This window comes from Vreelandella jeotgali Hwa (genome assembly GCF_000334215.1).
Lineage (GTDB): Bacteria > Pseudomonadota > Gammaproteobacteria > Pseudomonadales > Halomonadaceae > Vreelandella > Vreelandella jeotgali.
Genome location: NZ_AMQY01000011.1, coordinates 286526 through 343594, shown reverse-complemented (window position 1 = coordinate 343594; position 57069 = coordinate 286526). Strand labels below are relative to the sequence as shown.

The following is a 57069-nucleotide window of genomic DNA, read 5'->3' as shown; positions in this document are numbered from 1 at the left end:
GGACAGCCGGGCAAAGGCGCCCAGAGCCGCCGGCGTTTCACGAAACGACAGCAGCCCGGGGATATACGGCATGCGCGTGGGCTCGCGGTATACCACCTGCTCGACCACCTCGAAAGGCGGGCCCTCCTCCCGCCATTCCAGGACCACCACCGCCGCCCGCGTGGTCGCGCCGTCGTCTTCAAAACCGATATCCACGCCGGCAATGCAGCGAACCGGCGACATGCGATCCTCACGCTCGACGCGAGGCGCCAGCCGCGTTTGCAGCGCGATAGCATCGCGCGGCGCCAGGTCCCAGTCGTGCAGCCTGTTGGGAGGCAGCAAGGGCATGCGTTTCTCCTGTTATTTGCTCGACATACCCGTAGCCCGACATGCCCTTGGCCCAAGTTGTCTGTGGCCCAGGACGTCTGTAGCCAGACATGCCCGTATCCCGAGATGCCAGTGGCCCGAGATGCCAGTGGCTGGACATGGTGGGCAAAGGATAACGGGGCAAAAACCGACCCCATAAAACCCGAACACCCCCGCGCCGCAGCGGCACGAGGGTGTTGATCGGTCTACCGGGATGAGTCGGTATCAGCTAGCGCTCAGGCACGCTCGCGGCGTACCGGCGCATCGCCGTCGCGGCTGCGGCGCGGGGCGCGATCTTCGCTGATTTCCAGCGGGTGGCCGGAAACGCGGGCGCGCGCCATTTTGGCCAGCAGCGATGCCGGCAGTCCCTTGGGCAGCTCGACCGTGGAGAAGGCGTTACGGATATCGATGCGTCCGATACGCGCGCCTTCAATGCCGCCTTCGTTGGCCAGAGCGCCTACCAGCTGACCGGGTTTGACGCCATCCTTGTGGCCCACGGATACCCGATAGCGCACCATGCCTTCGCTCGGGCCGCTATTGCGGCGCGGTGCGCCTTTCTGGCGGCTTTCGCGCGGGTTGCGCTCCTTGCGTGGCGCCTGGAGACGGCCAATCGGCGCTTCGTCCGCGCGGGCCATCTGTGCAAAGACGGCGGCCAGGTCAACGGCGTTATGGCCTTCGTCGACCAGCTTTTCGACCAGTTCACGCTGGTTATCGGCGCCCTGGCCCAGCGACGCAATCACGCGCTGATGAAAGACGCTGTCGCGGTGCGCGCGGATTGCCGCTTCGTCGGGCAGGGGCATCGGCGTCATTTTCTGCCCGATGGCCTGCTCCATCCAGCCGACCTTGCGGCCCTCGCGGAAGCCGGCAAAGGTAATCGCAATGCCGCTGCGCCCGGCACGGCCGGTACGCCCGATGCGATGGGTGTAGGCCTCGCTGTCCTGGGGCAGGTCATAGTTGATGACGTGGGTAATCCGCGGCACGTCGAGCCCCCGGGCGGCCACGTCGGTGGCGATGAGCACGTCAACCTTGCCGCGCTTGAGCCGCGTGATGGTCCGCTCGCGCAGACTCTGATCGAGATCGCCGGAGAGGCTGGCGGCGTTGACGCCGCGCGCGGTCATCTGCTCGACCAGGGTGGTGCAGGCGGCGCGGGTGCGCACGAACACGATGGCGGCATCCACCAGCTCGACTTCCAGAATCCGCGACAGCGCTTCGAGTTTGGCACCGCCGTCGACGCGGACGACGCGCTGCTCGATGTTATCCGCCGTAGTGGTTTTGGACTCGATGGTCACCTTGACCGGATCGACCAGGTAGCGATTGACAATACGCTCGATTTCACGCGGCAGCGTGGCCGAGAAGAACACGCGCTGGGCATCTTCGGGTGTGTCGGCCACGACGCGCTTGACGTCGTCGATAAAGCCCATGCGCAGCATTTCGTCGGCTTCGTCGAGCACCAGCGCGGACAGTCCGTCGAGTTTCAGGCTGCCACGATCCAGGTGGTCAATTACCCGGCCCGGAGTGCCTACAACAACCTGCGCGCCGCGCTTGAGCGCGCTCAGCTGTTCGCGGTATTCCTGACCGCCGCACAGCGTAGCCACTTCCAGGCCCTTGATGTTCTGGCCGTACTTGCCAAAGGAAGCCGCTACCTGCTGCGCCAGCTCGCGGGTCGGCGCGAGCACCAGCACCTGGGGCTCGCGCCTTGAGGTTTCGAGGCGCGACAGCAGCGGCAGCGCGAAGGCCGCGGTTTTGCCGGTACCGGTCTGGGCCTGGCCCAGCATATCCCGGCCTTCGAGCAGCGCAGGGATGGTTTGCGCCTGAATTTGAGACGGTTCCTTGTAGCCCTGGCTTTCCACGGCAGACAAAACGGCAGGCAACAGGGCAAGATCGCCGAAACTCGGCGAAGCGACGGAAGTCGAGGTCATTAAACACACCTTGGTAGGCCGGTAATACCGGCAAAAAATCATCAAAAGTGTCCCTGGCTCCGGCACTGACCGGCTGCGACCCTGAACCAGGATCGGCGTGAATCGGTCAAGCCTTTCGGCGCTGCCATACGTTTCGGGACTGGCGCACGGCCAATCTCGGCGGCAACGGCTACAAACCACAACGGGGAGTCGGGGACACCGGTCGCACCTGGCATACGGGCGGCACCGCGAAAACGGGCCGGCCGCTGTGGCGACCTTTCTGCGCTCTTTCCACCTGTGGGGTAGAATTGCTCAAGCGCGCCATCTTCACATAAACGAACATCGGCGACGGGCTGATGTTCCGGAGGCACCGGGCAACAAATCAGGCCGGCGTCACGTCATGATGGAGGGGTCAACACATGCGAGGAAGGCGCACTTTACCACTGCCGCTCGCGGCTTGCCAGTCTTTTTACCGACAACCTGCCGATCAACGACCGCGACTTCCATCGTTTTTGCGTATTCAAGGGTTTGCACCCATCCGGCGTTCGACTAGCGTTGATGGGCACACCAAGCGCAAGGCAACGCTGTTGCACGGGAGGTACCAAATGACTAACCGATTGACGAATGCGCCGGCACCGCACGCCGCCACGAAAAACGCCCTGGCCGCCGCGCTGGGCGCTGCCTGCCTGACCCTGATACCGGGGGTTCAGGCACAGGACAGCCCCCAGGGTATGTACGCCGCCGACGACATCATGGAAGCCGACGCCTACATCGTTGACGGCTCCGGCGAGGCCATTGGCGAAGTGGACGACATTCTGTTCGACGAGCAAATGACCATTGCCGCCGTGGTGATTGAAAGCGGCAAGGTGTTGGGACTGGGCGGCCGAGATCTGGTCGTCGACGCCAACCATTTCACGCTGGAGACCCGCACCCGGGAGGACGACGGCGAAAGTGAAATCCGGCATCGCGTGATGATTGATGCCACCTCGGACGAAATGGCCAACTTTCCGACCTACAACCACGACTGGTGGGAACAGGCGCAGTCCAACGCCCAGGATGCCTGGCAAAAAACTCAGGAAGGCGCGGAAAGTGCATGGCAAACCACTCGGGAAGGCGCGAAAAACGCCTGGCAGAAAACCCGGGATGCCGCGTCCGGGATGTCGGATTAATCCCTGCCCGACTGTTTCAGAGCCCCGAGAGCTTCATAAACCCAAGGGCTTCAGAGACCCGAGAGCTTCTGAAGCCCGGGCGCCTCAGGCGCTGGTACCGTCAGCCTGCCCGTCGCCGGACGGGTCGGCGGCTTCGCGCAGCGCCTGTGCCATGGCTTGAGCGGCGGGGCCGGCGCGGTCGCGATCGCTGTAGAACAGCTGAACGGGGACGTGGCGCACGCCCCCGGCGGTCAACGGCAGCGCCTTCAGATCGCCCTTGGCCAAGGCATCGGCTACTCGGGTTTCGGGCAGCCAGGCAAATCCCAGCCCGCGCTTGACCATATCCAGCGATGTTGCCAGATGGCCCACCGTCCAGCGCTGGTCGGCCCCCGGCGGATTGACCCCGGCGGGCTGCTGCCACGCGGAATCGCGCACCACCAGCTGGCGGTAATGGGACAGATCGCGCAAATCCAGACGCCGCCCGAGCCGATGCAGGGTATGCCGGGGGTGAGCCACGGCAATAAAGCGTACGCTACCCAGCGGCTCGCCCGGAAATCCCGGGGGCGACAGGCCGGTCACCACCAGATCGGCATGGCCCGCCTGAAGCATTTCAATCCCGCCATTCAGGACGCTTTCATGGAGCTGCACGCGCACCTGCGGGTAGAGCCGGGAAAACGCCTCCAGCGCGCTGATCTGAACTGCTTCCGGCACAATCTGGTCAACCGAAAGCGTCACTTCTGCCTCGAGCCCCGAGGCCAGCCGCAAGGCGACGTCTTCGAGAGCCGTGGCTCCGTCCAGCAGTTGGCGAGCGCGGCGCAGCAAAAGCTCGCCGGCATCCGTCAGGCGTACCTGCCGGCCGGCGGGCTCCAATACCCGCACGCCCAGCTGTTCCTCCAGCTTGTGTACCGCATGGTTCAGCGTCGACGGGCTTTTGTGTACCGCCTCGGCCGCCCGGGCAAACCCGCCGTGGTCGACCACGGCGGCGAGCATCTGCCACTGGGCAAGGGTGACACGCGACATGGCAAGCTCCTCGTACCGAATCACGGCGCTGTGTGTCATCCACGCAGCGGCAGCGCCATTTCCGCGCCAGACGCAGCAGCCCTGTGAGCGATCAGCATGTCAAACATTGGCTGACGCTGCGCCGATTGAAGTCAATAAAGCATGAAATGACGCGCTACTTTAACGCTTCAATATTAAAACGGCGTTCATGAATGAGGGAAAACAGCGTTCTATTTTATTTCGACAGGATCTGTGCGTCTTTTGCATAATCCCTGTATCGACATGCCGCGCTGTGTACGAAACCACAGTCTATGCACCTATTGACGCATGGGGTAAGGTTTTGACGTTTATTGCGTATACATACTTCTTTTGACACGACATTGGCGACTCTTTATCCATGTTGCGAATTCTCCATTCGCTGCCCCGCACGCACAAATTGTTACTGTTACCCGTAGCCACCATGGTTACCGTGCTGGGCGGACAAACGTTATTCACGGCCTATCAGGATCACGGCCAGTCCCGAAACCCGACAAACAGCACCTCCCTGCCGCTTGACGGCTCGGCGTCGGCCGACCGCGCTGCCTTGCCGCAGCCGGCACACGAGGAATCGGCGAGCGGCTCGGGAACCCCGATCGCCACGGCATTCGAGCAAACGTCGCGCGTGCTGGATGCCACTCGTCAAAGCATTCCGCTAAGCGAACTCAAGGCTTCCGACGTCATCGACCTGGATGTGATCGAAAGCGCCGCCGCCAGCCCCGGTCATGCGTCCGCTACGCTGCCGTCCGAACGCCTGGCGGGCCAAACGCCAACGCGCATGGATGACAGCGCGCGCCACATTGCCGTTGTTGTTGGCACTCTCGGCAGCGGCATGCTCGCGGCCGAAGCCAATCGCAATGCGGACGCCGGCAACAGCCCAGCCTCCAAAAACAGCTCGGCCTCCAACAACAGCGCGGCCCCCGTACCCGACGCGACGTCCTACGAAGACTACGGGATCGATCGCTTCGACGAGGTTTCCTTTCTGCCGCTGGAAATTGCCGCTCGTTCCACCTATGTACCCCGCTGGAAAACCCATATCGTCAACACCGGCGAGACCTTCGCCGCCATGGCGCAGGACGAGCTGGGACTGGGCTACAGCGAAGCGCTGGGGCTACTCGATACGCTGCCCGATGCCGACCTGCTGACCCACTGGCGAGCCGGCCAGAGCTTTGATTACAAGCTCGACAAGGACGGCAAGCTGCTATCGCTGAAAATGATGCGCAATACCCGCGAAGGCGTGCGGGTCAACCGCCAGGACGGCGATTACACTGCCGATGCCATCGAGCGTCAGGGCGAGCCCGTTCAGCGGCTTTACGCCGGCAGCATCAACGGCAGTTTTGCCCGCTCGGCAGAGGCCACCGGCCTGGGCAGCAGCGCGGTCACCGAGCTGACGCAGCTGCTGAAAAAGAAATTCGACTTCCGCCGCGACAGCCGCAACGGCGATAATTTCCAGGTGCTGGTCGAGTCGGACATGATCGACGATGAGACCCTCGACACGCGGGTGCTGGCGGTCAAGTATCAGGGGCAGCGGATGGACCTGACGCTGGTCCGCAATGCCATGAACGATACCTTTTATACCCCGGACGGCCACAGCCTCGATCCGGCGTTTGCCCGCCATCCGTTTGACGGCAACTACACCATCAGCTCGCGCTTCAACCCCAACCGCAGGCACCCGACAACGGGAAAGGTCAGCCCGCATAACGGTACCGATTTTGCCATGCCCGTGGGAACGCCGGTTACCGCCCCCGCCGGCGGCCGGGTCGAGCGTGTCATCAAGCACTACGCCGCCGGGCGCTATGTGGTCATCCGCCACGACAACGGCTACCGCACGCGCTACCTGCACCTTTCCAAAGCGCTGGTGAGCAAGGGCGACCGGGTGGAAATGGGCGACCGTATCGCGCTGTCGGGCAATACCGGACGCAGTACCGGCCCGCACCTGCACTACGAAGTCCACGTCAACAATGCCCCGGTCAACGCCATGACGGTGGATCTGCCGGAAAACACCCGCCTTCGTGGCGACTCGCTCGTGGCCTTTCAGCATCAGGCCGAGCCCATGATTACCGCGCTGGAAAGCGGCGATACCGGCACGATCAACGTCGCGTCCTATAGCCATTCCGGCGGCGATTCGGACGCCGGCAGCGACGGTAGCTGAACGCCCCGAGCCGGCCTGACGCGCCGGCCCGCAAACGGCGACTGACCGCCGAACGAAAAAGGGCGCCGCCTCCTCACGGGAGCGGCGCCCTTTCTTATGCCGGGCCGCTTACGGTAGCAGTAGGTAAATGGCAGCGCACGGCGCCCTTACAGCGCCCGACGCAGAGCCTCGTCGCGGCCGTAGATATCCGGCCGAAAGGTTATATGGCCCCCGGCGTCGGGCCAGGCCGTCAGATAGACCAGCGCGACCGGCACACTTTCCGGCAGGCGCACGTTGAGGTCACTCTTGCCGCGTTTCAGCAGCTCGCTCAGGCGATAACGGCTGTTGGTGTCGTGCAGCAGCATACGCGCCAGTTCGCGCACCCCTTCCACACGCACACAGCCCGAACTCAAGGCTCGCCGGTCGCGATTGAACAGCCCCCGCGACGGCGTATCGTGCAGGTACACCAGCTTGTCATTGGGAAAGCGCACCACCACGCGCCCCAGCGGATTGTGCGGTCCTGCCGACTGGCGCAGCATGACGTTCCCCGGTGCCTGCCAGTTGACGGCTTCCGGGTCCAGCCGGGCGCCGTCCGGGCTTAATACCTGAATGTTGCGGCTGGCCAGGTAATCGGTGTCGTGCTTGAGCCGGGGCAGAACGTCTTCGCGCCGGATCGTCGGCGGCACCGTCCAGGTCGGATTGACGGTAAAACGCGTAATCGACGAATGGATCACCGGCGTTTCGCGCCGCGCGCTGCCCACAATCACTTTTGACGACCAGCGCTCGCCGTCCGGGCGGGTATAGTGCATGCGATAGCCGGCGATATCCACCCAGACGCCGGGGCGGCGCGCCATGATCGGCTGCATCCAGCGGGCTCGCTCAAGGTTGAGCGCCAGGGCATCAACGTGCGAAGTCAGCGAGGCGTTGAGCGCCCGGCGGGTCTTGCCGCCCACCACACCGTCGGCATCCAGCAGGTGGCGCCGCTGAAAGCGCTTCACCACAGCCTCAAGGTCAGCGTCAAAACGCTCGCGCCGGGGCGCTTGAGCGTCAATAGGGGCATAGGCGTCGGGGTCGCCCTGCAAGGCTTCATCCAGCCCCCAGTAGGCCAGCCGGCGGCGGAGGGTGACCACGGCGTCGTGCTCGTCTCCCCGGCGCAGGACTTTCTCCCCCGGCACCAGCGCCGCGCTGCGGTGCTGCCGGGCACGCGTCGCCAGATCACGGTAGCGACCCAGCGCATCCTGCAGCTGGCGGTAGGCGCGGGTATCCGGGCGGGCCAGCGCCAGTGCCTGACGGATGTCATCGTCGGCCACGGCCGCTGCCACCCGGGCCATCGAATAATGTCGGGCCGGTCTGGCGGTCTCCCAGCCCGCAACCTGCTCGGTCGGGTCCAGCCGCCCGCGCTGCAGATGCTCGAGCGCACGCAACAGAGCCCGGGTGGCGCGTACGTCAAACGCCGCTCGCGCCTCTGCACCGCCGTCCCGGCTACGGTTAAAAGCCTGCATCAGCGTCGTGCTGCTGCCCGACGGCGCCAGATAATCCTCCGGCGCCAGGCCGTCGTTTTTCAGCGTTCGCAGCGCGTCGGTCAGCGCCTCGACCCGTTCGGTCGTTTGCCATGCCGCCGGCGACAACAGGCGCTGATAAAACGTCGAGACCGGCAAGTCATCGGCCTCCCCGGGCGCCGTCGCCAGCTGATTTTGCACGGTACTCGCCGTCAGCGTCTCTGCCGCCCCCGGCGAGGCGGCCATCGCGGAACCGCTGCCCAGGGCGGCAATGCCCGCGCCGATCAGCGCCAGCCGGTGCATTTTTGTTCGCCGAGTCTTATTCATCGCCTTCCCCTTGCGTTACGATGGCGGCTTTGCCGTGCCATGACACGGATCATGGCAAGCGCGCCGCGCATTATTTACTCTGCTTCCATCGTTTATTGATCACCATCGGGATAATGACCATGGCGTTTCATTTAAAAGCCTCGGCACTGCTGCTGGGCCTGTCCCTCTGCGCCGTTACGTTACCATCACAGGCCGCCGGTTTCTTTTCCCGGATGGCAGCGCTGCCTTCTGCCGGCACCACGCCGCTGCACCACGAACTCAAGCTGCTGGCTCCCGATGCGACCCCGCGGGCGTTGCGCATGGCGGCGGAATCGCTCAGCTGCGCAGACCCGAATGCCGAACGCCTGGCCCTGATCGATTTCTCCCGGCCGTCGACCCAGCCGCGCCTCTGGGTATTCGACCTTGAGCATCACCGCGTGCTGTTCAAGGAGCTGGTCTCCCACGGCCAGGGCTCGGGAGACGCGCTGGCAACCCGGTTCTCCAATACGCCGGACAGCCACCAGTCCAGCCTGGGGCTGTTTCGTACCATGAACAGCTACTACGGTCGCAACGGCTATTCCCTGCGCCTTGACGGCCTGGAGCCCGACGTCAACGACCACGCCATGGAGCGCGCCATCGTGATTCACGGTGCCGACTACGTCAGCGAAGACTTTATCGACAAAACCGGCCGGCTGGGGCGCAGCTACGGCTGCCCGGCGGTCCGCGAGGGCATTACCTATCCGCTGATCGACAGCCTGAAAAACGAACAGTACGTCTTTGCCTACTATCCCGATGAAGAATGGCTGGCCAGCTCGTCGCAGCTCAACTGCAGCGGCGGCGCTGACCCACAGCTGGCCCGGCGCTAACGCCCGACCGTCATCGACGCCTCTTCCACCTGCCGGTAGTCACGCCGTTGTCTGCATCCTTTTCGAATTCTCACGCCCGGCCCGGCGGTAACGGGTCGCGCAATCTGGCCAGCGGCTTTTTGGGCGTATTTCGCTACAGCCGCCGGGCCCTGATGCTGGTATGGCAAACCTCTCGCGTCATGATGCTGGGGCTGGCGCTGTGTACCCTGATCGCCGGCGTCCTGCCGGCGGTTACCGCCTGGGTCGGCCAGCTGATCGTGGACGGCGTCGTGGCCGCCATGCAGGCGCAGGAGGCCGAAACCGCCCCGCCGCTGGCGACCAGCCTGACCCCGGTGCTCTGGCTGGTCGCGCTGGAAGGCGCGATTATCGCCCTGATCGCCCTCGCCCAGCGGTGCCTGGACGCCCAGAAATCGCTGCTGCGCGCTCGTCTGGGCCATCGCGTTAACGTGATGATTCTGGAAAAGGCCGGCACCCTGTCTGAACTGACCCCATAAAGTTGGACGGTTCATTTAGCTGGCACCCAAGGCCTGAGTCCTGTACTGCACAGGGCTCAGGCCTTTTAGCGTCAACTTAATGCGTTCGTGATTATAGTAGTGGATGTAGTGGTCGAGTCCTCGCTGCAGTTGCTCAAGCGTCTCGAACCGATTCAGATAAAAGTACTCGGCCTTGAGGGTGCCAAAAAAGCTCTCCATCGCTGCATTGTCCAGGCAGTTGCCTTTACGTGACATGCTTTGAATCAGGGATCGCTCCTTCAGCAAGCGCCGGTAAGCCGGGTGCTGATAATGCCAGCCTTGATCGGAGTGCAGCTGCGGCTTGTCCGCTGGCTCCAACCGAGTCAACGCCTTGTGCATCATATCGATCACCAGGGAGAGCACGGGGCGCTTGCCGGTCTGGTAGGCCACGATTTCGCCGTTATAGAGATCCATGACCGGCGATAGATAGAGCTTCTGGCCGTTGACGCTGAACTCCGTGATATCGGTGACCCACTTCTGGTTCGGACGTTGTGCCTGGAACTGACGATCGAGCAGATTGGGCGCGATTCGTCCTGCGCTTCCTCGATAGGATCGGTATCGTTTTCGGCGTACCAGTGACCTCAGGCCCAGACTCTTCATCAGTCGCTGCACGGTCTTGTGGTTGACTGTCTCGCCCGCCTGTTTCAAGGCCGCGGTGATGCGACGGTAACCGTAACGCCCCCGATGGTGGTCGTAGATTTGGCGTATACGCGTTTTCAGAGCCGCGTATTTGTCACCGGTGTTCTGGGCCTTGCGTTGATAGTAAAACGTGCTGCGCGAGAGACCGGCCGCTCGCAGCAGCAAGGCGAGGGTGTGCTCATGCCTTAATCCCTGGACGACTTGCGCTTTTTGCCTCGCGCCACGTCCTGCTCTGCCTGGATCAAGGCATCGAGCTTTTTAGATAGGCGTTCTCGGCACGCAGGTAGGCGAGTTCTTTCAGCAACGCCTCTTGAGAGCGCTCTTTATCAGGTAGGGGCGGTGAAGGAGGCTTCTTTGACATCGGGCGGCGTCCTTTGCGCTGAGGTTCCAGGGCAGTCAGACCCCCACTATGGTACTGACGCTCCCATCTGCCAATAGCGCTGCGCTCACGGATATCGAACAGGGCCGCAGCCTGGCGTTGTGACAAGCCATCCCGCCACATTCGCTCAAGCACCTCCCGCTTGAAGGCCGCACTGTGGTGACTGTACTTCTTGCGCAGGCCCGACACGCCATGCTGTCGATAGGTTGCCAGCCATTGCCGGATGGTGGACACATCCACGCCATACTGGCGAGCCACTTCCCCCTGGCTGATGTCCTCGCGTAAACACTGCTGAATAACCCGCAGCTTGAAGCTCTCGTCATATTTCGCCATCAAAAACACCCCGAAGGTTGGATGATGTCCAACTTTCGGGGTGCAGTTCAGTCACTTGCCCAGTTTGAAGATTCCGAACTCTACGACAAGCTCACCCGCGCCCGCCGCGAAGCCTCCACCCGACCGCTGGGGCTGGTCAACAAGACGTTTTCGCTGCTGCAGAACGCGATTTCGCTGGGCAGCTTTGGCGTGCTGCTGGTGCAGTTTTCGCCCTGGGCACTGCTGGTGCTGGTCGCCGGCGCGCTGCCGGTGTTCATTTCCGAAGCGCGGTTTTCCGGCGAAGCGTTCCGGCTCTTCCGCTGGCGCTCGCCACACTCGCGCATGCAGATGTACCTGGAAACCGTGCTGGCCCGCGAGGACAGTATCAAGGAAGTCAAGCTGTTTGGCCTGGAAAGCCTCTTCCTCCAGCGCTACCGGGCGATATTCAACCGGCTGTTTACCGAAGAACGCCGGCTGACACTGCGCCGGGAGGGCTGGGGCTTTGCCCTGGGCCTGCTGGGTACGCTGACCTTCTACGCCGCCTACGGCTGGGTGGTGGCGGAAACCGTCATGGGCAGGCTCACCCTTGGCAAGATGACCATGTACCTGATGGTGTTCAAGCAGGGCCAGAGCGCGCTGTCGGCCTGCCTGAGCGCCATCAGCGGCATGTACGAGGACAACCTCTACCTCTCCAATCTGTATGAATATCTGGAACAGCCCGTGGAAGCCGATACCGGCACCCAGACCCGCGGCGTGTCACCCGGCGACGGCCTGCGCCTGGAAGACGTCAGCTTCGCCTATCCCGGCGGCAGGGAGGTCCTCCACGGCGTGTCTCTCCACCTGGTGCCGGGGCAGAGCCTGGCGCTGGTGGGCGAAAACGGCTCGGGCAAGACCACACTGATCAAGCTGTTGACCCGGCTTTATTCCCCCACCCGGGGGCGCATTCTGCTGGACGGCACCGACCTGCGCGACTGGGACGCCGTCGCCCTGCGCGAGCGCGTGGGTGTGATCTTCCAGGATTTTGTGCGCTACCAGCTGCCCGTTGGCGAAAACCTCGGCGTTGGCGACACCCATGCCTTTGACGACGAAGCCCGCTGGGAAGACGCCGCGCGCTACGGCATGGCCGACGACTTTATTCGGCAGATGCCCTCGGGTTATCACACCCAGCTGGGGCGCTGGTTCAAAAACGGCCAGGAGCTCTCCGGCGGACAGTGGCAGAAAATCGCGCTGTCCCGGGCCTACATGCGCGAAAACGCCGACATCCTCGTGCTCGACGAGCCCACCGCCGCCATGGACCCGGCCGCCGAGGCCGAAGTGTTTGCCCGCTTTCGCGAGCATAGCCGCGACAGGATGACGATTCTGATTTCGCACCGCTTCTCTACGGTGAGAAGCGCCGAGCAAATCCTGGTGATGGACAGCGGGCGTATCATAGAGCGCGGCACCCACGCCGAGCTTTTGGCACAAAACGGCCGCTACGCCCAGCTGTTCCGCCTGCAGGCCAAAGGCTACGAGTAAAACCGGCCGACACATGGCACTCGGGTTTTCCTGCCTCTACCCGGGGGTTATGCTCGTCGGCCTCTGTGTACGCAGCCATAACGCCGCTATCGCAAAGCCCCCACAGCACAGGCGCTATAGCACAGCCCCTTCGGCACAACCCCTACGGCACAGCTTTTACAACACGGTCTCTCAAACACTTTTACGGAGCGCCATCATGATCGATCTGCGCAGCGATACCGTCACCCGGCCCACGCCGGCCATGTACGAAGCCATGTGCGCCGCCCCGGTCGGCGACGATGTCTGGGGCGATGACCCCACGGTGAGCGCTTTTGAACAGGCGGTAGCCGAGACGACAGGCAAGCAAGCCGCGCTGTTGTTTCCCAGCGGTACCCAGAGCAATCTCGTCGCGCTGATGGCCCACTGCGGGCGCGGCGACGAATACATCGTCGGCCAGCAGGCGCATACCTACGGCTTTGAAGGCGGCGGTGCCGCCGTACTCGGCAGTATCCAGCCCCAGCCGGTGGAAAACGCCGATGACGGCAGCCTGCCGCTGGACAAGGTCCGCGCCGCAATCAAGGCCGACGACTTCCACTTTGCCCGCACTCGGCTACTGGCGCTGGAAAACACCATCGGCGGTAAAATCCTGCCTCAGGACTATATACGCGATGCCACCGCGCTGGCCCGCGAGCACCAGCTTGCCACCCACCTGGACGGTGCGCGGCTGTTCAACGCGGCCGTGGGCACGGATACCCCGCTGGCCGCGCTGTGCGAGCCGTTCGACAGCGTATCGCTATGCTTTTCCAAGGGATTGGGCGCGCCCGTGGGTTCGGTGCTCGTGGGCTCGACCGAGCTGATCGACCGCGCCCGGCGCTGGCGCAAGGTTACCGGCGGCGGCATGCGCCAGTCCGGGATTATCGCCGCCGGCTGCTGGCACGCGCTCGAGCATCACCTGCCCGACCTGGCCGACGACCATCGCCGCGCCGAAACGCTGGCCCGCGGCATGGCGGCGCTGCCAGACGTGACCGTCACGTCACGCGCGACCAACATGGTGTTTGCCGACTTCCCCGAAGAGCACCTGACCCCGCTGGCCAACTGGCTGCACGACCACGATATTCTGATCGACCTGCTCGACAGTGCACGGCTGGTGACCCATCGCGACATCCGCGATGCCGACATCGACAAAGTGATTGCCGTGATGCAGGCTTACTTCAACCGCCATGAAACCCGCGCTTAATCGAGTTACTGTTCATAAAAACAGAATAAAGGGAGGCATGCTTATGGTTCGACGCTTTTTTTGCCTGACGCTGCCGTTGCACCTGTGCGCGGTCGCGCTGATCGTGGCAGCGGCAACCGCCAGTGCCCCGGCAGACACAGCCCCCGCGCCCCGGTCGGGCATGGCGTCCTACTACAGCGACCGCTTCCAGGGCCTGCTCACCGCCAGCGGCGTGCCGTTTGACCAGCAGGCCATGACCGCGGCCCACCGCAAACTGCCCATGGGCACCCGGGTTCGCGTCACCCGGCCGGCAACCGACCAGAGTGTCGAGGTCGTCATCAACGACCGCGGCCCCTACGCACAGGGCCGCATTATTGATCTCTCACGCCGTGCCGCGCAAAAGCTCGACATGCTCGAGCGCGGCGTGGCCAGGGTAACCGTGACGGTAATCGACTAGCCGCCGTGCCCTGCCTGGCCGGTATGATATTGCCGGTGCAGCGCCGCCATCGTCTCGGCAAGCGCCAACACCGGGCCTTCGACCGTCAGGCCGGGAACAATCTGCTCGATGGGCAGCGTCGCTACCGGTGCCGGCGGCACGTCCATCGCGCTTAGCCACTCGCCCAGCTGCTTCGACGAACTCACGTAGACAATGCGCCCGAGCCCTACCCAGCCGTGGGCGGCGGCGCACATGGGACAGTGCTCGCCGGAGGTATACACCGTGGCGGCGGCACGCTCCGCAGGCGTGAGGTTTTCCACCGCCCAGTAGGCCAGGGCAATTTCCGGATGGCGGGTGTTGTCGCCGCCGGCAATGCGGTTGCGGTCTTCGTGCAGCACCTTGCCCTCGGCGCTGACCAGCACGCTGCCAAAGGGTTCGTCACCCGCCGCCAGCGCCTCTCGCGCCAGCTCCACACTTCTATCCAAATAGGGCCGTTCGTGATCCGCGATCATGTTCGCTCCTTGCCTTGTGACTGACGGCGCCGACGCTATCAGCTTTCCGCCGTGCAGGCATCCGCCGGCTGCTCCCGGGACTCCCGACGGCGTTCGCTGCGGGCAATAATCGACGTACCCACCAGATCGCCGGTGACGTTAAGCGATGTGCAGCCCATGCCCACCAGCGCATCAATGGCGGTGAGCAGCGCTACGGTTTCAATCGGCAACCCCACCTGGGCAAACACCGTGGCGATCATGATAATACCCGCACCCGGCACGCCGGCGGTGCCCACCGATACCAGGGTGCCGATCAGCACGATCTGCACCATGCTCATGAAATCCAGCGGTGCGCCAATCACGTTAGCGGCAAACACCGCCGAAATGGCAATGCGGATCGCCGCGCCGTCCATGTTGAGCGTGGCCCCCAGCGGCAGGCTGAAACCGTAGATGGTTTTGGGAGTGCCCAGCCGGTCGGCCGCGTTGATGGTCAACGGCAGGGTGCCGGAACTACTCTGGGTCGCAAAGGACGTCGCCATGGGGGTGCGCGCTTCGCGGAAGAAATCCCTGATGCCCACGCCGAAAAGCCGCATACCGGCGCAGTAAAGCAACAGCTGAATCCCCAGCGCCAGGTACAGCACCAGCACCATATCGCCCAGCGAGAGCAGCGTGCCCATGCCCTGACGGCTGACGGTATCAGCGACGATGGCAAACACGCCGATAGGCACGTAGTGCAGCACCCCCGACATCACCTTCAACGTGATCTCGTTGAGGGCCTCAAGCACCTCGTAAAGCCGCTCGCCGAGGGCAGATTGCCGCTCGCTACCCGACTCGCGCAGCTTCAGCAGCGCAATACCGAACACCAGCGCGGTAAAGATGATGCCCAGCATATTGAGCTGGGTGAACGCCTCGAGAATATTGCCGGGCACGATATCGAGCAGCACGTCGACCAGCCCCGGGTTTTCCGGCACAGAGAAACTCGCGCTGTCGTCCAGAGTCATGCCGCTGCCGGGGCTGAACAGCGAGGCCACGGCAAGCCCGACGACTATCGCCAGCGCCGTGCTCGCCAGATAGTAGACAAACACCTTGCGCCCGACCCGGCCAACGCTGCCTTCGCGCGACTGGTTGACCCCGACCATCAGTGTAAACAGCACGATGGGCACGATCAGAAAGGTCAGCAGCCGCAGCAGCAGATCGCCCAGCGGCGCAAGCCAGCCGACCGTCGCCTCACTGCCCAGCAGGCCAACGGCAACCCCCGCCACCAGCGCAATTGTAACCCGCGCGATCAGCGAGGTATCGGCGTATTTTTTCCAGAGAAAATGCATAACAACAACCACCAGCGTGCATGAGCGTTCAGGGCCCAGATGGGGGTGGCGCAGTATAATACAACCGCTTTTTATAGCCAATAAGGCTAACTTTCTCTTTTATCATTCTTTTTTCGAATAATCTTAAGTTTTTTCAGATATATCCCGACGGTCATATTTCCGTAACACTGCACACATGAAGGCGGATAAAATAAGTAAAGATGAATATAACACGGAACAGGTGAAACCTGCCTTGAATAGCGTAAATAACGTGATAACTTCGTTGTAAAACGTCAAGAGATGCAACTTGGCCCGGGAGCATCTTTACGTTAAAGTGCGGCTTCGATTTGCCTCCTTTGTGCCGATGCAATCCTCTCTTTGCAGTCCTCTACTTTAAAGTGCCGCCCGTCATGGAAAGACTTCGCATCAGCGATTGGCGCGCCTGGTGCGCCCACGACGACCACGACATGATTCCGTCCCGGCGGGAGATTCTGCTACCCATCGGCAGCACCCTGCCCAGGCTATTGAAACGTCGTCTGGATGCTGCCGGTCGAGCGACCTGCGATATCCTCCATGCGCTTGTACCGCACGACGGCTGCCCGCTGATCCATGCCTCCCGCCACGGCGACGTCGCGCATACGCTATCCATGCTGGAAAGCCTGGCCCAGGACATACCGCTGTCACCGGCGCGGTTTTCCATGTCGGTACATAACGCCGTACTGGGCGTGTATTCCATTGCCCACGACCACCGCCAGCCGCTGCAAGCGCTGGGCGCCTGCGGTCATGAGTTCGATGCCCTGCTCACCGAAGCCGAAGGCTATCTGGATGCCGGCCACGATAACGTGGTCATCGTCTTTTCCGAAGGCGAGCTGCCCGACACCTATCACGGCTACACCCCCCATCCGGGACAAGCCTGCGCGGTGGGCCTGCGTCTCAGCCGTAGAGTCGGCGACGGCCCCCATCTCGCCGCTACCCACCCGGAGACTCCCGCAGAACCTACTCCGCTTGAGGTTATCCGCTGGCTTTCCGGCAGTACCCCCTGGCTTGACGGGCTGCAGCGCTTTACGCAGGTGGCCCCATGACGCTCGATCAGTATCGGCGCGGGCTGGGCACCGCGCTTTCGTTTGCCCTTTTTGGCCTGGGCGGCCTGGCCATTGGTCTGGTCATTGACCCGGCGCTGCGCCTGTGCGTTCACAACCCGACCCGGCGCCGCTACCTTGCCCGAGCACTGATTGGCCGAGCCTTTCGTCTGTTTATCGGCCTGATGCGCCTGCTCGGCGTGCTGGACTACGACTTTGACGGCGTTTCCCGGCTACAGCGCCCCGGGCGTCTGATTCTGGCCAACCATCCGTCGCTGATCGACGTGGTGTTTCTGCTTGGCCATGTGCCCCAGGCCGACTGCATCATCAAGGGCCGGCTGGCCGAAAATCCCTTTACCCGCGGCCCCATCCGCGCGGCCGGCTACATCACCAATCGCGAACCCGACGCGGTGCTCGAGGCAGCGCGCGCGAGTCTGGCCCGGGGCCACTCGCTGATCCTGTTCCCCGAAGGCACGCGTACCCACCCCGACCGCCCAATCAAGTTTCGTCGCGGGGCGGCCAATATTGCACTGCGCACCGATGCCGACATCATCCCGGTGCTGATCCGCTGCCGCCCCACGACGCTGACCAAGGGCGAGCCCTGGTACCACATCCCGCCGCGCAAGGTTCAGATTGACTTTCAGGTGCTGGATGACCTGCCCGTCAGCCGGGACACCGACCAGCCTCCCGGCGTGCGCGCTCGACGTCTGACCCGCGAATTAAGCGACTTCTTTAATCACAAGCTGGAACATTTTGACCATGCATGACCCTTCATCACAGCTGACCCTTGACCTCAAGCGCATGATTATCGAAGCGCTGGAACTGGAAGACGTCACGCCCGACGATATTGATAACCAGGCCCCGCTGTTTGGCGAAGGATTGGGGCTGGATTCCATCGACGCGCTGGAGCTGGGGCTTGAGCTGCAAAAACGCTACGGCATCAAGCTCGACGCCGAAGCGGAAGATACCCGTCAACATTTCGCCAGCCTTGACGCGCTGCGCGCACTCGTGGAGGCCCGCCGTGACCGCTGACACTCCCACAGACATCAGCCGCGACGACATTCTTGAACAGGTTAGAAGGATTCTGGTCGAGCTGTTTGAAATCGACGCCGACGAGGTTCACCTCGACGCGCGTCTCTACGAAGACCTCGACATCGACAGCATTGACGCCGTGGACATGGTGGTCGAGCTCAAGCGATTCACCGGCCGCCGGGTTAATCCCGAAGACTTCAAGGCCGTGCGCACTCTCGATGACGTCGTCACCGCCGTTGAACGCCTGCTACAGGCCGAATGAACCGCCGGCCCGCGCTTCGCTGGCTGCTGGCGCCGCTGATGATGGCCTGGCCGCTGCTGATCTGGTGGCTGCACGGCCTGGTCGGCAGCTGGCCGCTACTGATAGCCGGCGCCGGCCTTTTGGCCTGGCGCTTTCCCGAGGCGCGCCTGCTGGCCGCCGTCGCCGCAGCAGGGCTGATTCTGCTGGGCCTGGTAGGCGAAGCCGAATGGGGCGTACGCGCCTATCCGGTGGCCATCAACGCCGTGATGCTTACGCTGTTTACCACCAGTTTGTGGCAGGGGCCGCCCATCATCGAGCGCCTGGCACGCCTGCGCGAGCCCGACCTGCCGCCGGCGGGGTGCGCTACACCCGCCGCGTCACCCAGGTATGGTGCGGATTTTTTGTGCTCAACGGCTGTCTCGCCGCGGCCACCGCGCTGTACGCCAGCCTGGCGCTATGGTCGCTGTATAACGGCGTTATCAGCTACGTCCTGATCGGCCTGATGTTTGCCGGCGAAGGGTGCTGCCGCTACCGACTGCGCCGCCGCGCCCAACAGCACTGACTTTTTGACCCACGCTTTTCGAGAATAGCCCCGTGACCCATGCCGCCCTGACTCAACTGCCCTGGCGCCGCTCCATGACCGCTAGCGCGCCGCTCTCGCTTCCCCCGGGTTGGTGCCAACCCAGCGCCTTGGGAACCGTGATTGACGCCTGGCGCCGCTGGCTGGCGGACAAACCCCGGGGCCGCTGGCTGCTGCACGACCCCGCGCCCGAGACGTTCTGCGCCGCGCTTTTGGCGCTGTGGGAAAGCGGACGCAGCGCCGTGCTGCCCGGCGACGGGCGGGCGGACACCCTTGAGCGCCTGGGCGAACGGCTCGACGGCGTGATGCCGGCACGCCCGCCGGCGGCTGCCCCCGCACGCGACCTGCCCGCTCCTCGGGCGCTGGACGAACACACCGAGGCGCTGGTGCTGTATACCTCCGGCTCCACCGGCGAGCCGCTGATGCAGGCCAAGCGCTTTGACCAGCTCGACGCCGAGCTTGCCGTGCAGGCCACGCTGTGGCCGCTGGGCGACAGCGCGGTGATCTCCCAGGTAAGCCACCAGCATATTTACGGCCTGCTGGCGGGCATCCTGCGCCCGCTATGCCACGGCGCGCCGTTTTGCGGCGGCGACGGCCACTACCCGGAGGTGATGGCGCGGCGCCTGCTTGAAGCCCGCAGCGCCGGCCTCGACACCACGCTTATCAGCTCGCCGGCGCAGCTATCGCGGCTGCCCGACCACCTGGACTGGCAGCAGGCCGGCGCCCCCGCTCGCGTGTTTTCTTCCGGCGCGCCGCTGGCCGCCGACCACGCTCAGCGCAGCGAAAGCCTGCTCGATGCTCCGGTGGTCGAGATCTACGGCAGCACCGAAACCGGCGGCATCGCCTGGCGGCGGCAAACCCATAGCGCCGACTGGACGCCGCTTCCCGGCGTCGAGACCCGAGTGGAAGACGCGCGCCTTGAGCTGCGCTCGGCGTTTCTCGAAGCGCCCCGACAGTGGTGGCAGCAGGCCGACATCGCCGAGCCCACGGCCGGCGGTTTTCGCCTGCACGGCCGCGCCGACCGGCTGATCAAACTGGCCGGCAAGCGCGTCTCGCTCACCGCGCTGGAGCGCGATATGGCCGCGCTGCCCGAGGTCCAGGAGGCTCGCTGCGTGCGCGTTACCCGCCGGGCCAGCCAGCAGGAAGGCCGGCTGGGCGCGGTGGTCGTCCTCGAAGAGCACGCACTGCCCCAGACCCACGCCGAGCGCCGGGCGCTCACCGAACGCCTGCGCGAGCAGCTGGCCCCCCGGCATGAAGCCGTCGCCCTGCCGCGCTACTGGCGCTTTGTCGCCGAGCTGCCCACCAACGCCCAGGGCAAGCTTGACCGCGCAGCGCGTGAGCGGCTGTTCGCCGACCTCGACGACAACCGCCTGCCGCGCTGGCTGGGCGAGCACCGCGACGGCCCGGAAAAGCGCTGCATCACCCTGGAAGTCCCCGAGCGGCTGGCGTTTCTCGACGGCCACTTTGACGACTACCCGGTGGTACCGGGCGTGGTACTGATGCAATGGGCCATCGAGCAGGCCACGGCCAGCTTTGGCCACAGCCATGACTTTGAGGGCGTGGATCGGCTCAAGTTTCAACGCCCGCTGGGCCCGGGCAGCCGCTGCCAACTGACGCTCGAGCGCCGCGAGGCCGGCATCCACTTTACGCTGGACTCCCGGGAGGGCCGTCACGCCGCCGGCCGCCTGCGTTTTCACCACATTGCCGTGGAGGAGGCATCCCCATGAGCTCACCCCGTCAAGCACCACTCGCCCCTTGTGCGCTGATACCAGTCTACAACCACCCGGCAACCGTCGCCGGTGTATGTGCCTCGCTCACCGCGATCGATCTACCGGTACTGCTGGTAGACGACGGCAGCGACGCTGAATGTCGACACGAACTGGACCGCCTGGCCGACGTCGGCCACCATCTTTTGCGGCTGCCCGAAAACCGCGGCAAGGGCGCGGCGGTACGCGCCGGGCTAACCGAAGCTCAGCGGCTGGGCTACACCCACGCGCTGCAGGTTGACGCCGACGGCCAGCACCATCCGGACGACCTGCCGGCGTTTATCGACGCCATGTTTGAGTCGCCGGAATGCCTGTGTGCAGGCTACCCGCGCTATGACCAAAGCGTGCCCCGGATTCGGCTTTACGGCCGCTACGCCACTCACATCTGGGTGTGGATCAACACCTTGTCGCTGGATATTCGCGACACCATGTGCGGCGTGCGCCTCTACCCGCTGGCGGCGCTCAACGCCATGCTCGAGCGCCACCCCTGCGGCGACCGCATGAGCTTCGATACCGAAGTGCTGGTGCGCTGGCACTGGGCCGGCGGGCGTATCGCCAATCTGCCGGTACGCGTGCAGTATCCGGCCGACGGCATCAGCCACTTTGCGCCCTGGCGCGACAACGTCGGCATTACCGCCATGCACACTCGGCTGTTCTTCGGCATGCTGTGGCGGCTGCCGCGCCTGCTGGCGCGGGGGAGGACGCCATGAGCTCGCACCACTGGGCCCACATCGGCGAGCGCGGCACGCTGCTGGGCATGCTGATCATGGTGCGTATCCGCCGGGTATTGGGCCACTGGCCGTTTCGGCTGGTGCTGCGCCCGGTGATCACCTGGTATTTTCTGCGCCACGGCCTGGCCCGGCGCGCCTCGCTGCGCTACCTGCAGCGGCTCGACCCCGACGCCGAGCGCAGCAAGCCGGCGCGCTGGCGGCAAAGCCTGGCGCATTTCATGACCTTTGGCGAAACCATGATGGACAAGGTCACCGCCTGGAGCGGCGAGCAGCACGCGCCCATTTACGGCCGGGGCGTTGCCAACATGGAGCGTGCCGTACGCGGCGGCCGCGGCGGTCTGATACTCGTGGCCCACCACGGCAACCTGGATATCGTCAACGCGCTGGGCAATCAGCACGACGACTTCGGCCTGACGATACTCATGCACCGGCACAACGCCCGGAAGTTCAACCGCCTGCTGGAACGCGCCACCGGCCAGCCGCGCCCGGACGTGCTGGAAGTCACCGACATGACCCCGGGCACCGCCCAGATACTCGACGCGCGCATACGCGCCGGCGGCTTTGTAGTGATCGCCGCCGACCGCGTGCCGTTAAACGACGGCCGCACCCGCTCGCTTGAATTTCTGGGGGAGAGCGCGCCTTTCCCCGAAGGCCCCTTTCATCTCGCCACGCTGCTGCGCTGCCCGGTCTACACGCTTTCCTGCGTGCGCGACGGCGACGGCTTTCAGGCCGACTTCGAGCCCTTCGACGACACCACAGGCCTGCCCCGCCGCGAGCGCGAGGCCTGGATCGACACCGCCATGCAGCGCCACGCCGACCACCTCGCCGCGCGGGTACGCCGCTACCCGCTGCAGTGGTTCAATTTCTTCCCGTTCTGGCACGACGACACGGACACCCCGTCATGACTCACCGCAACGCCAAGCCCACTGCCTCACCCGCCCCGCTCATGCTGGACGGCAGCGATATCACCCTGGAAAACGTGCTGGAGGTGGTTGAGGACCGCCGCGGCGTCGCGCTGTCGCAAGACCCGGATTTTCGCGCCCGCATTGCGCGGGGCAGCGAGTTTTTGCACCGGCTGCTGGAAGAAGACGGCGTGGTCTACGGCGTCACCACCGGCTACGGCGATTCCTGCACCCGCGCGGTGCCGATGGCAGATGTCGAAACCCTGCCCCGCCAGCTCTACACCTTTCACGGCTGCGGCATAGGCGACACCCTGCCGGCCGAATCTGCCCGAGCGGTGGTGCTGGTGCGGCTGGTATCGCTGTGCCGGGGCGTCTCCGGGGTTAGCGTCGAGCTGCTCGAACGCCTTGCCTGGCTACTGGAACACGACGTGCTGCCGGTGATGCCCGAAGAAGGCTCGGTGGGCGCCAGCGGCGACCTGACGCCGCTTTCCTACCTTGCCGCGGTGCTCTGCGGCGAGCGCGAGGTGCTGGATAACGGCCGCCGCCGGCCGGCAGCAGAAGCGCTTGCAGAGCGCGGCCTTGAGCCCTATCGGCTCAAACCCAAGGAGGGCCTGGCGCTGATGAACGGCACCGCAGTGATGACCGCGCTGGGCATTCTCGCCCACGCCCGCTGCGCCTACGCCAGCCAACTGGCCACCCGCATCACCGCGCTTTCGGTGTATGCGCTGTCGGGCAATCCTTACCACTTCGATGAAGACCTGTTCGCCGCCAAGCCCCACTCGGGCCAGCAGCACGTGGCCGCGCGCCTGCGCGACGACCTGCACGCACCGGCCACCCCGCGCAACTCGCCGCGACTGCAGGACCGCTACTCCACCCGCTGCGCGCCCCACGTCATCGGCGTGGTCGAAGACGCCCTGCCCTGGTGGCGGCAGTTTCTGGAAAACGAACTCAACAGCGCCAACGACAACCCGCTGATCGACGCCGAACGCGGCAAGGTCATGCACGGCGGTCACTTCTACGGCGGCCACGTGGCCTTTGTCATGGACAGCCTCAAGCAGGCCGCCGCCAACCTTGCCGACCTGCTTGACCGTCAGCTGGCGCTGCTGGTCGACAGCCGCTTCAACCACGGCCTGCCCAGCAGCCTGAGCGGCGCCGCGCCCGAGCGCTTACCGCTCAACCACGGCTACAAGGCGGTGCAGATCGGCGCCTCGGCCTGGACCGCCGAAGCCCTCAAGCTGACCATGCCGGCAAGCGTCTTCTCACGCTCGACCGAGTCGCACAACCAGGACAAAGTAAGCATGGGCACCATTGCCGCCCGGGACGCCCTGCGCGTGCTGACGCTGGTGGAGCAGGTCGCCGCCGCCACGCTGCACGCGGGCTGCCAGGGCGCCGAGCTGCGCCGAGCGCTGGTTGACGCCGACCCGCTGCCCGCGCGCCTGGCCGCGTTTATCGCCGAGTGCCGCGACAACATCGCCCCGCTGCTTGAAGACCGCGCGCTGGAAGCCGACCTGCGCCACCTGTGCCAACTGATTCGCCAACGCCGCTGGAGGCTCTATGACGCCGGATGATCGCCCGCTACCGCGTGCCGAGGTGGAAATCGAAATCCCCTTTCACGACGTCGACATGATGCAGGTTGCCTGGCACGGCCACTACGTGCGCTATCTGGAAATCGCCCGCTGCAAGCTGCTCGACGCCATCGACTACAACTACGCGCAGATGCGCGACTCCGGCTTTGCCTGGCCGGTGATCGACCTGCGCCTGCGTTACGCCGCCCCGGCGCTGTTTGCCCAGCGCATTCGCATCGAGGCGCGGCTGACCGAGTGGGAACACCGGCTCAAGGTGGCCTACACCGTACGCGACGCTACAAGCGGCAAGCGCTTGACCCGGGCGTCCACGGTGCAGGTCGCCGTCGATATGACCCAGAAAGACATGTGCCTGGCCTCGCCGCCGACGCTGATCGAACGGCTGCTCGCCTGGCAGGAGGCCAACACATGCTGCTGATTCGCCACGCCGCACTGGCCGTCGCGCTGACGCTTGTCGCCGCCGCGCCCGCCGCTCAGGCCGAAGACGCCAGCGCCGCCGAGCTGCCGGCCATTGAGCTTTCCCAGTGCGCCCGCTTTACGCAAGAGCGCGAGATGGCCGACCTGGATACCACGCTGAAAAGTACGGGGTATTTTCTACGCCGGGACGACGCGCTGATCTGGCAGACCACCCGGCCGGTAGACGACCGCGTGCGATTGGCAGCGGACAACCCCGATCTGCCCCGTGCACTGAAAGTCATGCTGCCGGTGCTTACCGGCCTGCTGGACGGCAACTGGGAGGCGCTACAAGAGCACTTCGCCGTTAAGCGCCCGGATGCCGAGCGCGACACGCCAGACGCCTGGCAGGCGCGGCTTGTGCCGCTGGACGACGCCGTGGCCGAACGGCTGGAGCGCATCGACGCCGCCGGCGGCGAGCGGGTAGAGACGCTCAAGATACGCTTTGCCAACGCCGATCGTATTACCCTGCGCCTGACGCCCGCCGACTGCGCCACCCTGGCGGCCGAGACGGAGACGCCATGAGCCGTGCGCCCGGCCTACGCCTGGACGCCCTGCTATGGGGGGTCGTCATGCTTGGCTGCACGCTGCTGCTGGCAGGCCAATGGCTGGGCGGTGCGCCGGTCGACACCCGCATTACCACGCTGGTGCCCGACAGCCCGGCCACCCCGCTGATCGAGCGCGCCGAGAAGCACCAGTCTCAGGCGTTTGAGTCGCGGATACTGCTGCTGATCTCCGGCCCCGAATCGGCGGAAAAGCTCGACGCGCTAAAGCGCGCGCTGCGCGATTCCGGCAGCATCGCGACGCTTTCAAGCGACGACCTGACGCGGCCCGACGCGGCGCTGTCGCCGTATCGCTATCGCCTGCTGGCGGATTCCCTGGCCGAGAAGGACGCCGACGCGTGGCGTCAGCGCGGGCTTTCGCGGCTGTTTACTCCGGGCGTGGATGCCAGCCTGAAAAAAGACCCTTTCGGCCTGCTGGACGCCTGGCTGGAGGCGCGCCTTGACGGCCCCGTCACCGTTGAAGACGGTAAGCCCGGCGTCACCCAGGGCGGCACCCGCTGGCAGCTGATCAGCGCCGAGCTTGCCGGCAGCCCCTACGCCATGGACGTGCAGCGTAAGCTGACCGCCGCGCTTGGCGACTTTGAGGCCGCCCACCCGGAGCTTGACGTGCTGCGCGCGGGGCTGGTGTTCCACGCCGCTGCGGGTGCCCGGCAGGGCAAGCGCGAAGTCACCACCATCGGCCTGGGCTCGCTTTTGGGCATTGTGCTGCTGCTGATGGCGGTGTTTCGCCGCCCCGGCGTGCTGGCAAGCCTGCTGCTCAGCGTGGCGTCCGGCATTACCTTTGCGCTGCCGCTGACCTGGTGGCTGTTTGGCACGCTCAACCTTTTGACGCTGGCCTTCGGCGCCAGCCTTATCGGCATTGCCGTGGACTACGCCCTGCACCTGCAGTGCGCCCGCCAGCTGCACCCGGGGCGCTCGCTGTCGCGCCTCTGGCCGGGCCTGACGCTGGGGCTCGTGTCCAGCCTTGCGGCCTACCTGCTGCAGCTGGCCACGCCGCTGCCGGGGCTTCACCAGATGGCGACGTTTGCCGCGCTGGGGCTGCTGGGCGCCTGGCTGACCACGCGCCTGTGGCTGCCGCTGTTGCCCCAACGCACGCATCCGGCCACCTGGCCCATTGCCGCCCGGCTGGACCGCCTGCGCCTGCCCCGCCGCGCCGCGCCCTGGTGGAGTGGGCTCGGGCTTGTCGGCGTGGTCGCCGTGGTGCTGATGGCCACCCGGCTTACGCCCAGCGACGACCTGCGCGCGCTCAACCCCTCATCCCCGGCGCTGATCGACCAGCAGCGTCAGGTGCAAACCCTGCTGGAGCGCCCCGGCGGCCAGCGCTACCTGATCGCCACCGCAGACGACGCTGAGATGCTTTTGGCGAAGCTTGAGCGCCTTGACCAAAGCCTGACGCCGCTGGTGGAGCAACACCGCCTGGGCGGCTACCGGCATCTGGCGCAAAGCGTGCCGCCACAAGTCGTGCAGGACAAAAATCTGGCGCGGGTACGCGACCTTTATGACCAGGCCGTGCCCGAGCTGCTGGACGATGCCGGGCTGCCCGCCGCGCTTGCCGATACCCTGACGTCGCCGCTGAAGTCCGTGCCCTACCTGACACCCAGTACCTGGCTTGACAGCCCGGCCGGCCAGGCCGACGCCGCGCTGTGGCTCAGTGGCGCGACCCCCACGGCGGCGCTGGTGCTGCTCGAAGACGCCGACCCCGAGGCGATTTCCGCGCTGCAAACGCTTGCCGCCGAGACGCCGGGGCTCTACTACCATGACCGGGTAGCGGCTATTTCCGCCCAGTTCACCCGGCTGCGCGAACACATCAGCCGCTGGCTGGCGCTGGCGCTTGTGGGGCTCGCGATTATCTTTATGATCCGCTACCGCCGCCGGGCCTGGCGGGTGCTGCTACCTCCGGTCGGTGCGGTAGTCGTGACTCTGGGGGTATTTGCCGCTGCCGGAGTGGGCATTACGCTCTTTCATCTGTTGGGGCTACTGCTGGTGCTGGGCATCGGCCTTGATGCAGGTATTTTCAGCACCGAACACCCGGATGATCCGGCGGCGTGGCTGGCCATCAGCCTATCCTGCGCCTCCAGCCTGCTGGCTTTCGGACTGCTGGCCTTCAGCGCCACGCCGGCGCTGCATTTTCTGGGTACTACCTGCCTGACCGGGCTTGCTGCCAGCTGGCTGCTGGTACCGTTTTCCCGCGGGGCGCCCGCTCGCCTGCCGTCCACCGACGCTTCTGCCACCTCCCGATAAGGACCACATGACGCATGGATACGTTTGACCGCACCTCTTCTCCGCTTGTGGAACACACCGACGTGGCGATTATCGGCGGCGGTCCTTCCGGCGCCTCGGCAGCGGCCTGGCTCTCCCGCCAGGGGCTCGACGTACGCGTCTTTGAGCGCCAGCATTTCCCACGCTTCTCCATCGGCGAAAGTCTGTTGCCCCAGTGCATGGTGCATCTGCAAACCTGCGGCCTGCTCGATGCCGCCAGGGCGGGCAATTTTCAGCCCAAAAACGGCGCCGCCTTCTGCTGGAACGGCAACGACGCCGCCATCGACTTTCGCGAGAAATTCACTCCCGGCCCCGGCACCACCTGGCAGGTCGAACGCGCCGATTTCGATCAGCGCCTGCTCGACGGCGCCCGGGAAGCCGGTGCGCACGTCGAGCACGGCATCAGCGTCACCGGTTTTACCCCGGATGCCCGGCAGCCACAGATTGACCTGCGCGACGAAGACGGTGCCACCCGCCGGGTCAGCGCGCGTTTTGTGCTGGATGCCAGCGGCTACGGCCGCGTACTGGCCCGTCTTACCGAGCTGGACTGCCCGTCTACCCTGCCCACTCGTGGGGCGCTGTTTACCCACGTCGAAGGTCTCTACGGCGACGATGATTACGACCGCGAAAAAATCCTCATCGGCGTACACCCGGAGCAGGACGACATCTGGTACTGGCTGATCCCCTTCCCCGACGGCCGCGCGTCGGTGGGCGTGGTCGCCGGTATCGACGATCTTGACGCCGCCGGCGACGACGATCCCGCGCGCTACCGGGCACTGATGAACGCCGAACCGCGCTTTGCCGAGCTGCTCAAGGGCGTCACGCCGGTGCGCGATATCACGAGGCTGGCGGGCTATTCGTCGAACATCGAGCGCCTGTACGGCCCCGGATTTGCGGTGCTGGGCAACGCCGGCGAATTTCTCGACCCGGTGTTTTCCTCGGGCATTACCATCGCGCTGGACTCTTCGATGCGCGCCGCCCCGCTGGTCATGCGCCAGCTGGAAGGCCAGGCCGTGGACTGGGACGCCGATTTTGAAGCGCCGCTGCGCGAAGGCATTGCCACCTTCCGCGCCTTTATCGACGCCTGGTACGACGGTGATTTGCAGCGGATTATCTTCCACGAGCGCCAGGCCCCACGAGTGCGCGAGATGCTCAGCGCGATACTCGCCGGCTACGCCTGGGATCGCGACAATCCCTTTGTCAGCGCCAGCCGCCGCCGGCTCAAAAGTCTGGCCCAGGCTTGCGCCCTGGAAACGAGCCCCAGCCCATGATGATTCGCTCCGCTTGCGCCCGACGGCGGGCCGCCTTGCCAATCCTTGCGCTGGCAGGCACGCTGCTCGCTGGCTGCGCTCTGGCACCGCCCGATTCGCCCAGGCCGGCACTGACACAACTGCCCGAGTTCGACGCCCGTCAACAGCGGCTGACGTTTATCACCGACGAAGGCCGGCGGGTGATGCTTGGCGTATTGCGCCACCACGACGACGCTCTGCGCATGGCGCTGTTAAGCCCTCAGGGCCAGCGGCTGCTGACGCTGGTACAGGATGGTAACGGCGCGCGCTTTTTGCCGGATGCCAGCATTAAGCCACCGTTCAGCGCCGGTTGGCTGGCCAGCCGGCTAGCATGGGATCTATGGCCTGACGACGCGCTCAAGCAGGCGTTTGTCGGCACCGTCTGGCGGCTGGAAACGCGGAATGATCAGCAGCAGATTTATCGCGGCTCCCGGCGGGTTGCGCGCCTGTCGGGTGACAGTGATTGCCGGGTCATTCATGATCGTGAAAGCGGCTATCGCCTGTATATCGCCACTCTTGACGACGCTCCTGATGACAAACCGCGAGCACCTGACACATGCCCCACGCCGTAACACCTTTACTCTGTCGCCTGCACACGCCGGCCGTGGTCTGCCCTCTGGGCGATGACCTTGCCGGGATTGCTGCGCGCCTGTTTGACGGCCAGCGAGGCCTGAACACAAGCGATGCCTTCACCCCCGGCCGTGCCCTGCCGCTGGGACAGGTAACCACTTCGCTACCCGATGATAGCGGCTGGCCGGCGCGGCACCGCTCGCGTAACAACCGCCTGCTGGCCGCCGCGCTCGAGCATCTGGCGCCCACCCTGGACGCCTATCAACGGCGCTGCCCGGGTGCCCGCATCGGCGTAGTGCTGGGTACCAGCACCTCGGGCATCGGCGCGACCGAAACGGCTATAGCGCAGTATGACGCCCACGGCGAGCTGCCGGCGAACTTTCACTACCAGCGCCATGAAATTGGCGCCTCGGCCCGTTTTATTGCCGAGCAGCTGGGGCTCAGCGGCCCGGCGTACACGCTTTCCACCGCCTGTACTTCCAGCGCCAAAGCGCTGACCAGCGCCCGTCGACTGCTGGCCAACGGCACCTGCGATGCGGTGATTACCGGCGGTGCCGATAGCCTGTGCGAACTGACCGTTAACGGCTTTGCCGCGTTGGAAGCGGTTAGCGATGCTCCCGGCCAACCTTTCTGCGCCGAACGCCAGGGCCTTAATCTGGGCGAGGCCGCCGCGCTCTTTCTGCTCACCGCCGAGCCCGGCGGCATACAGCTCAGCGGCTACGCCGAAACCAGCGACGCCCACCACATTTCGGCTCCGCGGCCGGACGGCGACGGCGCCCGACAAGCCATGCAGGGGGCGTTGGATATGGCCGGCATCACGCCGGGTGAGGTGGGCTATCTCAGCCTGCACGGTACGGCCACGCCGCTCAACGACAGCATGGAGGCCAACGCCGTAGCCGCGCTTGCCGACGGTGAACGTATCCCCTGCAGCTCCACCAAGGCGCTAACCGGCCATACGCTGGGCGCTTGCGGCGCGTTGGAAGCCGCTTTTTGCTGGCTGGCATTGCAGCACGACAGCCTCCCGCCTCAGGTACACGATCAGCCGCTGGACTCGGCCATCCCCACGCTGGGTTTTGTTTCAGCAGAGACTCCGAAAGCGCCGCCGCAAGGGCTTCGCTACGCGCTAAGCAACGCTTTTGCCTTTGGCGGTAACAATATCGCCCTGCTGCTGGAGCAAACCCCATGACCGCAACGTTCGCCGATACGCTCAATGAAGGCCGAATCACCGCCCGCCGTCCCATTGCCGGGCTGGTGCCACACAAAGGCCCCATGTGCCTGCTGGACGACGTGCTCGAGGCCGACGGCGAGCATCTGGTGGCCGAGATTACTCCCAGGCGCGATGATCTGTTTGCCCTGGATGCCGGCATCCCCGGCTGGGTCGGCATCGAGTGGCTTGCCCAGGCGATTGCCGCCTGGTCAGGCCTGCGTGCCGTCAGCGGCAACGGGACACCGCGGCCGGGCTTTCTCCTCGGTACCCGACGCTATCGCTGCCGCGACGCGCACTTTTCCTTTTCCTCCCCCATACGGGTGGAGGTTTCTCTTGATTATATGGCCGACAACGGGCTCGGCGCTTTTAGCGGGCGGCTGCTTGACGCCGCCGACGACGAATGCGCCAGCGCCACGCTTAACGTGTTTGAACCCGACGACGTGGCGGCCCTTGGCAGCCCGTTACAGGAATAACTTTCAGGATCGATACGCCCATGACCGATACCCCCCAAAACGCTACGCTGCTTGTTACCGGCTCCAGCCGCGGCATCGGCCGAGCCATTGCCCTGCGTCTGGCCCGGGACGGATTCGATATCGTACTTCACTGCCGTACCCGCCGGGACGCCGCCGAGACCGTGGCCGAAGAGGTCCGCGCGTTGGGGCAAAACGCTCGCATCCTTGGCTTTGACGTGAACGACCGCGAAGCCACCCGCCAGGCACTGGAAGATGACGTGGACGCCCACGGCGCCTACTACGGTGTGGTGTGCAACGCCGGCATCACCGCCGACGGCGCCTTCCCGACGCTTTCCGACAGCGACTGGGACGACGTGATCCACACCGGCCTTGACGGCTTTTATAACGTGCTCAAACCGCTGACCATGCCCATGATTCGCCGCCGTGCGCCCGGGCGTATCGTGGTCATGTCCTCGGTCTCGGGCATCATGGGCAACCGCGGCCAGGTCAACTACAGCGCCGCCAAGGCCGGGCTGATCGGTGCCACCAAGGCGCTGGCCGTGGAGCTCGCCAAGCGTCGCATCACCGTCAACTGCGTTGCCCCCGGGCTGATCGACACCGACATGACCGCCGACGTCGCCGAAACTGAGGCGCTCAAGGCCATTCCGATGCAGCGCACCGGCAGCGCCGAAGAAGTCGCCGGCACGGTGAGCTTTCTCTGCTCGCGGGACGCCGCCTACATTACTCGCCAGGTCATCGCGGTGAACGGAGGCATGTGCTGATGCAGACTCACTCGACCCACGCTGATGCCATCCGCGCTGACGGCATGGGCCGCCGCGTCGTTGTCACCGGCATGGCCGGCTTTTCGCCCATCGGCAACGACTGGCCGAGCATTCGTGCGCGGCTGGAAAGCCAGCAGAACGGCATCCACCACATGACCGACTGGGAGGCCTACGACGGTCTCAATACCCGGCTGGGCGCGCCGGTGGAAGACTTCACTCTGCCCGCTCACTACCACCGTCGCGTCTTGCGCAGCATGGGACGCAGCGCCCGCATGGCCACCCGTGCCAGCGAGCTGGCGTTGATCGACGCAGGCCTGCAGGGCGATCCACTGGTGAAAAGCGGCCATATGGGCGTAGCCTACGGCGCTTCCACCGGCGAGCCCGAGGCATTGGCAAAGTTCGCCAAAATGCTCACCAACCATTCCACCGACGGCATCAGTGCCAACTCCTACATCCGCATGATGTCGCATACCTCACCGGTTAACATCGGCGTTTTTCTGGGCCTGCGCGGGCGCATGCACACCACCTCCAGCGCCTGTACCTCGGGCAGCCAGGGCATCGGCTACGCCTACGAGTCCATCCGCTTTGCTCGCCAGAAAGCCATGGTAGCCGGCGGCTGCGAGGAGCTTTCGGTGTCCGAGGCGGCGGTATTCGACACTCTGTTTGCCACCAGCACGCAAAACGCGACGCCGGAGGCCTCCCCACGGCCTTTCGATGCCGAACGCGACGGGCTGGTCATCGGCGAAGGCGCGGGCAGCCTGATTCTGGAAGACCTGGAGCACGCCGAGGCCCGGGGCGCGACCATTCACGCCGAGCTGGTCGGCTTTGGCACCAACACCGACGGCCGCCACGTGACCCAGCCGGACGCCGCCATGATGGAGCAGGCCATCCGCCTGGCGCTCGACGACGCCGGCCTCACTCCAGAGCAGATCGGCTACATCAGCGCCCACGGTACCGCTACCAGCCGGGGCGATATGGCCGAAAGTCACGCCACCCACGCGGTATTCGGCTCCAACATGCCCATCAGCGCCTTCAAGAGCTTTACCGGCCACACTCTGGGCGCCTGCGGCGCGCTGGAAGCCTGGGTCGCCATCGAAATGATGCGCGAAGGCTGGTTCCACGCTACCGCCAACCTGCAAGGCGTCGACCCGTCATGTGCCGACCTGGACTACATCAAGGGAGACGCCCGCCGGCTCGACTGCGACTACGTCATGAGCAACAACTTTGCCTTTGGCGGCATCAACACCTCGCTGATCTTCCGCCGCTGGATGGAGTAACACTCGCGCTCTCGTCACACCCTGCGGCCGGACGTCGCCGGGTTTCACCACGCCAACCCCAATAGGGAACATTGCCCATGAACACGACCTTCACCCAATCACGCAAGACGCTGCTGCTGGCAACCGCACTGCTCGGCGGCCTGGCGCTCGCTTCCACCAGCCAGGCCCGGGACACCGAGCTGATGCTCCCCGTGGAAAACGTCATGAACATGCCGGAAGCTCGGGATAAGCTGGATGCCGATATTCGCTTCATCTTTGCCGACGCTCCCGACAACGTCGTCGAGGAGCACGGCAACTTCGTCAGCAACAAAAAAACCAACGCCTTCAACAAAAGCGACGATGAAGCCTGCCGCTGGGTGATGCTCTCGGCGCTGCTTAGCTTTCAGGACCGCGTACGCTCCGAAGGCGGCAATGCCGTGGTCAATATCGAAAGCTATTATGACCAAGAGCCCAACGCTTCCAAGGATCAATACGAGTGCCATGCCGGCGCCCTGATGGCAGGCGTCGCGCTGCGTGGCGATGTGGTAACCCTGCCCTAACGGAATGGGTATGGCGCCTCGCCTTGCGCTGCTGATGGTCCACTGCGCTAAAGGCGGCCATCAGCAGTCGCGCCGAGGCCGCGAGTTACTCTCGCGGCTCGCCGCCAACCAGGGCGTAAACTGCGCCGTGGATGCCTGGTCACCGCGTGGCCGGGCGGGGCCCCCTATTCACCCGGCGCTGGCCGCCCCTCACGTTGCCTGCCTGAGCCACCGCGATGACCGAGTGGTCGCCGGGCTTGCCAACTGCCCGATCGGGCTTGACCTGGAACACGCCCGCCCCCGCCATGCCCGGCGCCTGAACGAGCTGCTGGAATGGCTCCCCGAGCCGGACGTCAGACAGGCGATTCTGGTAAGCAACGACCCACCGGCCGCGTTTTACCGCGCCTGGACCCTGCACGAAGCGCTCTACAAGCTCGCCTGTGCAGAAGGTCAGCCGCCCGCCACCGTTCTCGATACCCGGCTTTCCAGCCTGGCGCCCCACGGCTCCGTTCACGCCTGGCAGTGGCAGGCCCACGGCTGGACGCTCGCCGTCTGCGCGCGCGACCCAGAGCTGAATATCAGATACGCAGAAAAAAGCCCGCTGGCTAGCGGGCTTTATAAGGTAGAAAGTATTTTCTAGAAATAATTGCCTTTGTCTGAATTCAATTTTTGAGGGTTCTCTACTTTTACAGCTGTACCGCCAGTGTAGGGGGCAGCCCAGGAAAAAGCTGAAACGGTACGACCGCCATACACATTGATAACGGCATTTGCTCCTACTTTTTTCGCCTCCTCGGCAAGCATGGGGTATAAACTTTCTACATTATCGTAACCTTGTCGAGCATTGGCTTTGACATCGCCTATTTTTTCATATTGTATTTTCTCGCCAAGTTCGCTTTGCGTTATAAAAACTTCACCCTCTGTCTGCTCTGATTCAGGCAAATAAGTAGCTGTAGATGAAGAGACGGACGCACACCCGGAAAGAAGCGCTACCAAAAGGGCGGAGCATATAAAATATCCTGCTTTCACAAAAAGATCCTTATTTTTGATTAAAAGAATGATTTCAAACCTGCATATAAAAATCTTCACCACTTGTTTTTAGAAAGCTCACTCGTTCGCCAAAAGCAATGAAGATATACTTTGCTAATATATCAGTCGCCATGATCGCAAAAAACCCGCCTTCCGGCGGGTTTTACTGACTCACGTCAAAGTTATAAACAGTTCAGCGGGCGATCACTCCCACTCAATCGTCGCGGGGGGCTTGGAAGAGACGTCGTAGGTGACGCGGGAGACGCCTTCCATCTCGTTGATGATGCGGTTGGAGACGGTTTCCAGCAGCTCGTACGGCAGGTGCGCCCAGCGGGCGGTCATGAAGTCGACGGTTTCTACTGCGCGCAGGGCGATGACCCATTCGTAGCGGCGGCCGTCGCCGACGACGCCGACGGATTTGACCGGGAGGAAGACGGCAAAGGCCTGGCTGGTTTTGTCGTACCAGCCGGATTTTCGCAGCTCTTCGATGAAGATGGCGTCGGCGTCGCGCAGTACGTCGGCGTATTCCTTTTTGACTTCGCCGAGGATGCGCACGCCGAGGCCCGGTCCGGGAAAGGGGTGGCGGTAAACCATGTCCGCCGGCAGGCCGAGTTCGACGCCAAGGCGGCGCACTTCGTCCTTGAACAGCTCGCACAGGGGCTCGACCAGGGTGAGCTTCATGGTCTCGGGCAGCCCGCCGACGTTGTGGTGCGACTTGATAACGTGAGCCTTGCCGGTTTTGGCAGCAGCGGATTCGATCACGTCGGGGTAGATGGTGCCCTGGGCGAGGAAGTCGACGTTGTCGATTTTGGCGGCTTCTTCGTCGAATACCTCGATGAAGGTGTTGCCGATGATCTTGCGCTTGGCTTCGGGGTCGGGCTCGTCGGCCAGCTTGTCGAGAAAACGCTGCTCGGCGTCCACGCGGATGACCTTCACGCCCATGTGGTGGGTGAAGGTTTCCATCACCTGTTTGCCTTCGTTTTTGCGCAGCAGGCCGTTATCGACGAACACGCAGGTCAGCTGATCGCCAATAGCGCGGTGCAGCAGCGCCGCCACAACCGAGGAGTCCACGCCGCCCGAGAGGCCCAGCAGCACGTGGCGGTTGCCCACCTGGTCGCGCACCCGGGCGACCTGATCCTCGATGATCTGCGCCGGGGTCCAGCGCTTTTCGGTACGGCAGATGCCGACCACAAAGTGTTCGAGAATCCGCTGGCCCTGGAGGGTATGGGTCACTTCGGGATGGAACTGCACGCCGTAAAACTGCCGGTCTTCACAGCTCATGGCGGCGATCGGGCAACTGGGCGTGGAGGCCGTGACGGTGAAGCCGTCCGGCATCTGAGCCACCTTGTCGCCGTGGCTCATCCACACTTCCAGGGTGCGCTTGCCGGTCTCGGTGTCCAGCCCGTCGGCGATGTCCTCGAATAGCGCCGTCTCGGCATCCAGGCCCACTTCGGCGTAGCCGAACTCGCGCTTGTTGGAGCCTTCGACGCGGCCGCCCAGCTGCTCGGCCATGGTCTGCATGCCGTAGCAGATACCGAATACCGGCAGTCCCAGCTGGAACACGCAGTCCGGCGCCCGGGGTGAGTCCAGCTCCGCGACCGACTCCGGCCCGCCGGCGAGGATGATACCGTTGGGATTGTAGTCGCGGATTTCGGCTTCGGTCATGTCGAAGGCGCGAACTTCGGAATAGACACCCAGCTCGCGCACGCGGCGGGCAATCAGCTGGGTGTACTGGGAGCCAAAGTCCAGAATCAGGATGTTATGGGCGTGAATATCAGTCATCGCGGTGTCTCTTGAACAGCGGGGGCGACGGCCGTTTCAGGCCGCCGCAGGTCGCGCTTGTGGTGCTAGCCGGCGCGGTAGTTGGGCGCTTCCTTGGTAATCTGCACGTCGTGTACGTGCGATTCGTTGAAGCCGGCGCCGGTAATCTTGACGAACTCGGGCCGAGTGCGCATCTGCTGCACGTCGTGGCAGCCGGTGTAGCCCATGGAAGCGCGCAGCCCGCCCATCATCTGATGAACAATGGCGCCCATCATGCCCTTGTACGGCACGCGGCCTTCGATGCCTTCGGGCACCAGCTTGTCGGCACTGGCGCCGGGGTCCTGAAAATAGCGGTCGGCGCTGCCCTGGCTCTGGGACATGGCGCCCATGGAGCCCATGCCGCGATAGGCCTTGTAGGTCCGCCCCTGGTAGAGCTCGACCTCGCCCGGCGCCTCTTCGGTGCCGGCGAGCAGGCCGCCGACCATAACGGTGCTGGCGCCGGCAGCGACGGCCTTGGAGAGATCGCCGGAATAGCGCACGCCGCCGTCGGCGATCAGCGGAATATCGTAGGGCTCGAGCGCCGCGGCGACGTTGGACACCGCGGTAATCTGTGGCACGCCCACGCCGGCTACCACGCGGGTGGTGCAGATGGAGCCGGGGCCAATGCCGACCTTGACGCCGTCGGCGCCGGCTTCGGCCAGCGCGCGCGCGGCATCACCGGTCGCAATGTTGCCGCCGATGACCTGGATTTGCGGGAAGGTTTCCTTGACCCAGCGCACCCGCTCGATGACGCCCCGGGAATGGCCGTGGGCGGTATCCACGATCACCGCATCCACGCCGGCTTCGGCGAGGGCGGCGATACGGTCCGGAGTGTCGTCGCCGGTGCCCACGGCGGCGCCCGCCAACAGGCGGCCATCGCTATCCTTGGCTGCCATCGGGTAGGTGCGGGCCTTTTCGATATCCTGAAAGGTCACCAGGCCGCGTAGATGAAAATCGTCGTCGACCACCAGCATCTTTTCGATGCGATGTTCCTGCATCTTGCCCTTGATCAGGTCCAGCGAGGTGCCTTCGGGGACGGTCACCAGCTCCTCGCGCGGGGTCATGATGTCGGCCACGCTATCGCCGTGGTTGGGCTGAAAGCGCATGTCGCGCTCGGTCACCAGCCCCACCAGCGTCTGGCCTTCAATCACCGGGAAACCGGAAAAGCCGTTTTCCCGGGCCATCGCCAGCAGCTCGGCCTGCTTGGCGCCAGGGCTGACGGTAACCGGGTCATTGACGATGACGCTCTCGTGTTTTTTGACCTTGCGCACTTCCCGTGCCTGCTGGGCGATGGTCATGTTTTTGTGGATAATGCCGATGCCGCCTTCCTGGGCCATGGCGATGGCCAGCCGCCCTTCCGTCACGGTATCCATCGCCGCCGACACCAACGGAATATTCAGGGCAAGATCGCGTGTCAGGCGGGTCCTGAGGCTGACGTCGTTGGGCAGAACGTCGGAAAAACCGGGGAGGAGGAGGACATCATCAAACGTAAGCGCTTCTTGAGCCATACGTAGCATAGCGGCAACACCCAGATTGGAAGTGGGAAGATGGGACCTGAGAGGTTAGCCCCCTATTATAGCGCTTTGCCCGGCTTTTCGGCAACGCAGAGCGGCCCGCTCTCCGGATACCCCGGGTCCTGTTTGCCAACCCTTTATTTTGCCCGGCCCATGAGATAATCCGCGACCATGACGACTGCATCCAACCCGCCCCTTTCCGTCAGCCAGCTGAACCATCAGGCACGCCGCTGCCTTGAGCGCGATGTGGGTGAAGTCTGGGTGGAAGGCGAGTTATCCAACGTGGCTCGGCCGTCTTCGGGGCACGTTTATTTCAGCCTCAAGGACGCCGACGCCCAGGTGCGCTGTGCGCTGTTTCGTACCCGGGCGCGCTTTGTCGCCGCGCCGCTGCGCAACGGCGATCAGGTCAGGGTGCGCGCCCGCGTCTCGCTGTTCGAACCGCGCGGGGACTATCAGCTGATCGTGGAGGCGGTACAGGCCGCCGGGCTGGGCGAGCTGCTGGCGACTTTCGAGCGGCTCAAACAGCAGCTCGATAGCGAAGGCGTTTTTGCCAACGCCCGACCACTGCCGCACCCGCCCCGGCGGCTGCTGCTGGTGACTTCGGCCACCGGGGCCGCCGTGCGCGATGTGCTCGCAGTGCTGGAAACACGCTGGCCGCTGGCCAACGTGACGGTGATTCCGGTGCCGGTGCAGGGCGACAAGGCGGCCCCGGCGATGATCGCCGCGCTGGGCCTGCTCAACCGCCAGTCGCGGCTGGAAGCGGACCGCGACGCCATCCTGATCACCCGGGGCGGCGGCAGCCTGGAAGACCTCTGGGCGTTCAACAGCGAGCATCTGGCCCGGGCCATTCAACACTCGCGCCTGCCGGTGATGTCGGCGGTGGGCCACGAAGTCGATGTCACGCTCGCCGACTTCGCTGCCGACCAGCGCGCCCCCACCCCTTCTGCTGCCGCCGAGCAGCTGGTGCCCGACCGCGCCGGTCTGCGCCGCGACATCAGTACCCGGGAATGGCGCCTGGAACGCGCTCTGGAATCACGCCTGGAACGCGAAGGGCAGCGTCTGGACGCGCTGCGGGCACGACTTCGCCACCCCGGCGACGCCCTGCGCCAACGGCGCCAGCAGCTCGATACGCTGAGCAAACGCCTGGAGCGCGCCGCGCAGAAACGCCTGGCGGAGCAGCGGGACAAGGAGCAGCAGCTGGAAAGGCGGCTGACCCATCATCACCTGACACGCCGCCATCGGCAGGCAAGCCAGCATCTGGCGAGTCTTGGCAGCCGGCTGGAGCAGGCCATGCACCGGCAGCAACAGCAGCGCCAGGCCCGGCTCACGGCGGCCGCCCGGGAGCTCAACGCCGTCAGCCCGCTGGCGGTACTGGGACGCGGCTACGCCATCGCTCAGGATGGCCAGGGGCAGGTTGTCCAGCGCGCGGCGGATACGGTGCCCGGCGAGCGGCTCAAGCTACGCCTGAATGAAGGCCGGCTCAGTGTCGAGGTCAAACGACGCTACCGTTAGCGGCTCGACCGCCCCGAGCGGGCCATTCATCCGTTCAGCGCCTTGAACAGCACCTTGGACTGGCGCGCGTGGTTATAGGCGTCGCGTTTCAGCGGCGGGAGATCGGCAAGACTGGCCGGACGAAAGCCGTGTTCGGCAAACCAGTGGACGGTGTGGGTGGTCAGCACAAACAGCCCGCCGACGCCGCGCTGGCGCGCGCGCTGCTCCAGCGCCTCCACCAGCCGCTCGCCCCGGGCGCCGCCGCGATAGTCGTGGTGTACCGCCACGCAGGCCATCTCGGCCACGTCGGCCTCGTCAAACAGCTGCAGCGCACCGCAGCCGATCACCATGCCGTCGCGCTCGATGACCAGGTAGTCGTCGATTTCGTGCTCCAGGCGCTCGCGGGAGCGCGCCACCAGCATCCCGCGCGCCTCCAGCGGCTCCAGCAGCTCCAGCAGCCCGGCGATGTCGGCGGGAGACGCCGGCCGCAGCTGTTCGTAGCGCTGCCGGGTGATCATGGTACCCACGCCATCCCGGGTAAACAGCTCGCCGAGCAGCGCATCGTGGTTGCCCCAGGGCAGCAGGTGAGTACGGGCGACACCTTCGCGCGCGGCGGCGCAGGCGGCCTGAAGATGGCGGGCCGTCTCGCTGCCGGGCTCGGCGCCATGCCGATGCTGCGCCGCTTCGTCGGGGGACAGCTGGCGCAGCAGCCGGCCCTGGTCGTCGGTCAGCCCGTCCGAGTCGCCCAGCAGGATCAGCTTGTCCGCTTCCAGCGCGACGGCGGCGTGGCGCGCCACGTCGGCGGCGTCCAGATCAAACACCTCCCCGGTGCTGGAAAAGCCCAGCGGCGGCAGCAACACCAGCGAGCCCTGATCCAGCAGGCCGTTGATCGCACTGCCGCGCACCCGGCGCACTTCGCCGCTATGGTCAAAGTCGACGCCTTCGCGCACGCCCAGCGGCTTGGCCGTGACCAGGTTCCCCGAGACCACGCCCAGCTCCACGCCGTGCAGGGGTGTGCTGGGCAGCCCCAGCGAGAGGCGCGCCTCAAGCCAGAGGCGCTGGCGGGCCGCTACCTGCTCGACCCGCTGCATGACCGCCGCGTTGGCTACCCAGCGGCCGTTCAGGCGCTGCGGGGTAATGGCGTCCGCGGCCAGCGCGGCCTGCACCTGGGGGCGGATACCGAACACCAGCGTCAGCCGCACGCCCAGCGTATGCAGCAGGGCGAGATCCTGAACCAGCTGCTCGCCGCGCTCCGAGGCCATCGCCTCGCCCTCCACCAGAATCACAAAGCTTCGCCCGCGGTGCGCATTGATATACGGCGAGGCGTTACGAAACCAGTCAACAAAGGGGAAGCGCGTATCCACTAGCGGCTCTCCGACAGCGTATCTACCCGGACATCGGCGTCAGGCGCCGAACATGCCCTTGAGCATAAAGAAAAACAGAATGGCCAGCCCCGCGCCGGCGGGCAGCGTGATCAGCCACGACATGGCGATGGTGCCCAGCACGCGCAGGTTGAGCGCGGTCATCCCGCGCGCGAGCCCCACACCCAGCACGGCGCCCACCAGCGTCTGGGTGGTCGATACCGGCAGCCCGGTGCCCGACGCCACCACCACGGTGGACGCCGCCGCCAGGGTCGCGGCAAAGCCGCGGCTGGGAGTCAGCTCGGTGATACGCGTACCCACCGTCGCAATCACCCGGTGGCCGTAGGTAACCAGCCCCACCACGATGCCGGCGCCGCCGAGTATCAGGACCCACCAGGGCACCAGCGCGGCACCGCCGATATCGCCGCCGCTTTGCACCACGCCGATGACCGCAGCCAGCGGGCCCACGGCGTTGGCCACATCGTTGGAGCCGTGGGCAAAGGCCATGGCGCAGGCGGTGAACAGCATCAGCACGCCAAATATACGCTCGACGTTGGCGTAGCCGAACTGATCCTCGTGGGAATGCACATACTTGACACGCCGCTCGAGCAGCATGCCGATCCCGGTGACGACCAGCCCCACCGCCACCGAAAGCCCCAGGCTTTGCAGAAAGCTGATGTGCAGGCCCACGTGCTTGAGCCCCTTGGTCATGGTCACCATGGAGACAATAAAGCCGACCAGAAACATATAAAACGGGACGTAACGCTGAGCGGCCGCCAGCGGGTCGCGCGCATCAAAAATCAGCAGGTGCACCGACTTGAACAGCACAAAGCCCACCGTACCCGCGAGCATTGGCGACACCACCCAGCTGGCGGCAATCGAGCCCACCGCCCCCCAGTCCACCGTGGAAGCCCCCAGCCCGGCCACGGCAAAGCCGACGATGGCGCCGACGATGGAATGGGTGGTAGAGACCGGCCAGCCCTTGAGCGAGGCCAGCAGCAGCCAGGTCCCCGCCGCCAGCAGCGCGGCGAGCATGCCGTAAACCAGCAGGTGCGGATCGTCTTCCAGCAGTTCAGGGTTGATGATCCCCTTGCGGATGGTGTTGGTCACCTCGCCGCCGGCCAGCCAGGCGCCGAGAAATTCAAACACCACCGCGATAATGATGGCCTGCTTGATGGTAATCGCCCGGGAGCCCACCGAGGTGCCCATGGCGTTGGCCACATCGTTGGCGCCGACTCCCCAGGCCATGAAGAAGCCGAACGCACAGGCCAACAGAATAAAAATGTCGCCGTGCTGTGCAATAACCTGCATGACTGTCCCCTTAAGCCCCTTTAGCGCGCCGTGAGTATCTGCAGACGGCTGCCCACACGCTCGGCGCCATCGGAGAGATCCCCTATGCCGTCGATGATCTTGTACATGAAGATCACGTCGACGGGCGGCAGCTCCTCTTCCAGCTCGAACAGCTGACGACGGATCGCCACCTGCTGGCTGTCGGTCTGGTGCTCAAGGACGTGAAGCTCGCGGATCATGTTCTGCATCACATCGGCCACGTTGCTGCCAAAGGCGGAGTCCAGCAGCTCCTGTAACTCTTCCAGCGCCTGGCGCGCCTGGGCCACGCACTGCACGCTGGTATGGATATAGTCACGCATGGTGCCGGCCAGCGACGCCGGCACCTGCATCCTGCGCCCGACCATGATGCCGGTAATATCGCGCACCTTGTTGGCGATCTTGTCCTGGACGCTGATCAGATCCAGCAAATCCGAACGCGACACCGGCAGGAACATGGTGTTGGGCAGATTCAGCCGCAGCTCGGTCTTGAGCTCGTCGGCCTCATGCTCCAGGCGGGTAACGTTTTCGCGTAGTTTGGCGGCACCGTTCCAGTCACCGTCCAGCGTGGCTTCAAAAAACGGCAGCAGCTGATCGGCGCACTCATTGGCCTTGACGATATGCGCCAGCAGGGGCTGGAACGGCGAGCGGCCAAACATGGCGGAGAAAGGATTCGAGGTAACCATAAAGCCTTTTGGTCTGTTGTGGAAAAGCCCGAAATGGCAGGCGCCAGTATAAAGACTGGCCTGGCAAACGTCACAAAAAGTTCGGCATTTCAGGCAACTTTTCCAAGCCCTTTTCACAGCCCTTTTCATGGCCATGTTCACGGCTCTGTTCACGACTTTGTGCGTCCGCTGTTTACACCGCGGCTTATGCCGTTTTTCATGCCATATTTCCATGCAACATACCGCCGTCGACGGGCGCTTTCCCGCCGCCGATCAAGGAGGTTCACCGATACCATGCCCCGTTCCGAATCGCAGGCGCCCGCGCCGCAGGAAATCGAGCTCAAGCTCGCCCTGCCCCCGGAGAGTCCGGCCCGGCTGATGGCACACCCGCGCCTCGCTGACGACCCACCCGCTATCCAGCACCCGGCCAATAGCTACCTCGATACTCCCGAAGGCAGCCTGGCATCGGCGCGGATGGCCCTGCGGCTGCGCCGGGTAGACGGTATCACGCTGCAAACGCTGAAAACCGCCGGCCACGGCGGCGGCGGGCTATCCACGCGCAGCGAATGGGAATGGGAAGTCAGCGACGATGGCCTGGACCTCGACGGCCTGGCCGCACTGCCACCGATACGCGAACTCGGCAGTGAGATATTGACGCGACTCGAAGTGCAGCTGCGCACCGACTTCACCCGCCGGCATTGGGCCCTCACCCAGGGCCGGAGCCTGATCGAGGTGGCGGTGGATGAAGGCGAGATTGTCAGCGGCCAAAGCCGCGCGCCGATCCGCGAGCTCGAGCTGGAGCTCAAGGCCGGCGATGCCGAAGATCTGTGGGCGCTGGCCGATGAGCTGGCCGGCAGCGTCGCGCTGCGCCCGTCGGACAGCAGCAAGGCGGTCCGAGGCCGAGCGCTGGGTCAGGGCCGCTGGCCACTGCCCGACGCGCAAACCGCCGGCGACTGGTTCCATCGCGCCATGCTCGCGCTTGATGCCTTTCACGACAGCGGCCAGGCGCGTTTTTTGGCCGACGCCCGGGACGCCCTGACCCGACTGGCTGCGCACCCCGACCTTGCCGAAACCGGCCCGCAATCGCTCGCGCATACGCTGGCCTGCGGGCTGGATAATAGCGGCCAACCCGAACCGGCCTTCGGTCGCGCCGCCCTGGCGCTGGCCCGATATTTTGCCCGGCGCACACCGCTGGATAGCGGCGACGAACGCGAGGCGGCGGCTGACTCGAAGAAAACCTGATCCCCGACCAGGGTTCACCGATGCGAGCGGCACGGCAGTCGAGCACGCTTGACCGGGTGCCCTCACCAAAGCGCCCCGGCCGTGGCCAGGGCGCTTTATGATCACAGGATTGTGCTGCCCGCCTGGCGGGCAACCACAAGCCTTTGTTCCAACAGCCGAATATCAGTCGACCTTGAGCGGTGCGTCCCACTCATCCAGATCGGCTTCGCTCCAGCCGCCATAGCCGGCATTGGGCAAAACGATCCAGTCCCTGCCCAGCTTGTCGGCATTGTCTTCAACCAGCTCGTGCTTTTCTTCCAGCCCGGCATCGGCAAACTCGCCGGCAAAGTCGTGTAGCGAGTCGCCCAGCTGCATCACCAGGGTGTGGCTATCCATGACCTCGGCGCGCCGCTCGGTCTTGGGCGGGCCCAGCAGCATGACGCTGTCATTGCTGACCTGCGGCAGCCCCAGCTCTTCCAGCGTTTCAACGCTATCCGCCTTGTTCTCTTCGTAGCGGTCGGAGATGTAATAGATCGACACATCGTGCTCGTCGGCATAGTTCAAAAATGCCAATGCGCCGGGAATCAACGTGGGCGTCCCCTCACGCTCCCAGACTTTCCAGGTATCCCAGCCGGTAAAGTCGTGGCACTCGGCAATGTCACGAGCGAGCAAGGCGCTGTTATCAATGACCGTTTCGTCCAGATCCGTCGCGATTGCCAGATCGGCATCATCGCCGTGGGCTTCGATCTGCTCTTTCAGACGATACCTGGCCAGGCTAAAGCTCTGACGCTGCAGAGCGGCGACTTCTGCAGACTGTTGCTGATAGCGCAGCCCCATACTATAGGCCTCAGGACCGCAGTTTTTCTGCTCATCGGCCAACGCCTGGCTGGCGCCCAGCGGTAGGGCCATTGCCCCACTCAGCGCCACAACGGTCATGGCGCGGTAATACGCGTGCATTTTCATACTCTCTCCTGATTAGCATTTTTATCCGTCGCCCCCGCCCGATGACACCGGCAGGACAGTGCTGCCGAGTCATCAGGGTGCCGGCGGGCGAGCGAAGGGGCAGCGTATTTTATTTTTATTGAACATTCAAACAATCGATCATGACATGACTCCACTGAAAGCCCACAAAAAACCCCGGTAAAAACCGGGGTTTACTCAACAGTCAGGCTGGCCGCTTACTCAACGAAAGGCGTTATATCGCCGCGCCCTTCGCGGACGATAACCGGCGGCAGCTCGCGCAGGTCGATCACGCTGGTGGGTTCCAGATGGCAGGCGCCACCGTCGATGATCAGGTCGAGATGCGCGCCAAAGCGTTCGCGGATATCTTCGGGATCGGTGAGCGGCAGCTCTTCGTCTACCGGGATCAGCGTTACGCTCATCAGCGGCTCGCCAAGCGTGCTCAGCAGCGCATGGGTAATGCGGTGGTCGGGCACTCGCACGCCGATGGAGCGCCGCTTGGGATGCAGCAGCAGGCGCGGCACCTCACCCGTGGCCGGCAGAATGTAGGTGTAAGCCCCCGGCGTATGCGCCTTGAGCAGGCGAAACTCGGCGTTATCCACCTTGGCGTAGGTGCCGATTTCCGACAGGTCCGAGCATACCAGGGTGAAGTTGTGCTTATTATCCAGCGAGCGCAGCCACTTGATTTTTTCGATGGCTTTCTTTTCGCCCATCCGGCAGCCCAGCGCGTAGCCCGAATCGGTGGGATAGGCGATCACCCCGCCCTTGCGCACAATCTCCACGGCCTGATCAATCAACCGCTGCTGCGGGTTTTCCGGATGAATCTCGAAGAACTGGCTCATCGTCATGTCTCCTGTGAATACAAGCCTTGAAGCCGACGTAGCCGCGGGTGCTGCCATATCGGCGGAGCACCGGTGCGCGGCACGAGGCTCATGCTTCCCGGCGCGGCATGGCCGCCGGGAAAGTGAAAATCGCTGCCCATGGAGGCGTAAAGATCGCGCTCAAACAGCTGGCGGGCCAGATCCCGGGTGGTATCGGGATTTTGCTGGCCGCTGACCAGCTCCACCGCCTGGCCGCCGGCCGCGACAAAGGTATCCAGCAGCTGGCCGCGTTTGCGCCGGGTCAGCCCGTAACGCAAAGGATGCGCCACCACCGCCACGCCGCCGGCGTCGACAATCCAGCCAACCACCTCGTCGATTTCCGGCCACTGGGCTTTGACATCGCCCTTTTTACCGCTGCCCAGATACCGCTTGAAGGCCTCGGCAAAATCCTTCACCAGGCCATCGTCCACCAGCGCCCGGGCAAAATCCGGGCGTCCCAGCGGGCGGTCGCTGCCGGCCTGCGCCCGCGCCTTGGCCAGAGCCTCGTGCAAACCGGCTTTTTCCAGCCGTTCGGCAATGACCCCGGCGCGCTCAATGCGCGCCCGACGCTGGTGTTCCAGCCCTTCTGTCAACGGGCTGCGGACTCCGTCGGGCATCAGCGCCACCACATGAATCCCCACCCCTCGCCAGCGGGTCGACAGCTCGCAGCCCGGCACCAGGCCAATCTGTGCCTGGCGCGCCGCGTCGGCCGCCTCGGCAACGCCGTCCATGGTGTCGTGGTCGGTCAGCGCCATGTAGTCCAGCCCGCGCTCGGCGCACAGCGCCACCAGATCGGCCGGAGCCAGCGCGCCGTCCGACGCCGTGGAGTGCATGTGGAAATCCAGCGGGTAGCGGCGATCGGCGTCCAGGGTGGCGGGCAACGCGCCCGGGGATGAATCAGCAGCCGATGAAACAGCGGTGGAAGAATCAGCAGTGGGAGAAACACCGGTGGATGAATCGGGCATAAGCATGACGCCGTGTGAGGAGTTTGTCAGAATAGCTCTTCAGAATAGTTCGTTAAGATAGCTTGTCAGAATACGGTGACGGCCGGGGCGCACGGCGTCAGGTCCGTTCCGTCATGGTGCGGCCTCGTACCGGGCCGGTCAATTACGCTTGTCCTGCGTTCGTCTTCCCAGGAGTTATCCCCATGCTATACGCCATCATCAGCGAAGATGCCGAACAGAGTCTCGAGCGCCGTCTGTCGGCACGCCCGGATCACCTGGCGCGTCTGGAAGCACTGCGCGATGCCGGCCGGCTGGTCATCGCCGGCCCGCATCCGGCCATCGACACGGAAACCCCCGGCGAGGCCGGGTTCAGCGGGAGTCTGGTCATCGCCGAGTTCGAGAGCCTGGACGCGGCCCAGGCCTGGGCGGACGCCGACCCCTACGTGATCGCCGGCGTTTATACCCGCGTCACCGTCAAGCCGTTCAAGCAGGCGCTGCCCTGAGCCGACAGGCTTCCACAGCGAGCGAAGCGCTTTCTTCACACATGCTGTGGAAAACTCTGTGAAAACACGGCGGACGCCTTCTGCCAGGGCAGAATTGATGCCCGACCCAACAGATTGTTTATTTTTTAACCAACCTAAAGCGGTGGAGACGTTTCGTGACCCAGGCCAAAGGCGATACATCCTTTCCCCCCATGCCGGCACTGGCCGAACTGGAGCACCCGGTACTCGCGTGGGAAAACGGTGCGCCGCAATCCTCGGCGTTCGACGATGTCTACTTTTCCCGCCAGAACGGTCGCGCGGAAACCGGGCACGTCTTTATCGACGCCAACCGCCTGCCCGAACGCTTTGCCGCCTGGCGCGAGCCGCGCCCCTTTGTCATCGGCGAAACCGGCTTTGGCACCGGCCTGAACATGCTCTGTGCTTGGGCCTGTTTTATCCACCATGCCCCGCCCGACGTGCGGCTGCACCTGATATCCACCGAAAAGTATCCGCTTGAGCGCCACGCGCTTGCCCGAGCGCTGAGCATCTGGCCGGATCTCGCCGCTGAAGCCGAGACGCTCTGCCGTCAGTGGCCGGAAGCGGTGAGCGGCGTCCATCGGCTGCAACTCGGCGACCGGGTGATTCTCGACCTGCACTTCGGCGATACCGCCGAACGCCTGGCGCTGCTGGACGGCAGGGTCGATGCCTGGTTTCTGGACGGCTTTGCCCCGGCGCAAAACCCTGCCATGTGGCAGCCGGCCCTGTTTGCCGCCATGGCCGCCCGCTCGCGCCCGGGAGCGACTTTCGCCACTTTTACCTGCGCGGGCGTAGTCAAGCGGGGGCTGAAAGCGGCGGGCTTTCACTGGGAGAAAGTGCCTGGCTTCGGGCGCAAACGCGAGATGCTCGCCGGGCATATCGACACGCCGCCGGTGGATAACCGCCGCCAGGCAGCGCCCTGGTTTATGCCGCCGGCCGCGCGCCCGGCACACAGCGCCGTTGTCATCGGCGCCGGCATCGCCGGCGCCAGCGTCGCCGCGGCGTTGGCGCGGCGCGGCGTTCACGTCACCGTGGTGGAAAAAACCGCCCCGGCAGCGGGCGGGTCAGGCAACCGCCAGGGTGCGCTGTACGTCAAGCTGGCGGCCGATACCAACCACCAAAGCCGGTTTTATCTGGCAGGACTGATGTATAGCCGTCGCTGGCTGGGCACTCTCGACCCCGAATACCGACTCTGGCAGCCGGGCGGCGTGCTACAGCTGGCGCTGAACGACAGGGAAGCCGCTCGCCAGCGACGCTTCAGTGACCATCACCCGCTGCCCCGGCAGCTTGTCAGCCGGCAGGCGCAGCCCCGGCTCAGCGAGGAAGCCGGAATGAATGTCGCCGCCCAGCAGGGGCTTTTCTACCCCGGTGCCGGCTGGGTACGGCCGGCGGCGCTGTGCCACCGGCTGCTTGACCATGCCGGCATTACCCTGACATACGGCGAGGCGTGCCGCGTCGAACGCCACGAAGACGGCTGGCAGGTCGGCCTGAGTGACGGCAGCGTGCTGGAGGCGGATCAAGTGGTGGTGGCCAGCGCGCATCTGGCCAATCGCTTCGCCCCGACCCGGGCACTGCCGCTGCAGCCGGTACGCGGCCAGATCAGCGAAATCCCGCTACCGGCGGGGGTATCGGGGCCGTCACGGGTGGTCTGCGCGGGAGGCTACGCACCGCCGGCGCTTGACGGCGTGCTGACCGTCGGCGCGAGCTTTGTGCCCAACGACGCGGGCACCGAGCTGCGCGCGGACGACCATCGCCACAATCTGGGCGAACTGAAGCGCATGCTACCCGAGCTGTATCAGCAGCTCGAAGCGGCCGGCGCCGACCTGCGCCCGGAACACGCGAGCGGCCGCGCGGCAGTTCGCGCGGCCAGCCCGGACAAGACGCCCTACGCCGGCCCGGTGCCGAATGCCGACGCCTGGGCGGACGACTATGCCGCGCTGCGAAAAGACGCCACCCGGACGTTTACCACGCCGGGGCGACACCACGACGGCCTCTGGATCAGCGCGGCGCACGGCTCCCGAGGGCTTTCCAGCGCACCGCTGTGCGCCGAGGTCATCGCCTCACGGATCTGCGACGAGCCGCTGCCGGTGGAAGGCCCGCTGGCCGATCACCTCCACCCCGGCCGGCGGCTGATCCGCGCCCTGAAGCAGGGGTAGCCCGGCGCGATCCGGTTTAACCACCGGCCTGTTCAGCGATTTCTATTCACTCTGACATGTTTTACGACCAGCTTATTCACTACCGCCCTGTTCACTGCCATCATGTTCACTGCCATCCGGCGCCAGGTCGTCGATGTGCTCGCCGAAACGCTGCCACTGCTCCAGGGTCATCACTTCGGTCATTTCCATCTCCACGTCGTGGGTGATCACCAGCTCGCCGCGCTCAAGCTGCTGTTTGACCTCGGCGACCCAGCCGGCCATGCCCGCGCCGGTGGTATCGGTAGTATCGTAGCCCTGGCGGGTGACGAAGGCTTCCAGCAATGCGTCCAGTGTCTCGGCCGGCAGCAGCGTGGCCGGCACTTCGATAAAGCGGCTCATTCAGATCTCCGATCGTCGGCTTCAGTCTCGTCCAGCCGGGCGATAAACTCGGCTTCGTCGAGCACCTCGACGCCCAGCGTCCGGGCCTTTTCGAGTTTGCTGCCCGCCGCTTCACCGGCGACGACGCAGGCGGTTTTTTTCGACACGCTGCCCGCCACCCGGGCGCCCAGCGCTTGCAGGCGTGCCTTGCCTTCGTCGCGGGTCAGTGTCTCCAGCGTGCCGGTCAGCACCCAGGTCTGACCGTCAAGCGGCCCGGGGCCGGTCGCTACCGCCTGCTCTTCCCAGTGCACGCCGGCGGCGCGCAGCGCCTCGATGGTTTGTCGATTGTGCGGCTGGCGGAAAAACGTATGCAGATGAGCGGCCACTACCGGCCCGACGTCGTTGACGCCTTCCAGCGCTTCCTGCTCGGCGGCCTGGAGCGCGTCAAGCGTGCCAAAATGCGCCGCCAGACCCGCTGCCGTGGCCTCCCCCACCTCACGAATGCCCAGCGCGTAGATAAAACGCGCCAGCGTCGTCGAGCGAGCACTATCCAGCGCGTTCACCAGGTTCCGCGATGACTTCTCAGCCATGCGCGGAAGCGTTTGCAGGTAGGCCACATCCAGCGTGAACAGGTCCGCCGGCGTTTCCACCCGCTGATTGTCGACCAGCTGGGTGATCAGCTTGTCGCCCAGGCCGTCAATATCCAGCGCGCGGCGCCCGGCAAAATGCTTGAGCGCCTCCTTGCGCTGCGCCGGACAGTAAAGCCCGCCGGCGCAACGCGCCACCACTTCGCCTTCAACGCGCTCCACATCGGAGCCGCACACCGGGCAGCAGTCGGGAAAGACAATCTCCCGGGCATCGTCGGGGCGCCGGTCGTGGTTGACGCGCACCACCTGCGGGATCACCTCACCCGCGCGACGGATGGCCACGCTGTCACCGATGCGCACATCGAGCCGGGCGATTTCATCGGCGTTGTGCAGCGTGGCGTTGGACACGGTGACTCCGGCCACGCTCACCGGCGCCAGCCGTGCCACCGGTGTTACCGCCCCGGTACGCCCAACCTGAAACTCGACGTCTTCCAGGCGGGTGATTTCTTCCTGAGCGGGGAACTTCCAGGCGGTGGCCCAGCGCGGCGCCCGGGCGACGAACCCCAGCTCGCGCTGCCGGCGCAGATGGTTGACCTTGATGACCGCGCCGTCAATATCAAAGCCCAGCTCGTCGCGGCGTTCGCCCAGCGCCTCGCAGTAGTCGGCAACCGCGCCGGGGCCGTACAGCACTTGCAATTCCCCGCTGGTGATAAAACCCAGCCCGGCCAGACGCGCCATCAACTCACTGTGGGTGGCATCCCCCGGATCGGGCTCGATGCGCGCGGCCTGGTAGGCATGAAACTCCAGCGGCCGGGTGGCGGTCACCGCCGGGTCCAGCTGGCGCAGGCTGCCGGCGGCGGCGTTGCGCGGGTTGGCAAACACCTTGCTGTCCGTTTCCCGGGCCCGGGCATTAAGCTGCGCAAAGCCCGCGTGGCGCATGATCACCTCGCCGCGCACTTCCAGCAGCCGCGGTACGTCGTTGCCGCGCAGCGCCAGCGGCACCGAGCGCAGCGTACGCAGATTGGCAGTAATATCCTCGCCGGTGCGCCCGTCGCCCCGGGTGGCGCCGCTGATCAGCCGGCCGTGCTCATACACCAGCGATACTGCCGCGCCGTCGAGCTTGGGCTCCACGCTGAAGGCCAGGTCGTCGGCAGCGCTTTCCAGGCGGTCGGCCACACGCTCGGCAAAGGCGAACACCTCATCGCGACCAAAGGCGTTGCCCAGCGACAGCATGGGCACGGCATGCTGAATGTCGCTGAAACCCGCCGACGGCGGTGCGCCGACCCGCTGCGTAGGCGAATCAGGCGTCACCAGCGCGGGGTGCTCGGCTTCCAGGTTCTGCAGTTGACGTAGCTGGCGATCGTAATCGGCGTCGGTCAGTGTGGGCTCGTCGAGTACGTAGTAGCGGTGATTCGCGTCATCCAGCGCGGTACGCAACGCCCGGGCCGTCTCGCGCACCGAGGCGGGCAGGGACGACGGCAGGGAATCGGACTGACTCATGGCAGCAGGGTCTCAAAGGCGTGAAACAAAACAAAAACACCCGCCACGGGGCGGGTGCATCGATCAGGGACCGGCCGGTGCAAGCGATTACTGCGCCTGCAGCTGGCGGTTCAGGCGGTGACGGCGCTCAAACTCGTGTACCTGCTGACGGGTAAACTCGATGGTCTGAGCGGTCATCACGCTGTGGTTTTCATCCTTGAGCTCACCGCCCAGGTGGCGCACCACGACCATGGCGGTTTCCACCATGGCTTCAAAGGCGGCGGCGCTATCCTCGGCACCGGGCAGCGGCATCAGGAACGTAACCCCGGGGCAGGAAAACGGCTCGCCGTCCTCCACGGGGAAGGACCCGGGCTTGACCACGTTGACCATGGAAAACTGCAGCTCGCTGTCTTCGCTTTCGGTCTCGAAACGGTGGAATACGCCCAGCCCGCGGCTGTAGCGCAATCCGCAGGCCATCAACAGCTTCAGTAGCCTGGCGCCGTCGAAGCCGTTTTCCTCCCGGGCCAAAACGCTGATGACGATGACTTCCTCGGCACCGGTCAGGGTATGACGCGCCTGGCCGCCGGGGATATCGTTGCGCAGCGCCTTTTCCAGAACAGGGTCCATCACGGGCTCGGCAGCCGGCGCGGAGGCGGCATCCGAGCCGCTTTGCGGTTCGTGCCGGGCTGTGAAGCCGTCAAGTGCGGGGCTGGAACGCTCGGCGGCATCGGGCTGGCTGGCGGCGGCGCTGTCCAGGCCGGCGGCGGCACGGCGCGACGCCTCTGCCTGGCGGGCGCGTTCGTCGGCTTCGGCCTGTTGGGCTTCCAGCTGGCGCTGCTGCTCTTCCCGCTCTTCCCGCGCCTGCTGCTCGCGGGCTTCGCGCTCGGCGCGTTCCTTTTCCCGCTCGGCGGCGCGGCGGGCTTTTTCTTCCTTCCTGTCTTCCTTTTTTTGCTGCCTGGCTTTCTGCTGTTTAACCAGGCGCTTTTTCATCGAGCGGCCGATTTCCTCAACGTCCACAAGGCGATACGGCTCGTCGACGGCTTCCTCGTCGTCGCCTTCATCCTCGTGGTCGCCGACCGTATCAGCGCGCAAATGCCGACGCGGCGCTGAGCCGGCTTTTACACCGACATTTTCATCCTCATCGCCGTTTTCCTCGGCCGGCTCTTCAACGCTGTTCAGGCGGGCACTATCCCGATGAGCATTCTCGTGGCGGGCATTGATCGGCGGCACATCGGCGCTATCGTCGTCGGCGTCGGTCGCCGTCAGCGGGACCCGGACAGGCGCTTCGTCCTGTTCATCGGCACGGCCCGCCACGCCGCTGTCGGGGATGCTGACACCGGGCTCTACCGGCTGGCTGCCGTGCGGTTCGCGGAACGTCGGCGCCTGCCGCGCCGGGGCTGCGTCCACGGCTTCCTCGCTGCGGGTCCGTGCATGCCCGTGCGCAGAGTGCCGACGCGGCGGCTCAAAAGATTCCGCCGCGGCGCCGTCTTCCGCCGCCCTGACCACCCGGGCGCCGCCGTTGGGCAGTTCCCAGTCAAGTTCGGCGGCACGCGCAGCCGCATCGGGATCGTCACCGCCGGCCGCGCTGCTGCCCTGATCCAGGCGTGGAACGCGGCGCTGCCGCTGGAGTCGGCGAACACCATCAATGACGATGAGCGATACCAGCGCCAGCCCTAAAATGATTAGCCACTCTCTTAGTTCCATGTCGTTTTTTCCATGGGTCGTTTATTCCGCCTGGATTCATCGGCTGCCTTGTCTTGGCCCCGGAAAAACCTCGGGGACCCCATATTACCCAACCTGATATTGTCAGGCTTATCGCAAAAAAATGGCGACAGGCAATCAGATACTGCCTGCACTTTCTCTACAAGCATAGCCTGATTTGCTTGACAAGGGATATTTTGTACGAATCTTCACGATGCAGTATCTATTTGACAGCTTTCAGCACCGCGGTTAACCGTTTTGTTACATTGCTATTATAACAGTGCCGCTATTTTCTGCACCATGTCGCCGGTTCAGGCTTCGTCTGCCAGGGCGGCGGCCTCTTCCACGCCCACGGCGACCAGACGCGAGACACCCGGTTCCTGCATCGTGACGCCCATCAGCCGTTCGGCTGACTCCATGGCGATCTTGTTGTGCGTGATGTAGATAAACTGCACGCTTTCCGACATTTCCTGAACCAGCCTCGCATAGCGGCTGACGTTGGCGTCATCCAGGGGCGCATCGACTTCGTCGAGCATACAGAACGGCGCCGGGTTCAGCTGAAAAATGGCAAACACCAGCGACAGCGCCGTCAGGGCTTTTTCTCCCCCGGAGAGCAGGTGGATGGTGCTGTTTTTCTTGCCCGGCGGGCGCGCCATGATTGCCACGCCGGTCTCCAGCAGATCCTCGCCGGTCAGGGTCAGCCAGGCCGTACCGCCGCCGAACACCCGGGGGAAGAGCCCCTGAAGCCCGGCATCCACCTGGTCGAAGGTCGCCTTGAAGCGCGATCGGGTTTCCTGGTCGATACGCTGGATGGCACGTTCCAGGGTGTCCAGCGCTTCAATCAGCTCTTCGTGCTGGGCCTCCAGGTAGTTGCGCCGCTCGGCCTGCTGTTCATATTCCTCGATGGCCGCCAGGTTGATGGCGCCCAGCCGCCGAATCCGGTCCGTGGTACTGTCCAGCGTCGCCTGCCAGCGCGTTTCGTCGGCGTCATCGGCCAGGCCCTCGGCCAGCGTATCGGCGTCCAGTTCCAGCTCGGCCAGCTGCTCCTGCTGGGCGTCGGCCTTGAGCGACAGCGCCTGCACCTCCATGCGCCGCTGCTGCAGCTGCTCGCGGCTGTGGCCCAGGGTCCGTTCGTGCTCCTGGCGGTTCTGCTCGTCAACGCGCAGCTGCTCGGCAAGTGCCTGGGCTTCGCTGCGAGCGTCGTTGAGGCGACTTTCCTGTTGCTCGCGCTGCTCCAGCAGTTCATCCAGCTCGTCGGCGGCCAGTTCGTCGGGCTCCTGCAGCGCTTCAAGACTTTCCTCGATTTCGGCGATACGCAGCGCCAGACGTTCTTCGCTTTCATCGCTGCGCTCGCGCTGGGCGTTCAGGCTGTTACGTTCGGTATGCAAGCGCTCACGTTCGAGCGTCAGCTCCTGCTGGCGCGCGCGTAGCGGTGCCTGCTGCTGCGTGAGCTGCTCGTGGTGCTCCTCCTGCTGCTGGCGGCGCGCCCGGGCGTCTTCACGCTCCAGCGAGACCTGCTCCAGCCGCGCCATGGCGTCTCCCCAGCGTTCACGCTGTTCTTCCAGCTCCAGCGTCAGGTCGGCATCGCTGGCGTCCAGCCGGTCCAGCTCTTCGTCCAGCTCGGCGGCACGGCTTTCGAGATGTTCAATCCGCTGTGCCTGGCCGCGCTCGGCGAGAGCGGCCTGCTGCAGCGTCGCAGCGTGCTCGCGCTCGCGCCGGGAAAGCGATTCGAGGCTGTCCTCACACGCCTCAAGCGATTCGCCGGCGGCCTCGCGCTGCCTTTCGGCCTCCGCCAGCTCTTCGTCGCGGATACCACGTTCCTCTTCCAGCTCGGCATGGCGGCGCCGGGTGACCAACAGAGCATCAATGCCCTCGCCGGATGCCTGTTGGCGCACAAACCCCGGGGCCTGCCAGACGCCGTCACGGCTGAGCACGCTTTCCCCGGGGGCGAGGGTCGCTACCTGTTCGACGGCGTCGGCGGCGGTGTCCACCCAGCGGATACGGCCCAGCCAGTGACCCAGCGCTCCTGCGCCCTTGACCTTTTCGGCCAGCGTGCCGGTCGGCGCCGGCGCCTCGGTGCTGTCGACCAGGCACCAGTCGGCCGCCAGCGCCTCGGGCAATGCGGTCAGCGACTCGGTATCCACCAGCCGGGCGCTCAGCCAGGGGGCCAACAGCCAGGACACGACCGTTTCCCAGCCCAGCGCCACGTCAATGGCCTCCCCCAGCCTTGGCGTCTGTGCCAGCCCGCGCTCCGCCAGGGCGGCATCCAGCGCCGGGTCGTGATCGGCCAGCGCGGCGTCGATCAGCGCCTGCAGCGAGGCCTGCTCACCCTCGATACGGCTCAGGGCGGCCTGCGCCTGATCCCGATGCCGACTCTGGGTTTGCAGGGTTTCACGGGCATCGCTCAGCTGCTGCTGGGTGGCTTCGCGCTGTTCCGCCAGCTGTTCGGCGTCGGCTTCCGCGTTGCTCAGCACTTCCTGCTGCTCGGCGTGCTCGGCGCGCAGCCGGGCGACGTCGTCGACATCGCCGCGCTGGGCATGCCGACGTTCACGCTCCTCGCGCAGGCGCTGAATGCGCTGCTCCAGATCGCGCAGCTGATCCTGACCGCGCTCTGCTTCCCGGCTGGCGCTGCGCCAGCGGTCATCGGCGTCGGTCCAGGCCTCCTCGGCGGCCTCCCGCTGGGGGTCGGCATCTTCCAGTTCGGCGGCCAGAGCGTTGAGCTGCTCGTCGAGCGCTTCCAGGTCGGGCAACAGCGCTTCCAGGCGCTCGTCTATCGCCGCCAGGCGTTCGCTGTCGCCTTCACTGACCTGGCGCTGTTCGTCGCGCTCGCGGCGCGCCGCGTCCATGTCGCTGGCCAGCTGCGCCTGGCGGCTCTTGCGGTGGGACTGGTCCTGCTCGATCCGGGCAATGCGGGTGGTGGTGGCATAAAACGCCTGCTGATGGCGATCGAGCACATCGGCCAGCGCATCGTGCTGTTCGCGGGCCTGCTCCAGGCGGGTTTCGCAGTGGCGTACGCCGAAGACATCCTTCTCCACGGCGGTTTCCAGCTCGGCCACCCGGGTTTCCTGATGGTGCTGTTCGGCGCGCATCGCCCGCCCGCGCAGCAGCGCCAGCTCGCCTTTCAGGCGATGCTCCTGGTGTTTGAGGGTCTGATAGCGCCGGGCCGCCTCGGCCTGGCGTTTCAGGCGCTCGAGCTGCTTGTCCAGCTCTTCGCGGATGTCGTCGAGGCGGTCGAGGTTTTCCTGGGTGCGGCGCATGCGGTTTTCGGTTTCCCGCCGGCGCTCCTTGTATTTGGAAATCCCCGCGGCTTCTTCCAGGGTAGCGCGCAGATCGTCGGGGCGAGCCTCGATCAGCCGGGTGATCATGCCCTGGCCGATAATCGCGTAGGAGCGCGGGCCCAGGCCGGTGCCCATGAAGAGGTCGGCGATATCCCGGCGACGGCACTTCTGGCCGTTGAAAAAGTACGTCGACTGGCCGTCCCGGGTGACCTGGCGCTTGACCGCAATCTCGGCATATTGGGCGTACATGCCGCCCATCTCACCGTCGCGGTTGTCGAACTTGAGCTCGATGGAGGCCTGGCCCACCGGCTTGCGCCGGGTCGAGCCGTTGAAGATCACATCGGCCATGGACTCGCCGCGCAGCGTCCTGGCCGACGATTCGCCCATGACCCAGCGCACCGCGTCGATGATGTTGGATTTGCCGCAGCCGTTGGGCCCCACAACCGCCGTCATGTTGCCGTCAAAGGGCACGTTGACCGGATCAACGAACGACTTGAAGCCCACCAGGCGGATGGAGGTTAAGCGCACGG

The 57069-nt window shown here is 65.0% G+C and carries 51 protein-coding genes (1 of these 51 running past the window's edge); 31 read left to right on the top strand and 20 right to left on the bottom strand.

Annotated elements, in window-relative coordinates:
* On the bottom strand, positions 1–327 hold the 5' portion of the coding sequence (nfi, locus tag C793_RS0104855) for a deoxyribonuclease V (RefSeq protein ID WP_017429827.1). Its footprint begins 375 nt before the window's first position; only the first 327 of its 702 coding nucleotides appear in the window; its start codon is at positions 325–327; the stop codon falls past the left edge of the window.
* 254 nt (positions 328–581) lie between these two features.
* Positions 582–2264, bottom strand: a complete 1683-nt coding sequence (locus C793_RS0104850) for a DEAD/DEAH box helicase (protein WP_017429826.1) — start codon at positions 2262–2264, stop codon at positions 582–584.
* Between the two features lie 584 nt (positions 2265–2848).
* On the opposite strand from C793_RS0104850, the gene C793_RS0104845 reads away from it, so the two are divergent.
* On the top strand, positions 2849–3412 hold the full coding sequence (locus C793_RS0104845) for a PRC-barrel domain-containing protein (RefSeq protein WP_017429825.1): 564 nt from the start codon (positions 2849–2851) through the stop codon (positions 3410–3412).
* Positions 3413–3496: 84 nt separating this feature from the next.
* Here the strand turns inward: C793_RS0104845 and C793_RS13540 are convergent, their stop codons facing one another.
* Positions 3497–4411, bottom strand: a complete 915-nt coding sequence (locus C793_RS13540) for a LysR family transcriptional regulator (RefSeq protein WP_017429824.1) — start codon at positions 4409–4411, stop codon at positions 3497–3499.
* Between the two features lie 376 nt (positions 4412–4787).
* Here C793_RS13540 and C793_RS0104835 point away from each other — a divergent pair, with 376 nt between their 5' ends.
* Positions 4788–6578, top strand: a complete 1791-nt coding sequence (locus C793_RS0104835) for a peptidoglycan DD-metalloendopeptidase family protein (protein ID WP_051038328.1) — start codon at positions 4788–4790, stop codon at positions 6576–6578.
* 146 nt (positions 6579–6724) lie between these two features.
* Here C793_RS0104835 and C793_RS0104830 read toward each other — a convergent pair whose 3' ends face one another.
* Positions 6725–8383, bottom strand: a complete 1659-nt coding sequence (locus C793_RS0104830; RefSeq protein WP_026106112.1) for a L,D-transpeptidase family protein — start codon at positions 8381–8383, stop codon at positions 6725–6727.
* A 119-nt stretch (positions 8384–8502) separates the two neighbouring features.
* Between C793_RS0104830 and C793_RS0104825 the strand changes: the two genes are divergently transcribed.
* Complete coding sequence (locus C793_RS0104825) at positions 8503–9228, top strand: murein L,D-transpeptidase catalytic domain family protein (RefSeq protein ID WP_017429821.1); 726 nt, start codon at positions 8503–8505, stop codon at positions 9226–9228.
* A 47-nt stretch (positions 9229–9275) separates the two neighbouring features.
* A complete protein-coding gene (locus tag C793_RS0104820) occupies positions 9276–9722 on the top strand; it encodes a hypothetical protein (protein ID WP_017429820.1) in 447 nt (148 codons plus the stop codon).
* Between the two features lie 15 nt (positions 9723–9737).
* On the opposite strand, the gene C793_RS14285 is transcribed toward C793_RS0104820, so the two are convergent.
* Positions 9738–11091 (bottom strand): IS3 family transposase gene (locus tag C793_RS14285; protein WP_156804829.1). Its coding sequence is split into 2 segments (ribosomal slippage): positions 9738–10638 and positions 10637–11091, totalling 1356 coding nucleotides; the frame shifts between segments, so codons are not numbered across the junction.
* A 21-nt stretch (positions 11092–11112) separates the two neighbouring features.
* Between C793_RS14285 and C793_RS0104805 the strand changes: the two genes are divergently transcribed.
* The 3 genes from C793_RS0104805 to C793_RS0104795 all read left to right on the top strand — a co-directional run bounded on the left by C793_RS0104805 (position 11113) and on the right by C793_RS0104795 (position 14237).
* Positions 11113–12585 (top strand): ABC transporter ATP-binding protein, encoded by a 1473-nt coding sequence (locus tag C793_RS0104805; protein WP_051038327.1) that lies wholly within the window; start codon positions 11113–11115, stop codon positions 12583–12585.
* Between the two features lie 196 nt (positions 12586–12781).
* The gene (gene ltaE / locus C793_RS0104800; protein WP_017429818.1) at positions 12782–13801 is read left to right on the top strand and encodes a low-specificity L-threonine aldolase; all 1020 of its coding nucleotides are present in this window, start codon (positions 12782–12784) and stop codon (positions 13799–13801) included.
* Between the two features lie 43 nt (positions 13802–13844).
* Positions 13845–14237 carry a septal ring lytic transglycosylase RlpA family protein gene (locus C793_RS0104795; RefSeq protein WP_017429817.1) on the top strand — a complete coding sequence of 131 codons (393 nt, stop codon included), beginning with the start codon at positions 13845–13847 and terminating at the stop codon, positions 14235–14237.
* Here C793_RS0104795 and C793_RS0104790 read toward each other — a convergent pair.
* Both C793_RS0104790 and C793_RS0104785 read right to left on the bottom strand, forming a co-directional pair.
* A complete protein-coding gene (locus tag C793_RS0104790) occupies positions 14234–14728 on the bottom strand; it encodes a nucleoside deaminase (protein ID WP_017429816.1) in 495 nt (164 codons plus the stop codon). The genes C793_RS0104795 and C793_RS0104790 overlap by 4 nt on opposite strands.
* Positions 14729–14766: 38 nt before the next feature.
* Positions 14767–16032: a dicarboxylate/amino acid:cation symporter gene (locus tag C793_RS0104785; RefSeq protein WP_017429815.1), complete on the bottom strand. Its 1266-nt coding sequence runs from the start codon at positions 16030–16032 to the stop codon at positions 14767–14769.
* 389 nt (positions 16033–16421) lie between these two features.
* Here C793_RS0104785 and C793_RS0104780 point away from each other — a divergent pair, with 389 nt between their 5' ends.
* The 20 genes from C793_RS0104780 (at position 16422) to C793_RS0104685 (ending at position 33935) form a co-directional block, all read left to right on the top strand.
* Complete coding sequence (locus C793_RS0104780; protein WP_017429814.1) at positions 16422–17093, top strand: beta-ketoacyl synthase chain length factor; 672 nt, start codon at positions 16422–16424, stop codon at positions 17091–17093.
* Entirely contained in the window at positions 17090–17857 is a 768-nt protein-coding gene (locus C793_RS0104775) for a lysophospholipid acyltransferase family protein (protein WP_017429813.1), read from the top strand. The genes C793_RS0104780 and C793_RS0104775 overlap by 4 nt, the downstream gene beginning before the upstream one ends.
* Complete coding sequence (locus C793_RS0104770; protein WP_017429812.1) at positions 17850–18122, top strand: phosphopantetheine-binding protein; 273 nt, start codon at positions 17850–17852, stop codon at positions 18120–18122. Before C793_RS0104775 ends, C793_RS0104770 begins: the two co-directional genes overlap by 8 nt.
* The gene (locus C793_RS0104765; RefSeq protein WP_017429811.1) at positions 18112–18384 is read left to right on the top strand and encodes an acyl carrier protein; all 273 of its coding nucleotides are present in this window, start codon (positions 18112–18114) and stop codon (positions 18382–18384) included. The genes C793_RS0104770 and C793_RS0104765 overlap by 11 nt, the downstream gene beginning before the upstream one ends.
* A complete protein-coding gene (locus C793_RS13530) occupies positions 18381–18857 on the top strand; it encodes a COG4648 family protein (RefSeq protein ID WP_245550190.1) in 477 nt (158 codons plus the stop codon). The genes C793_RS0104765 and C793_RS13530 overlap by 4 nt, the downstream gene beginning before the upstream one ends.
* A 100-nt stretch (positions 18858–18957) precedes the next feature.
* Complete coding sequence (locus C793_RS0104755) at positions 18958–20670, top strand: ApeI family dehydratase (RefSeq protein WP_156804895.1); 1713 nt, start codon at positions 18958–18960, stop codon at positions 20668–20670.
* Complete coding sequence (locus C793_RS0104750) at positions 20667–21419, top strand: glycosyltransferase family 2 protein (RefSeq protein WP_017429809.1); 753 nt, start codon at positions 20667–20669, stop codon at positions 21417–21419. The genes C793_RS0104755 and C793_RS0104750 overlap by 4 nt, the downstream gene beginning before the upstream one ends.
* Positions 21416–22345, top strand: coding sequence for a lysophospholipid acyltransferase family protein (locus C793_RS0104745; protein WP_017429808.1), 930 nt, complete (start codon positions 21416–21418; stop codon positions 22343–22345). Before C793_RS0104750 ends, C793_RS0104745 begins: the two co-directional genes overlap by 4 nt.
* Positions 22342–23910, top strand: coding sequence for an HAL/PAL/TAL family ammonia-lyase (locus C793_RS0104740; protein ID WP_017429807.1), 1569 nt, complete (start codon positions 22342–22344; stop codon positions 23908–23910). Before C793_RS0104745 ends, C793_RS0104740 begins: the two co-directional genes overlap by 4 nt.
* Positions 23897–24343, top strand: coding sequence for an acyl-CoA thioesterase (locus C793_RS0104735; protein WP_017429806.1), 447 nt, complete (start codon positions 23897–23899; stop codon positions 24341–24343). The genes C793_RS0104740 and C793_RS0104735 overlap by 14 nt, the downstream gene beginning before the upstream one ends.
* The gene (locus tag C793_RS0104730; RefSeq protein WP_017429805.1) at positions 24334–24903 is read left to right on the top strand and encodes a LolA family protein; all 570 of its coding nucleotides are present in this window, start codon (positions 24334–24336) and stop codon (positions 24901–24903) included. The genes C793_RS0104735 and C793_RS0104730 overlap by 10 nt, the downstream gene beginning before the upstream one ends.
* Entirely contained in the window at positions 24900–27182 is a 2283-nt protein-coding gene (locus tag C793_RS0104725) for an MMPL family transporter (RefSeq protein ID WP_017429804.1), read from the top strand. Before C793_RS0104730 ends, C793_RS0104725 begins: the two co-directional genes overlap by 4 nt.
* 14 nt (positions 27183–27196) lie before the next feature.
* Positions 27197–28471 (top strand): NAD(P)/FAD-dependent oxidoreductase, encoded by a 1275-nt coding sequence (locus tag C793_RS0104720; RefSeq protein WP_017429803.1) that lies wholly within the window; start codon positions 27197–27199, stop codon positions 28469–28471.
* A 35-nt stretch (positions 28472–28506) separates the two neighbouring features.
* Positions 28507–29061, top strand: coding sequence for a DUF3261 domain-containing protein (locus tag C793_RS0104715; RefSeq protein ID WP_245550189.1), 555 nt, complete (start codon positions 28507–28509; stop codon positions 29059–29061).
* Positions 29046–30245, top strand: coding sequence for a beta-ketoacyl-ACP synthase (locus C793_RS0104710; protein ID WP_017429801.1), 1200 nt, complete (start codon positions 29046–29048; stop codon positions 30243–30245). Before C793_RS0104715 ends, C793_RS0104710 begins: the two co-directional genes overlap by 16 nt.
* On the top strand, positions 30242–30739 hold the full coding sequence (locus C793_RS0104705) for a hotdog family protein (protein ID WP_017429800.1): 498 nt from the start codon (positions 30242–30244) through the stop codon (positions 30737–30739). Before C793_RS0104710 ends, C793_RS0104705 begins: the two co-directional genes overlap by 4 nt.
* A 20-nt stretch (positions 30740–30759) precedes the next feature.
* Positions 30760–31500 carry a 3-ketoacyl-ACP reductase FabG2 gene (locus C793_RS0104700; protein WP_017429799.1) on the top strand — a complete coding sequence of 247 codons (741 nt, stop codon included), beginning with the start codon at positions 30760–30762 and terminating at the stop codon, positions 31498–31500.
* On the top strand, positions 31500–32777 hold the full coding sequence (locus C793_RS0104695) for a beta-ketoacyl-ACP synthase (RefSeq protein WP_017429798.1): 1278 nt from the start codon (positions 31500–31502) through the stop codon (positions 32775–32777). Before C793_RS0104700 ends, C793_RS0104695 begins: the two co-directional genes overlap by 1 nt.
* Before the next feature lie 77 nt (positions 32778–32854).
* Positions 32855–33316 carry a hypothetical protein gene (locus tag C793_RS0104690; RefSeq protein WP_017429797.1) on the top strand — a complete coding sequence of 154 codons (462 nt, stop codon included), beginning with the start codon at positions 32855–32857 and terminating at the stop codon, positions 33314–33316.
* 10 nt (positions 33317–33326) lie between these two features.
* Positions 33327–33935 (top strand): 4'-phosphopantetheinyl transferase superfamily protein, encoded by a 609-nt coding sequence (locus C793_RS0104685; protein ID WP_017429796.1) that lies wholly within the window; start codon positions 33327–33329, stop codon positions 33933–33935.
* Here C793_RS0104685 and C793_RS14280 read toward each other — a convergent pair.
* The 3 genes from C793_RS14280 to guaB form a co-directional block, all read right to left on the bottom strand.
* A complete protein-coding gene (locus C793_RS14280; protein ID WP_217994457.1) occupies positions 33932–34321 on the bottom strand; it encodes a hypothetical protein in 390 nt (129 codons plus the stop codon). The two genes, C793_RS0104685 and C793_RS14280, sit on opposite strands and share 4 nt — an antisense overlap.
* Before the next feature lie 204 nt (positions 34322–34525).
* Positions 34526–36103 carry a glutamine-hydrolyzing GMP synthase gene (gene guaA, locus C793_RS0104680; RefSeq protein WP_017429795.1) on the bottom strand — a complete coding sequence of 526 codons (1578 nt, stop codon included), beginning with the start codon at positions 36101–36103 and terminating at the stop codon, positions 34526–34528.
* A gap of 65 nt (positions 36104–36168) precedes the next feature.
* A complete protein-coding gene (gene guaB, locus C793_RS0104675) occupies positions 36169–37638 on the bottom strand; it encodes an IMP dehydrogenase (RefSeq protein WP_017429794.1) in 1470 nt (489 codons plus the stop codon).
* Between the two features lie 168 nt (positions 37639–37806).
* Between guaB and xseA the strand changes: the two genes are divergently transcribed.
* Entirely contained in the window at positions 37807–39147 is a 1341-nt protein-coding gene (gene xseA / locus C793_RS0104670) for an exodeoxyribonuclease VII large subunit (RefSeq protein WP_017429793.1), read from the top strand.
* Between the two features lie 26 nt (positions 39148–39173).
* On the opposite strand, the gene argA is transcribed toward xseA, so the two are convergent.
* Genes argA through C793_RS0104655 form a run of 3 tightly spaced genes read right to left on the bottom strand, consistent with a single transcriptional unit; the run spans position 39174 to position 42499 of the window.
* Entirely contained in the window at positions 39174–40490 is a 1317-nt protein-coding gene (gene argA / locus C793_RS0104665; protein ID WP_017429792.1) for an amino-acid N-acetyltransferase, read from the bottom strand.
* A 39-nt stretch (positions 40491–40529) separates the two neighbouring features.
* Positions 40530–41798 (bottom strand): inorganic phosphate transporter, encoded by a 1269-nt coding sequence (locus tag C793_RS0104660; protein WP_017429791.1) that lies wholly within the window; start codon positions 41796–41798, stop codon positions 40530–40532.
* 20 nt (positions 41799–41818) lie between these two features.
* Positions 41819–42499: a TIGR00153 family protein gene (locus C793_RS0104655; RefSeq protein WP_026106107.1), complete on the bottom strand. Its 681-nt coding sequence runs from the start codon at positions 42497–42499 to the stop codon at positions 41819–41821.
* A gap of 273 nt (positions 42500–42772) precedes the next feature.
* Here C793_RS0104655 and C793_RS0104650 point away from each other — a divergent pair, with 273 nt between their 5' ends.
* Entirely contained in the window at positions 42773–43720 is a 948-nt protein-coding gene (locus C793_RS0104650) for a CYTH domain-containing protein (RefSeq protein ID WP_017429789.1), read from the top strand.
* Between the two features lie 162 nt (positions 43721–43882).
* On the opposite strand, the gene C793_RS0104645 is transcribed toward C793_RS0104650, so the two are convergent.
* From C793_RS0104645 to C793_RS0104635, 3 genes are all read right to left on the bottom strand, one after another.
* Positions 43883–44662: an HAD family acid phosphatase gene (locus C793_RS0104645; RefSeq protein WP_017429788.1), complete on the bottom strand. Its 780-nt coding sequence runs from the start codon at positions 44660–44662 to the stop codon at positions 43883–43885.
* A 215-nt stretch (positions 44663–44877) separates the two neighbouring features.
* A complete protein-coding gene (locus C793_RS0104640) occupies positions 44878–45501 on the bottom strand; it encodes an L-threonylcarbamoyladenylate synthase (protein ID WP_017429787.1) in 624 nt (207 codons plus the stop codon).
* A 2-nt stretch (positions 45502–45503) separates the two neighbouring features.
* Complete coding sequence (locus tag C793_RS0104635; RefSeq protein WP_245550193.1) at positions 45504–46352, bottom strand: PHP domain-containing protein; 849 nt, start codon at positions 46350–46352, stop codon at positions 45504–45506.
* Positions 46353–46666: 314 nt separating this feature from the next.
* Here C793_RS0104635 and C793_RS0104630 point away from each other — a divergent pair, with 314 nt between their 5' ends.
* A complete protein-coding gene (locus C793_RS0104630) occupies positions 46667–46966 on the top strand; it encodes a YciI family protein (protein ID WP_017429785.1) in 300 nt (99 codons plus the stop codon).
* Between the two features lie 191 nt (positions 46967–47157).
* Positions 47158–49137, top strand: a complete 1980-nt coding sequence (gene mnmC / locus C793_RS0104625) for a bifunctional tRNA (5-methylaminomethyl-2-thiouridine)(34)-methyltransferase MnmC2/FAD-dependent 5-carboxymethylaminomethyl-2-thiouridine(34) oxidoreductase MnmC1 (protein WP_026106106.1) — start codon at positions 47158–47160, stop codon at positions 49135–49137.
* 72 nt (positions 49138–49209) lie between these two features.
* Here mnmC and C793_RS0104620 read toward each other — a convergent pair whose 3' ends face one another.
* The 4 genes from C793_RS0104620 to smc form a co-directional block, all read right to left on the bottom strand.
* On the bottom strand, positions 49210–49515 hold the full coding sequence (locus C793_RS0104620) for a YheU family protein (RefSeq protein WP_017429783.1): 306 nt from the start codon (positions 49513–49515) through the stop codon (positions 49210–49212).
* Positions 49512–51581 (bottom strand): NAD-dependent DNA ligase LigA, encoded by a 2070-nt coding sequence (gene ligA, locus C793_RS0104615; protein ID WP_017429782.1) that lies wholly within the window; start codon positions 51579–51581, stop codon positions 49512–49514. The genes C793_RS0104620 and ligA overlap by 4 nt, the downstream gene beginning before the upstream one ends.
* 87 nt (positions 51582–51668) lie before the next feature.
* A complete protein-coding gene (locus tag C793_RS0104610; RefSeq protein WP_017429781.1) occupies positions 51669–53264 on the bottom strand; it encodes a cell division protein ZipA in 1596 nt (531 codons plus the stop codon).
* Positions 53265–53572: 308 nt separating this feature from the next.
* On the bottom strand, positions 53573–57067 hold the full coding sequence (gene smc / locus C793_RS0104605) for a chromosome segregation protein SMC (RefSeq protein ID WP_017429780.1): 3495 nt from the start codon (positions 57065–57067) through the stop codon (positions 53573–53575).
* Between the last annotated feature and the right edge of the window lie 2 nt (positions 57068–57069).

Excerpts from the sequence above, each read along its gene's own strand:
- C793_RS0104850 (WP_017429826.1), bottom strand. The coding sequence starts at position 2,264 with ATGACCTCGACTTCCGTCGCTTCGCCGAGTTTCGGCGATCTTGCCCTG.
- C793_RS0104845 (WP_017429825.1), top strand. The coding sequence starts at position 2,849 with ATGACTAACCGATTGACGAATGCGCCGGCACCGCACGCCGCCACGAAA.
- C793_RS13540 (WP_017429824.1), bottom strand. The coding sequence starts at position 4,411 with ATGTCGCGTGTCACCCTTGCCCAGTGGCAGATGCTCGCCGCCGTGGTC.
- C793_RS0104835 (WP_051038328.1), top strand. The coding sequence starts at position 4,788 with ATGTTGCGAATTCTCCATTCGCTGCCCCGCACGCACAAATTGTTACTG.
- C793_RS0104830 (WP_026106112.1), bottom strand. The coding sequence starts at position 8,383 with ATGAATAAGACTCGGCGAACAAAAATGCACCGGCTGGCGCTGATCGGC.
- C793_RS0104825 (WP_017429821.1), top strand. The coding sequence starts at position 8,503 with ATGGCGTTTCATTTAAAAGCCTCGGCACTGCTGCTGGGCCTGTCCCTC.
- C793_RS0104805 (WP_051038327.1), top strand. The coding sequence starts at position 11,113 with ATGATGTCCAACTTTCGGGGTGCAGTTCAGTCACTTGCCCAGTTTGAA.
- ltaE (WP_017429818.1), top strand. The coding sequence starts at position 12,782 with ATGATCGATCTGCGCAGCGATACCGTCACCCGGCCCACGCCGGCCATG.
- C793_RS0104795 (WP_017429817.1), top strand. The coding sequence starts at position 13,845 with ATGGTTCGACGCTTTTTTTGCCTGACGCTGCCGTTGCACCTGTGCGCG.
- C793_RS0104790 (WP_017429816.1), bottom strand. The coding sequence starts at position 14,728 with ATGATCGCGGATCACGAACGGCCCTATTTGGATAGAAGTGTGGAGCTG.
- C793_RS0104785 (WP_017429815.1), bottom strand. The coding sequence starts at position 16,032 with ATGCATTTTCTCTGGAAAAAATACGCCGATACCTCGCTGATCGCGCGG.
- C793_RS0104780 (WP_017429814.1), top strand. The coding sequence starts at position 16,422 with ATGGAAAGACTTCGCATCAGCGATTGGCGCGCCTGGTGCGCCCACGAC.
- C793_RS0104775 (WP_017429813.1), top strand. The coding sequence starts at position 17,090 with ATGACGCTCGATCAGTATCGGCGCGGGCTGGGCACCGCGCTTTCGTTT.
- C793_RS0104770 (WP_017429812.1), top strand. The coding sequence starts at position 17,850 with ATGCATGACCCTTCATCACAGCTGACCCTTGACCTCAAGCGCATGATT.
- C793_RS13530 (WP_245550190.1), top strand. The coding sequence starts at position 18,381 with ATGAACCGCCGGCCCGCGCTTCGCTGGCTGCTGGCGCCGCTGATGATG.
- C793_RS0104750 (WP_017429809.1), top strand. The coding sequence starts at position 20,667 with ATGAGCTCACCCCGTCAAGCACCACTCGCCCCTTGTGCGCTGATACCA.
- C793_RS0104745 (WP_017429808.1), top strand. The coding sequence starts at position 21,416 with ATGAGCTCGCACCACTGGGCCCACATCGGCGAGCGCGGCACGCTGCTG.
- C793_RS0104740 (WP_017429807.1), top strand. The coding sequence starts at position 22,342 with ATGACTCACCGCAACGCCAAGCCCACTGCCTCACCCGCCCCGCTCATG.
- C793_RS0104735 (WP_017429806.1), top strand. The coding sequence starts at position 23,897 with ATGACGCCGGATGATCGCCCGCTACCGCGTGCCGAGGTGGAAATCGAA.
- C793_RS0104730 (WP_017429805.1), top strand. The coding sequence starts at position 24,334 with ATGCTGCTGATTCGCCACGCCGCACTGGCCGTCGCGCTGACGCTTGTC.
- C793_RS0104725 (WP_017429804.1), top strand. The coding sequence starts at position 24,900 with ATGAGCCGTGCGCCCGGCCTACGCCTGGACGCCCTGCTATGGGGGGTC.
- C793_RS0104720 (WP_017429803.1), top strand. The coding sequence starts at position 27,197 with ATGGATACGTTTGACCGCACCTCTTCTCCGCTTGTGGAACACACCGAC.
- C793_RS0104710 (WP_017429801.1), top strand. The coding sequence starts at position 29,046 with ATGCCCCACGCCGTAACACCTTTACTCTGTCGCCTGCACACGCCGGCC.
- C793_RS0104705 (WP_017429800.1), top strand. The coding sequence starts at position 30,242 with ATGACCGCAACGTTCGCCGATACGCTCAATGAAGGCCGAATCACCGCC.
- C793_RS0104700 (WP_017429799.1), top strand. The coding sequence starts at position 30,760 with ATGACCGATACCCCCCAAAACGCTACGCTGCTTGTTACCGGCTCCAGC.
- C793_RS0104695 (WP_017429798.1), top strand. The coding sequence starts at position 31,500 with ATGCAGACTCACTCGACCCACGCTGATGCCATCCGCGCTGACGGCATG.
- C793_RS0104690 (WP_017429797.1), top strand. The coding sequence starts at position 32,855 with ATGAACACGACCTTCACCCAATCACGCAAGACGCTGCTGCTGGCAACC.
- C793_RS0104685 (WP_017429796.1), top strand. The coding sequence starts at position 33,327 with ATGGCGCCTCGCCTTGCGCTGCTGATGGTCCACTGCGCTAAAGGCGGC.
- guaA (WP_017429795.1), bottom strand. The coding sequence starts at position 36,103 with ATGACTGATATTCACGCCCATAACATCCTGATTCTGGACTTTGGCTCC.
- guaB (WP_017429794.1), bottom strand. The coding sequence starts at position 37,638 with ATGCTACGTATGGCTCAAGAAGCGCTTACGTTTGATGATGTCCTCCTC.
- xseA (WP_017429793.1), top strand. The coding sequence starts at position 37,807 with ATGACGACTGCATCCAACCCGCCCCTTTCCGTCAGCCAGCTGAACCAT.
- C793_RS0104660 (WP_017429791.1), bottom strand. The coding sequence starts at position 41,798 with ATGCAGGTTATTGCACAGCACGGCGACATTTTTATTCTGTTGGCCTGT.
- C793_RS0104655 (WP_026106107.1), bottom strand. The coding sequence starts at position 42,499 with ATGGTTACCTCGAATCCTTTCTCCGCCATGTTTGGCCGCTCGCCGTTC.
- C793_RS0104650 (WP_017429789.1), top strand. The coding sequence starts at position 42,773 with ATGCCCCGTTCCGAATCGCAGGCGCCCGCGCCGCAGGAAATCGAGCTC.
- C793_RS0104645 (WP_017429788.1), bottom strand. The coding sequence starts at position 44,662 with ATGAAAATGCACGCGTATTACCGCGCCATGACCGTTGTGGCGCTGAGT.
- C793_RS0104640 (WP_017429787.1), bottom strand. The coding sequence starts at position 45,501 with ATGAGCCAGTTCTTCGAGATTCATCCGGAAAACCCGCAGCAGCGGTTG.
- C793_RS0104635 (WP_245550193.1), bottom strand. The coding sequence starts at position 46,352 with ATGCACTCCACGGCGTCGGACGGCGCGCTGGCTCCGGCCGATCTGGTG.
- C793_RS0104630 (WP_017429785.1), top strand. The coding sequence starts at position 46,667 with ATGCTATACGCCATCATCAGCGAAGATGCCGAACAGAGTCTCGAGCGC.
- mnmC (WP_026106106.1), top strand. The coding sequence starts at position 47,158 with ATGCCGGCACTGGCCGAACTGGAGCACCCGGTACTCGCGTGGGAAAAC.
- C793_RS0104620 (WP_017429783.1), bottom strand. The coding sequence starts at position 49,515 with ATGAGCCGCTTTATCGAAGTGCCGGCCACGCTGCTGCCGGCCGAGACA.
- ligA (WP_017429782.1), bottom strand. The coding sequence starts at position 51,581 with ATGAGTCAGTCCGATTCCCTGCCGTCGTCCCTGCCCGCCTCGGTGCGC.
- C793_RS0104610 (WP_017429781.1), bottom strand. The coding sequence starts at position 53,264 with ATGGAACTAAGAGAGTGGCTAATCATTTTAGGGCTGGCGCTGGTATCG.